The 56,313-nt window shown below is 67.0% G+C and carries 54 protein-coding genes (2 of these 54 running past the window's edge); 29 read left to right on the top strand and 25 right to left on the bottom strand.

Going from position 1 to position 56,313, the window contains the following annotated elements; genetic code table 11:
- On the bottom strand, window positions 1-581 hold the 5' portion of the coding sequence (locus tag JVH1_RS26790; protein ID WP_041812366.1) for a GntR family transcriptional regulator. 91 nt of this gene lie to the left of the window's left edge; only the first 581 of its 672 coding nucleotides appear in the window; the start codon lies at window positions 579-581; the stop codon falls past the left edge of the window.
- A 193-nt stretch (window positions 582-774) separates the two neighbouring features.
- Between JVH1_RS26790 and JVH1_RS26785 the strand changes: the two genes are divergently transcribed.
- Genes JVH1_RS26785 through JVH1_RS26775 form a run of 3 tightly spaced genes read left to right on the top strand, consistent with a single transcriptional unit; the run spans window position 775 to window position 3,678 of the window.
- Complete coding sequence (locus tag JVH1_RS26785; protein WP_009474776.1) at window positions 775-1,527, top strand: HpcH/HpaI aldolase/citrate lyase family protein; 753 nt, start codon at window positions 775-777, stop codon at window positions 1,525-1,527.
- On the top strand, window positions 1,524-2,876 hold the full coding sequence (locus JVH1_RS26780) for an MFS transporter (RefSeq protein ID WP_009474777.1): 1,353 nt from the start codon (window positions 1,524-1,526) through the stop codon (window positions 2,874-2,876). Before JVH1_RS26785 ends, JVH1_RS26780 begins: the two co-directional genes overlap by 4 nt.
- A 1-nt stretch (window position 2,877) precedes the next feature.
- On the top strand, window positions 2,878-3,678 hold the full coding sequence (locus JVH1_RS26775; RefSeq protein WP_009474778.1) for a carbon-nitrogen hydrolase family protein: 801 nt from the start codon (window positions 2,878-2,880) through the stop codon (window positions 3,676-3,678).
- Window positions 3,679-3,748: 70 nt separating this feature from the next.
- Here the strand turns inward: JVH1_RS26775 and JVH1_RS26770 are convergent, their stop codons facing one another.
- From JVH1_RS26770 to JVH1_RS26745, 6 genes are all read right to left on the bottom strand, one after another.
- A complete protein-coding gene (locus tag JVH1_RS26770; protein ID WP_009474779.1) occupies window positions 3,749-4,780 on the bottom strand; it encodes an alpha/beta fold hydrolase in 1,032 nt (343 codons plus the stop codon).
- A gap of 17 nt (window positions 4,781-4,797) precedes the next feature.
- On the bottom strand, window positions 4,798-5,568 hold the full coding sequence (locus JVH1_RS26765; RefSeq protein WP_009474780.1) for a MerR family transcriptional regulator: 771 nt from the start codon (window positions 5,566-5,568) through the stop codon (window positions 4,798-4,800).
- A 212-nt stretch (window positions 5,569-5,780) separates the two neighbouring features.
- Window positions 5,781-6,074 carry a DUF2516 family protein gene (locus tag JVH1_RS26760; RefSeq protein ID WP_005251878.1) on the bottom strand — a complete coding sequence of 98 codons (294 nt, stop codon included), beginning with the start codon at window positions 6,072-6,074 and terminating at the stop codon, window positions 5,781-5,783.
- A gap of 72 nt (window positions 6,075-6,146) precedes the next feature.
- Window positions 6,147-6,977, bottom strand: a complete 831-nt coding sequence (tadA, locus tag JVH1_RS26755) for a major lipid droplet protein TadA (protein ID WP_005261062.1) — start codon at window positions 6,975-6,977, stop codon at window positions 6,147-6,149.
- On the bottom strand, window positions 6,970-7,476 hold the full coding sequence (locus JVH1_RS26750; protein ID WP_005261063.1) for a helix-turn-helix domain-containing protein: 507 nt from the start codon (window positions 7,474-7,476) through the stop codon (window positions 6,970-6,972). The genes tadA and JVH1_RS26750 overlap by 8 nt, the downstream gene beginning before the upstream one ends.
- Before the next feature lie 103 nt (window positions 7,477-7,579).
- The gene (locus JVH1_RS26745) at window positions 7,580-8,851 is read right to left on the bottom strand and encodes a DUF445 domain-containing protein (protein ID WP_009474781.1); all 1,272 of its coding nucleotides are present in this window, start codon (window positions 8,849-8,851) and stop codon (window positions 7,580-7,582) included.
- A 145-nt stretch (window positions 8,852-8,996) separates the two neighbouring features.
- On the opposite strand from JVH1_RS26745, the gene JVH1_RS26740 reads away from it, so the two are divergent.
- Both JVH1_RS26740 and JVH1_RS26735 read left to right on the top strand, forming a co-directional pair.
- Entirely contained in the window at window positions 8,997-9,737 is a 741-nt protein-coding gene (locus JVH1_RS26740; protein ID WP_009474782.1) for a TetR/AcrR family transcriptional regulator, read from the top strand.
- A 48-nt stretch (window positions 9,738-9,785) separates the two neighbouring features.
- Complete coding sequence (locus JVH1_RS26735; RefSeq protein WP_009474783.1) at window positions 9,786-10,091, top strand: DUF4873 domain-containing protein; 306 nt, start codon at window positions 9,786-9,788, stop codon at window positions 10,089-10,091.
- On the opposite strand, the gene JVH1_RS26730 is transcribed toward JVH1_RS26735, so the two are convergent.
- The gene (locus JVH1_RS26730; protein ID WP_009474784.1) at window positions 10,078-11,553 is read right to left on the bottom strand and encodes an NAD(P)/FAD-dependent oxidoreductase; all 1,476 of its coding nucleotides are present in this window, start codon (window positions 11,551-11,553) and stop codon (window positions 10,078-10,080) included. The genes JVH1_RS26735 and JVH1_RS26730 overlap by 14 nt on opposite strands.
- Window positions 11,554-11,588: 35 nt before the next feature.
- On the opposite strand from JVH1_RS26730, the gene JVH1_RS26725 reads away from it, so the two are divergent.
- Window positions 11,589-12,449 (top strand): polyphosphate kinase 2 family protein, encoded by an 861-nt coding sequence (locus JVH1_RS26725; protein WP_009474785.1) that lies wholly within the window; start codon window positions 11,589-11,591, stop codon window positions 12,447-12,449.
- Between the two features lie 21 nt (window positions 12,450-12,470).
- Here JVH1_RS26725 and JVH1_RS26720 read toward each other — a convergent pair whose 3' ends face one another.
- On the bottom strand, window positions 12,471-12,701 hold the full coding sequence (locus JVH1_RS26720) for a hypothetical protein (protein ID WP_016882734.1): 231 nt from the start codon (window positions 12,699-12,701) through the stop codon (window positions 12,471-12,473).
- A gap of 96 nt (window positions 12,702-12,797) precedes the next feature.
- Here JVH1_RS26720 and JVH1_RS26715 point away from each other — a divergent pair, with 96 nt between their 5' ends.
- The 3 genes from JVH1_RS26715 (at window position 12,798) to JVH1_RS26705 (ending at window position 14,916) form a co-directional block, all read left to right on the top strand.
- Window positions 12,798-13,355: a DUF2231 domain-containing protein gene (locus JVH1_RS26715; RefSeq protein WP_009474787.1), complete on the top strand. Its 558-nt coding sequence runs from the start codon at window positions 12,798-12,800 to the stop codon at window positions 13,353-13,355.
- 16 nt (window positions 13,356-13,371) lie between these two features.
- On the top strand, window positions 13,372-13,527 hold the full coding sequence (locus tag JVH1_RS26710; RefSeq protein ID WP_005251863.1) for a DUF6131 family protein: 156 nt from the start codon (window positions 13,372-13,374) through the stop codon (window positions 13,525-13,527).
- Window positions 13,528-13,713: 186 nt separating this feature from the next.
- Window positions 13,714-14,916, top strand: coding sequence for a glycosyltransferase (locus JVH1_RS26705; RefSeq protein ID WP_009474788.1), 1,203 nt, complete (start codon window positions 13,714-13,716; stop codon window positions 14,914-14,916).
- 22 nt (window positions 14,917-14,938) lie between these two features.
- Here the strand turns inward: JVH1_RS26705 and JVH1_RS26700 are convergent, their stop codons facing one another.
- On the bottom strand, window positions 14,939-15,247 hold the full coding sequence (locus tag JVH1_RS26700; protein WP_005251861.1) for an STAS domain-containing protein: 309 nt from the start codon (window positions 15,245-15,247) through the stop codon (window positions 14,939-14,941).
- A gap of 358 nt (window positions 15,248-15,605) precedes the next feature.
- Window positions 15,606-16,370: a GAF and ANTAR domain-containing protein gene (locus JVH1_RS26695; RefSeq protein WP_009474790.1), complete on the bottom strand. Its 765-nt coding sequence runs from the start codon at window positions 16,368-16,370 to the stop codon at window positions 15,606-15,608.
- 221 nt (window positions 16,371-16,591) lie between these two features.
- Here JVH1_RS26695 and JVH1_RS26690 point away from each other — a divergent pair, with 221 nt between their 5' ends.
- Both JVH1_RS26690 and JVH1_RS26685 read left to right on the top strand, forming a co-directional pair.
- Complete coding sequence (locus JVH1_RS26690; RefSeq protein WP_009474792.1) at window positions 16,592-17,026, top strand: ATP-binding protein; 435 nt, start codon at window positions 16,592-16,594, stop codon at window positions 17,024-17,026.
- Window positions 17,023-17,820 carry an RNA polymerase sigma factor SigF gene (locus JVH1_RS26685; protein WP_005251853.1) on the top strand — a complete coding sequence of 266 codons (798 nt, stop codon included), beginning with the start codon at window positions 17,023-17,025 and terminating at the stop codon, window positions 17,818-17,820. The genes JVH1_RS26690 and JVH1_RS26685 overlap by 4 nt, the downstream gene beginning before the upstream one ends.
- A 1-nt stretch (window position 17,821) precedes the next feature.
- Here the strand turns inward: JVH1_RS26685 and JVH1_RS26680 are convergent, their stop codons facing one another.
- The 4 genes from JVH1_RS26680 to aceA all read right to left on the bottom strand — a co-directional run bounded on the left by JVH1_RS26680 (window position 17,822) and on the right by aceA (window position 23,668).
- Window positions 17,822-18,862 (bottom strand): NAD(P)-dependent alcohol dehydrogenase, encoded by a 1,041-nt coding sequence (locus tag JVH1_RS26680; protein ID WP_009474794.1) that lies wholly within the window; start codon window positions 18,860-18,862, stop codon window positions 17,822-17,824.
- An 82-nt stretch (window positions 18,863-18,944) separates the two neighbouring features.
- Window positions 18,945-21,239 carry a 5-methyltetrahydropteroyltriglutamate--homocysteine S-methyltransferase gene (metE, locus tag JVH1_RS26675; RefSeq protein ID WP_009474795.1) on the bottom strand — a complete coding sequence of 765 codons (2,295 nt, stop codon included), beginning with the start codon at window positions 21,237-21,239 and terminating at the stop codon, window positions 18,945-18,947.
- A 123-nt stretch (window positions 21,240-21,362) separates the two neighbouring features.
- On the bottom strand, window positions 21,363-22,259 hold the full coding sequence (locus JVH1_RS26670) for a 3-hydroxybutyryl-CoA dehydrogenase (RefSeq protein ID WP_005261077.1): 897 nt from the start codon (window positions 22,257-22,259) through the stop codon (window positions 21,363-21,365).
- 119 nt (window positions 22,260-22,378) lie between these two features.
- Window positions 22,379-23,668 carry an isocitrate lyase gene (gene aceA / locus JVH1_RS26665; RefSeq protein WP_009474796.1) on the bottom strand — a complete coding sequence of 430 codons (1,290 nt, stop codon included), beginning with the start codon at window positions 23,666-23,668 and terminating at the stop codon, window positions 22,379-22,381.
- A gap of 332 nt (window positions 23,669-24,000) precedes the next feature.
- Here aceA and JVH1_RS26660 point away from each other — a divergent pair, with 332 nt between their 5' ends.
- The 14 genes from JVH1_RS26660 (at window position 24,001) to atzF (ending at window position 41,428) form a co-directional block, all read left to right on the top strand.
- A complete protein-coding gene (locus JVH1_RS26660) occupies window positions 24,001-24,360 on the top strand; it encodes an FmdB family zinc ribbon protein (protein ID WP_009474798.1) in 360 nt (119 codons plus the stop codon).
- A 21-nt stretch (window positions 24,361-24,381) separates the two neighbouring features.
- The gene (gene fmdA, locus JVH1_RS26655) at window positions 24,382-25,641 is read left to right on the top strand and encodes a formamidase (RefSeq protein ID WP_009474799.1); all 1,260 of its coding nucleotides are present in this window, start codon (window positions 24,382-24,384) and stop codon (window positions 25,639-25,641) included.
- Between the two features lie 139 nt (window positions 25,642-25,780).
- The gene (gene ramB / locus JVH1_RS26650) at window positions 25,781-27,193 is read left to right on the top strand and encodes an acetate metabolism transcriptional regulator RamB (protein WP_007301354.1); all 1,413 of its coding nucleotides are present in this window, start codon (window positions 25,781-25,783) and stop codon (window positions 27,191-27,193) included.
- Between the two features lie 271 nt (window positions 27,194-27,464).
- Window positions 27,465-28,718 carry an urea ABC transporter substrate-binding protein gene (urtA, locus tag JVH1_RS26645; protein ID WP_005563339.1) on the top strand — a complete coding sequence of 418 codons (1,254 nt, stop codon included), beginning with the start codon at window positions 27,465-27,467 and terminating at the stop codon, window positions 28,716-28,718.
- A gap of 44 nt (window positions 28,719-28,762) precedes the next feature.
- A complete protein-coding gene (gene urtB, locus JVH1_RS26640; RefSeq protein WP_009474800.1) occupies window positions 28,763-29,647 on the top strand; it encodes an urea ABC transporter permease subunit UrtB in 885 nt (294 codons plus the stop codon).
- The gene (gene urtC / locus JVH1_RS26635; protein WP_005261082.1) at window positions 29,644-30,762 is read left to right on the top strand and encodes an urea ABC transporter permease subunit UrtC; all 1,119 of its coding nucleotides are present in this window, start codon (window positions 29,644-29,646) and stop codon (window positions 30,760-30,762) included. Before urtB ends, urtC begins: the two co-directional genes overlap by 4 nt.
- The gene (gene urtD, locus JVH1_RS26630) at window positions 30,759-31,604 is read left to right on the top strand and encodes an urea ABC transporter ATP-binding protein UrtD (protein ID WP_009474801.1); all 846 of its coding nucleotides are present in this window, start codon (window positions 30,759-30,761) and stop codon (window positions 31,602-31,604) included. Before urtC ends, urtD begins: the two co-directional genes overlap by 4 nt.
- The gene (gene urtE, locus JVH1_RS26625) at window positions 31,591-32,304 is read left to right on the top strand and encodes an urea ABC transporter ATP-binding subunit UrtE (RefSeq protein WP_009474802.1); all 714 of its coding nucleotides are present in this window, start codon (window positions 31,591-31,593) and stop codon (window positions 32,302-32,304) included. Before urtD ends, urtE begins: the two co-directional genes overlap by 14 nt.
- Window positions 32,304-33,002, top strand: a complete 699-nt coding sequence (locus JVH1_RS26620; protein ID WP_009474803.1) for a GntR family transcriptional regulator — start codon at window positions 32,304-32,306, stop codon at window positions 33,000-33,002. Before urtE ends, JVH1_RS26620 begins: the two co-directional genes overlap by 1 nt.
- A gap of 99 nt (window positions 33,003-33,101) precedes the next feature.
- Complete coding sequence (locus JVH1_RS26615) at window positions 33,102-33,938, top strand: SDR family NAD(P)-dependent oxidoreductase (protein WP_009474804.1); 837 nt, start codon at window positions 33,102-33,104, stop codon at window positions 33,936-33,938.
- The gene (locus JVH1_RS26610) at window positions 33,935-34,468 is read left to right on the top strand and encodes a carboxymuconolactone decarboxylase family protein (protein WP_009474805.1); all 534 of its coding nucleotides are present in this window, start codon (window positions 33,935-33,937) and stop codon (window positions 34,466-34,468) included. The genes JVH1_RS26615 and JVH1_RS26610 overlap by 4 nt, the downstream gene beginning before the upstream one ends.
- A gap of 33 nt (window positions 34,469-34,501) precedes the next feature.
- Window positions 34,502-35,941 (top strand): short-chain fatty acid transporter, encoded by a 1,440-nt coding sequence (locus JVH1_RS26605; RefSeq protein ID WP_009474806.1) that lies wholly within the window; start codon window positions 34,502-34,504, stop codon window positions 35,939-35,941.
- Between the two features lie 91 nt (window positions 35,942-36,032).
- Window positions 36,033-39,683, top strand: a complete 3,651-nt coding sequence (gene uca / locus JVH1_RS26600; protein WP_009474807.1) for an urea carboxylase — start codon at window positions 36,033-36,035, stop codon at window positions 39,681-39,683.
- A complete protein-coding gene (atzF, locus tag JVH1_RS26595) occupies window positions 39,683-41,428 on the top strand; it encodes an allophanate hydrolase (RefSeq protein ID WP_009474808.1) in 1,746 nt (581 codons plus the stop codon). Before uca ends, atzF begins: the two co-directional genes overlap by 1 nt.
- Here atzF and JVH1_RS26590 read toward each other — a convergent pair.
- Window positions 41,425-42,282 (bottom strand): SDR family oxidoreductase, encoded by an 858-nt coding sequence (locus JVH1_RS26590; RefSeq protein WP_009474809.1) that lies wholly within the window; start codon window positions 42,280-42,282, stop codon window positions 41,425-41,427. The genes atzF and JVH1_RS26590 overlap by 4 nt on opposite strands.
- A 123-nt stretch (window positions 42,283-42,405) precedes the next feature.
- On the opposite strand from JVH1_RS26590, the gene JVH1_RS26585 reads away from it, so the two are divergent.
- Entirely contained in the window at window positions 42,406-42,816 is a 411-nt protein-coding gene (locus tag JVH1_RS26585) for a helix-turn-helix domain-containing protein (RefSeq protein ID WP_009474810.1), read from the top strand.
- On the opposite strand, the gene JVH1_RS26580 is transcribed toward JVH1_RS26585, so the two are convergent.
- Entirely contained in the window at window positions 42,809-43,258 is a 450-nt protein-coding gene (locus JVH1_RS26580) for a DUF5709 domain-containing protein (RefSeq protein ID WP_016882725.1), read from the bottom strand. The two genes, JVH1_RS26585 and JVH1_RS26580, sit on opposite strands and share 8 nt — an antisense overlap.
- 112 nt (window positions 43,259-43,370) lie before the next feature.
- Window positions 43,371-44,771, bottom strand: a complete 1,401-nt coding sequence (gene lpdA / locus JVH1_RS26575; protein WP_009474812.1) for a dihydrolipoyl dehydrogenase — start codon at window positions 44,769-44,771, stop codon at window positions 43,371-43,373.
- 55 nt (window positions 44,772-44,826) lie between these two features.
- Here lpdA and JVH1_RS26570 point away from each other — a divergent pair, with 55 nt between their 5' ends.
- Window positions 44,827-46,917 carry a prolyl oligopeptidase family protein gene (locus JVH1_RS26570; RefSeq protein ID WP_272943926.1) on the top strand — a complete coding sequence of 697 codons (2,091 nt, stop codon included), beginning with the start codon at window positions 44,827-44,829 and terminating at the stop codon, window positions 46,915-46,917.
- A gap of 8 nt (window positions 46,918-46,925) precedes the next feature.
- Here the strand turns inward: JVH1_RS26570 and JVH1_RS26565 are convergent, their stop codons facing one another.
- The gene (locus JVH1_RS26565; protein WP_371113047.1) at window positions 46,926-47,759 is read right to left on the bottom strand and encodes an alpha/beta fold hydrolase; all 834 of its coding nucleotides are present in this window, start codon (window positions 47,757-47,759) and stop codon (window positions 46,926-46,928) included.
- 73 nt (window positions 47,760-47,832) lie between these two features.
- A complete protein-coding gene (locus tag JVH1_RS26560) occupies window positions 47,833-48,876 on the bottom strand; it encodes an alpha/beta hydrolase family protein (RefSeq protein WP_009474815.1) in 1,044 nt (347 codons plus the stop codon).
- Window positions 48,877-49,659: 783 nt separating this feature from the next.
- On the opposite strand from JVH1_RS26560, the gene JVH1_RS26555 reads away from it, so the two are divergent.
- Entirely contained in the window at window positions 49,660-49,866 is a 207-nt protein-coding gene (locus tag JVH1_RS26555) for a PspC domain-containing protein (RefSeq protein WP_005251806.1), read from the top strand.
- A 178-nt stretch (window positions 49,867-50,044) separates the two neighbouring features.
- On the opposite strand, the gene groL is transcribed toward JVH1_RS26555, so the two are convergent.
- The 5 genes from groL to JVH1_RS26530 all read right to left on the bottom strand — a co-directional run bounded on the left by groL (window position 50,045) and on the right by JVH1_RS26530 (window position 55,281).
- On the bottom strand, window positions 50,045-51,670 hold the full coding sequence (gene groL / locus JVH1_RS26550) for a chaperonin GroEL (RefSeq protein ID WP_005263938.1): 1,626 nt from the start codon (window positions 51,668-51,670) through the stop codon (window positions 50,045-50,047).
- A 229-nt stretch (window positions 51,671-51,899) separates the two neighbouring features.
- Window positions 51,900-52,454: a DUF6764 family protein gene (locus JVH1_RS26545; protein ID WP_009474818.1), complete on the bottom strand. Its 555-nt coding sequence runs from the start codon at window positions 52,452-52,454 to the stop codon at window positions 51,900-51,902.
- Window positions 52,455-52,534: 80 nt separating this feature from the next.
- Complete coding sequence (locus JVH1_RS26540) at window positions 52,535-53,314, bottom strand: HAD-IIA family hydrolase (protein WP_009474819.1); 780 nt, start codon at window positions 53,312-53,314, stop codon at window positions 52,535-52,537.
- Window positions 53,315-53,373: 59 nt separating this feature from the next.
- Window positions 53,374-54,267, bottom strand: coding sequence for a universal stress protein (locus tag JVH1_RS26535; protein ID WP_009474820.1), 894 nt, complete (start codon window positions 54,265-54,267; stop codon window positions 53,374-53,376).
- A 12-nt stretch (window positions 54,268-54,279) separates the two neighbouring features.
- Window positions 54,280-55,281 (bottom strand): zinc-binding alcohol dehydrogenase family protein, encoded by a 1,002-nt coding sequence (locus JVH1_RS26530; RefSeq protein ID WP_192815073.1) that lies wholly within the window; start codon window positions 55,279-55,281, stop codon window positions 54,280-54,282.
- A gap of 147 nt (window positions 55,282-55,428) precedes the next feature.
- On the opposite strand from JVH1_RS26530, the gene JVH1_RS26525 reads away from it, so the two are divergent.
- On the top strand, window positions 55,429-56,313 hold the 5' portion of the coding sequence (locus JVH1_RS26525) for a helix-turn-helix domain-containing protein (protein WP_009474822.1). It continues 279 nt past the right edge of the window; the window shows 885 of its 1,164 coding nt (coding positions 1-885); its start codon is at window positions 55,429-55,431; its stop codon lies off the right edge, out of view.

Here is a 56,313-nt window from a genome sequence, read left to right as displayed (position 1 = left end):
AGTGCGGCGACGAGCGCCCGGTGCTGCGCGTTGATGGTGTCGAGCCGCTGGGGTCCGACGTTCAGCGCGCGGACGGCGACGCGTTGCTGCCGCGACCGCAGCGAATCGTAGAGTTCGGTGAGCACCGAGTTCTGCGCTGCGCTGACCATGGTCAGGTGGAATTCGCGGTCGAGGCCGGACACCGCGAACCAGTCCTGTTCGCGGCCCGCGGCTTCCATCGGCTCGATCAGATCGACCATGTGCGCGGGTGCGCCGACTCCCCGCGCGCACAGGGTGGACACCGCGTGGCCTTCGATCAGCAGCCGGGTCTGGTAGACCTCTTCGAGTTCGCGACCGGTGACCGTGCGCACCTGCGCACCCTTGCGCGGAAGCAGCGTGATGAACCGTTCGGCGGCGAGCCGGTGAAACGCTTCTCGCACCGGGGTGCGTGAGACTCCCATCGTCCCGGAGACCCAGAGCTCGTCGAGGAATCGGCCGCCTTCGATGGACCCGCGGATGATCTCGTCCCGCAGCCAGACGTAGACCCGATCTCGTGCCGGTCCGGATTCACCGGCGGGCCCGGCGAGCGTCGATGCCGACATCTCGATCCCTTCGTTGAACGGTCCATCGGATTGACGGACTCGTAACAAATTGATCATACAAGCTATGGACACACCAAGTATTCTCTGTGTATACATGACATATACAGAGCGAATGTGGGAGCGGTCACAGCGCAGTGACCGCCGAGAGCCACCCGCTTCCGGCAAGTGACCCCCGAAAAAGGAGACCACCAGCATGTACAGCACCCCCGCCGATCGGCGTTACGCGATCTGGCTGTCCGACCCGAGCTTCGCCGCAGCGGAGATCGCGCGCGGCATCGGCTACGGCGCCGTGGTCCTCGACATCGAGCACGGATCCTTCGACCTCGCAGATCTCGAACGGTTCATCCCGTTCCTGCGCAGCCTCGGCATGGAGGTCCTGGCCAAGGTGCTCGGACCCGAACGCGGGCCCATCCAGCAGGCGCTGGACTTCGGCGCGACGGCTGTCGTCATCCCCCACATCGAGAATGCCGCTCACGCAAAGGAAGTCACGGCATTCGCGAAATTCCCGCCACTCGGCGACCGGAGTTTCGCGGGCGGCCGCACCACCAACTACGGCGGTTTCACCGACGAGTGGGTCACGGAGCAGGACACGTTCACCCGGTGCTACCCGATGATCGAGGACGCCGGAGCGATCGAGAACATCGCCGAGATCCTGGCACTCGACACCGTCGACGGCGTGTTCGTCGGACCGTCCGACCTCTCCCTCCGCCGCGAACGCGGGGCATACTCACGCGAAGAGGGTGACTTCACCGACCTCGCCGCGGTGGCCACGGCCGCCGCCGAGGCGGGCAAGCCCTGGGTGCTCCCGGCATGGAGCGTCGAAGAGAAGGAGTTCGCGGTGCAGCACGGGGCCGACCAGATGGCGCTGATCATGCAGCACGGCGCACTCGCCGCAGGATTTGCGGCACCGTTCGAGCAGATCAAGCAGATCAGGGAGTCACGATGACGACCCAGACGTCGGGACCGGTATCCCCCGACAGCGCAGAAGCGGCGGCCCACCCCAAGGTGGGCCGTGCCCGGTGGACCATCGCCGGCGTTCTCGGCGTCGGAATGTTCGTCAACTACATCGACCGCGTCAACCTCTCGATCGCCGCCCCGGAGATCATGCGCGACTTCGAGATCAGTGCGTCGCAGATGGGCATGGTGTCCTCGGCATTCCTCTGGACGTACGCGATGCTCCAGATGCCGATCGGATCGTTCATCGACAAGATCGGCGTCCGGTGGGTCAACCGGGCGGCGGCGTTCCTGTGGGCGGTCGCCTCGTTCGCGTCCGCCGCCGCGGGTGGTCTCGGCATGCTGCTCGTCGCCCGTCTGGTCCTCGGCGTCGGCGAGGCGCCGACCGTGCCCGCGGGCTGGAAGGCCATCGGTCAGTGGTTCCCCCGGCAGGAGCGTGGCACCGCCACGGCCATCTTCGACGGGTGCGCGAAGATCTCCAACGTGATCGGCATCCCGATCATGGCATTCCTCGTCACCACGTTCAGCTGGCACGCGGCGTTCATCTTCACCGGCATCCTGTCCGTCGGCTACCTGGCCGTGTGGTGGCTGCTCTACCTCACCCCGAAACAGGCTCTCGCCAAGGGCCGCCTCAGCCAGGCGGAGTTCGACTTCATCCGGGCCGGCGGCGCGGAGGACGAAGACGCCGAGACGGCCGGGTCGCTCAACGGACTGGGTTACCTGCTGCGCCGGCGCAAGACATGGGGCCTGGCGCTCGGCTACGCGTCGTACACCTACGCCTATTACGTCCTGCTCACCTGGCTGCCGGCCTATCTGGAGAAGCAGTTCGGGGTGAACCTGCTCAAGGGCGGCATCTACACGATGATTCCGTGGCTCGTCGCCGTCATCGCGCAGTTCCTCATCGCGGGCATCCTGATGGACCGATGGCTGGCTCGGACCGGCGACGTCACCAAGGTACGCCGAACCGTGCTGGTGGTCAGCCTGCTCGCGTCCCTCGCGGTGACGGGCGCAGCGTACGCGGGATCGATCGCCGTCGCGCTGATCTTCCTGTCGATCGGCGCAGCCGGACTGGCCGTGTCCGTTCCCGCCGGTTCCAGCATCGTCGCCCTGATCGCCCCGCAGGGGTACACCGGATCGCTCGGCGGAATAGTCAACTTCGTCGCCAATCTCCTCGGGATCGCGGCGCCCATCGTGACCGGCATGGTGGTCGACTCCACGGGCTCGTTCGCGGGGGCCTTCCTCGCGACCGGAGCGGTCTTGATCGGCGGAATCTTCTGTTACACCGTGGTGCTCGGCAAGATCGAACGGATGCCCGCACCCGTCACTTCGGAAAGGCACTGACATGGTCGACATCGCAATCGCACAATTCGCACCGGGTTCGGACAAGCAGGACAACCTCGGCCGGATCGCGAAGTTCGCCGAGGAGGCGGCGGCAGGCGGCGCCCGGGTACTTGCAGCACCCGAATACGCGATGTTCACGGTCCCGACGATGGACGAGCGGTTCGTGGACTCCGCGGAATCCCTCGACGGCGAGTTCGTCACCGGGCTCCGCGAGATCGCCGCCCGGCACCGGCTGACCCTCGTCGCGGGGATCAACGAAGCGATCCCGGGCGAGCGCCGCATCTTCAACACCCTCCTCGCGGTCGCCCCCGACGGCAGTATCGCCGCCGCGTATCGGAAGCTGCACCTGTACGACGCATTCGGTTACAAGGAGTCGGACTTCGTGCAGGCCGGCTCGATCGGCGAACCCGAGACGTTCACCGTCGACGGCGTCACCTTCGGCATGCAGACGTGTTACGACCTGCGGTTCCCGGAGGTCACCCGGCGCATCGTCGACACGGGCGCGGACGTCCTGGTCCTGCCCGCCGAGTGGGTGCCCGGCCCGCTCAAGGAAGACCACTGGACCACGCTGGTCCGCGCCCGGGCCATCGAGAACACCATCTACGTCGCCGCGGCCGATCAGAGCGCCCCGGCCGGTTCGGGTGCGTCGATGATCGTGGATCCCATGGGGGTGGTGATCGCGTCCCTCGGTGAACGGGTCGGGATCGCGATCGGCACCGTCTCCCCCGAGCGCATCGCAGAGGTCCGCGCCAAGAACCCGGCGCTGTCGCTGCGCCGCTTCGGTGTGGTCGCCAACCAGTAGATTCCGACGAATTGTTCAGGCTCACAGGCTATTGCGTGTGAGCCTGAACAATCCGTATGAAACTGTCGGATCAGAGATTGCGGAGCCGGACGATCTCCTTGTCGAACTCGTCGATGCTCTCGACGGAACTCATGTGGCCGACGCCGGGCAGGACGATGAGCCGCTCGAGGTGACCGGCCTCGTCCAGGACGCGAGCGAGCTTGCGGGCGTGGACCGGCGGGGTCAGTCGGTCCATGGAGCCGACGAGCACCGTGGTCGGGACGTCGAGGTTGTCGAGAGCCTCGTGGATGTCGAGGCCGCTGAGCGCGGCGCCCCAGCCGCCGCGGATGCGCGGCTTGCAGTCCCGAACGATGTTCTCGCAGAACTGGACTTCGGCGCGGGAGGCGTTCGGCGACATCGACACGTACTGGAGTGCGCGCGTCATCACCGGCGACGACACCAACGGAACCGGGGTGCTCAGGACGGCACGGCCGACTGGAACCGGCACGCGCGGAAAACGGTTCGGGAGCGGGATGACGGTGGTCTCGGCGATGAGCCGATCGCAGGCGGTGCTGGCGAGCAGAACTGCCGACGCGTACTTCTTCACCTCGTCGGGGTGCCGGCCTGCCCACGCCATGATGCTCATGCCACCCATGCTGTGACCGACGAGCACGGCCTTCTTGTCGTCACGCACCGTCGCCTTCAACACCTCCGACAGGTCGTCGGCGAGGACGTCCGGGCCGAGCGGGAGCGAGCCGACCGTGCTGCGGCCGTGCCCACGCTGGTCGTAGGTGATGACCCGGTACTCGTCCCCCAGCGCGTTCACCTGCGGGTACCAGTATTCGGTGGAACAGGTCCAGCCATGGCTCAGCACGATGGGATCGCCGTCCACCGGACCGTAGGCGCGGACGTACAGCGTCGCTCCGTCGTCGGTGAGGATCTCCGTCACGTCCGGGCGCAGGTTCGGGGTGCGCAGCAGCTCGTTCGGCGCGACCTCGGTCGACAACGTCAACCCGCGGGTGGCGCGCTTGTGGCGGATCGCTGTTGCCGCGGCGACGACGGCACCCACTCCGGCTGCGCCGGCGAGTGCCCGGAAGGCGATGGTGCGCGAACTGCTGGTCATTCCTGCCCCTGTCCTGTCTAACTTGCTCTGTTGGTGTCTGTGCTCGTCGCCGGGCCCGGTGTCTCACCGAGTTGCCGGGCCGCCCGTTCGAGTGCCTTGGAGATCTGTTCCTCCATCGCCTCTTCGAACAGCGACTGGACGGCGTCGTGTGCGAGGGGACGCATCTGGTCGACGAGCCGCGCGATCTCCGAGACCTTCGCCTCGTCGAGTTCGAGCGGCTCGCCCTCGGCGGCGAGGTAGCGGTCCGCGACGACGGCGACGAACCGCGCGGCGACGTCCGAGAGGTCTCGTCGCACCGCCGCGGTCTGTTCGAGGACGGCCTCGAGCGGGATGCCGGCGTCGACGAGGACCTGCGCCGCCTCGACCAGTCGCGGATCGTTCACCGAGTAGTCGTCTCCGGCGGGAACGAGCACACCGAGTTCGGTGCCCTTGGCGATGTTGGCCTCGGTGGTCTGCGCACCGAACATGCGTTTCAGCTCGGCGATCGTGAGGCGGGCCGCTCGCCTGCGCTTCTTCCACCGGCTGCCCGGGTCGTCGGTCTCCAGAACGTCCTTGACCTGGAGTCCGTAGTGCGCAGCCGTGAGGAGTTCGCTGATGGTGGCGAACGTGTAGCCGCGATCGAGCATGCGCCCGATCAGGTGCAGGCGGGCGAGGTGCGATTCGTTGTACCACCCGGTGCGCCCCTGCTTCCGTGGCGGCGGGAGCAGTCCGCGGTCCTGGTAGACGCGCACGTTCCGCACACTCACCCGCGCCTCGCGTGCGAGGTCGTCGATCCGGTATTCCTTCATCAGACGATGTGCGCCCGTCGGAGCAGCAGCCGGGACGGGCCGCCGACGAGTCCCGCAGCCGGGTGGGCATCGCTCGCTGAGTCACGTGGGTGGACGACGGACATGTCAGCTCCTCGGTAGCCGTGTCACCACAATAGCATTGTCACAATGCCCATTGTCATCGTATGGGCGCGAGAGGTCCACGTCTTCACATGCTCATGGGGTGGGAGCGGCTACCAGCGAGGCCCGCGCTGCACGTCGTCGACGCGCGGGCGCACGTCCACGAGATAGACGCACACTGCGACGACCGCGACGATGCCGAACAACTGGACGGCAGGGAACAGCAGGAGGACGAGGAATGCGACGGCGAGAATGCTCAGCCAGATCGGCTTGCTCAACTTGTCCACGGCGGTGAACGCGTCTTTGCGCTGGCGAGCCGCGTGGAACAGTGCGTATGCAGCACCGCCCAGGGCGACGATACGAATCACCAACAAGATCACCGAGACGACGCCGTCAACTTGAATCACAGCCCCATCCTACGAGGTCGACACGCAAACGGCCCCCGCACCGAACGTGCGGGGGCCGAAAAGCGTGAAGGATCAAGCCTTCTTGGCCGGAGCAGCCTTCTTGGCCGGAGCGGCGGCCTTCTTGGCCGGGGCCGGGGCCGGGGTTGCCGCAGCCTTGGCCGGAGCAGCCTTCTTCGCGGGAGCGGCGTGCTTGGCCGGGGCAGCCTTGTCGGCGCGAGCCTGGACGTCGGCCGCGGTGGCGGTGACGCGATCGGCAGCGTCCTTCGACGCTTCCTCGGCCTGGTCGCCCAGGTCGAGAACCTTCAGGGCAGCCTCGTCGCCGGCGTCGGCGATGGCCTCGCCGAGTCCCTCGGCGGTGTCGGAGATGCGACCCGAAGCGCGGCCCGCGAGCTTTGCGGCCTGCTCGCCGACGGCGCGCGTCTGGCGTGCAACGGTGCCGAGAGCTTCCTCGGTCAGCTCGACGGCGTCACCGAAGGCGGTCTCGGCGCGGCCGATGCCCTCCTCGACGACCGGCTGCTTGCGGATGCGCTCGACGGTGTCCTCGCCGCGCTCGGCGAGCGACGTGTACAGGTCGGAGGCGACCTTCAGGTAGGCCTCGGCAACCTTGCGCAGCTCGTCGGCGGTGAATTTCTCACGCAGCTCGGCAAGCTCCTCGGGCAGCTCGGACGGCAGTCCGGCGAGGCGGTCGCGAAGGTTCTCGACACCCTCGGTGACCTCTTCCTGGAGTCCGGCGATGCGCTCCTTGGCGCCGCCGACACGCTCTTCGACGTCACCCTGGGTGGACTCGGCGCGCGAGCGGACCTGGGCGACGACGTCGGCCACGGCCTGCACGACGACGTCTCCGGCGCCTACGGCCGCGTACAGCGAGGTCTTGACGCTGTCGATGGTCTTCTGGTCAGTCATCGGCTTTCTCCTGTTCAACGGTGGGGGGTTCTGGTTCCGGCGTCTGGGAATCAGAACGCTGGTGTTCTTCTGTCCGAAGCTCGGACGTCCGGGATTCGGCCGCTTCCGCCGATTCGTTCTCACGACAGAACGACTCGTAGATCTCGAGCAGCACTTGCTTCTGCCGCTCGGTAATGGCCGTATCCGCGAGCAGAGCGTCACGGAGGGGACCGTGTGGCCGCTGCTCGAGGTAACCCGCCTGGACGTACAGGACCTCCGAAGACACCCGGAGACCCTTGGCTATCTGCCCAAGCACCTCGGCCGAGGGCTTGCGCAACCCACGCTCGATCTGACTCAGATACGGATTACTGACACCGGCCAGCTGCGCCAGCTGCCGCATCGACACCTGAGCTGCTTCGCGCTGGGCACGAATGAAACCTCCGATGTCGTGAGCGGCGTTGCTGACTACGCGAGCTGCCAGATCTCCTGCACCGGCTGCGTCGCGATCATCGCTTGCCATCAGTCCTCCGTGTTGCTGGGCAGAACCAAGCCTAAAGCAGGGTGCTAGCAATTGCAAGCACTCTGTTAGCACCCAGCTAGCGGACCCTCCGTCGAGGCGATTGTCAGCCGAACAGCAACGTCGAGAACGTGTAGATCAGCAGACCCGCGATCGACCCGACGACGGTGCCGTTGATGCGGATGAACTGGAGGTCCCGTCCCACCTGCAGCTCGATCTTCTTGGACGCCTCCTCGGCGTCCCAGCGCTCGACGGTGTCGGAGATGATCGCGGTGATCTCGTCGGTGTAATGGACCACGACGTAGCGCGTGCCGGCGAGCACCCACCCGTCGACCTTGACCCTCAGCTCGTGGTCGTCGCGCAGCCGCTCGCCGAAGCGCACGACGTTCTCCGCGACCTTCGTGCGCAGCGTGCTGTTCGGGTCGTCGACGGATTCCATGATCAGGCGCTTGGCGACCGTCCACGTCGCCGCGGCGAGACCGGTCACCTCCTCGCGCCCCATGATCTCGGCCTTGATCTTCTCGGCCTTCTCCATGGTCGCGGGGTCGTTCTGCAGGTCGTCGGCGAAGTCGACGAGGAAGCGGTTGGCCGCCTGCCGCACCTCGTGCTCCGGGTTGGATCGCACCTTCCAGGTGAATTCGACGAGCTCGCGGTGGATCTTCTCGCCGAGCATGGCGTCGACGAACTTGGGCGACCAGGCGGGCGAATCGCGGCTGACGATCCGGTCGATGGTCTCCTGACTCCCGAGCGCCCACTGGTGCGCCCGCTCGGCGAGCAGATCCAGGATCGGCAGCTGCCGGTTCTCGCGCAGGAGTTCGCCGAGCACGCGCCCGATCGGCGGCCCCCACTGGGGCTCGGCCAGCCTGCGCACCAGCGTGCTGTCGATGATCTGCTGCACGTCCTCGTCGCGCAGGATCTCGACGAAGCCGCGCAGGATGGTGGCCGTCTCGGCAGCGACGCGCGCGGCGTGCTTGGGCTGCGCCATCCACCTGCCCAGCCGCAGCGGGATCTCCGCGGCCTCGACCTTGGCGGACACCACCTCGGGGGCGAGGAAGTTCTGGCCGACGAAGTTGCCGAGGCTCGCCCCCAGCTGGTCCTTCTTGCGCTTGATGATCGCGGTGTGCGGGATCGGCAACCCCAGCGGATGCCGGAACAGGGCCGTCACCGCGAACCAGTCGGCCAGCGCACCGACCATGCCTGCCTCCGACGCGGCCCGCACGTAGCCGACCCACGCCCCCGCGCCCCGCGATTCCTGCCACCTGCACACGAGATAGACCACGGTGGCGAACACGAGGAAGCCCGTCGCGACAGCCTTCATCTTGCGGAGATCGCGGCGCTTCGCGTCGTCGTCGAAGGCGGAAAGGCTCAATTGGTCCACAGACGCCATTGTGCCCAAGGTCGGCACGGAGGCGGCAGCCCAGCCGCCGGAGCCGCGCCCGCACAGGCGGCGTTGTGCCGAGCGACAAGACCCGAGCACTAAGCTGACAGGAGATCGCGACACGAAACGGATGTGAAGAGAGTCAGTGGCGAACGACGGCGTGAAGGATCCTGAGCAGGTGACCGAGTCGATGACGAAGCTGGACAAGGCAGCAAAGCCCGATGGGCGCAAGCGCCGCTGGCGTGAGCACAAGATCGCACGCCGAGAAGAACTCGTCGACGGAACGATCGCCGCCATCCGCCTGCGTGGACGGGACATCGGCATGGACGAGATCGCCTCCGAGATCGGTGTCTCCAAGACGGTGCTGTACCGCTATTTCGCGGACAAGAGCGATCTGACGAACGCGACCATGGCGCGCTACGTGGAAACCACGCTCGCCCCGCGGATCTACGAGGCGATCGGCGGAGACCTCGACGACTTCGAGCTCACCCGCGCCACCATCACGGCGTACGTCGAGACGGTGGCGTCGGATCCCGACGTCTACCTGTACATCATGGCCAACGGCTCCGGCCCGGGCCGCGAAACGGTCGCGGACTCGGAACGGATGATCGCGGAGGTGCTCTCCACCGTTCTCGGCGAGCGGCTGCGGCAGATGGAAATGGACTCCGGCGGCGCCGTCCCCTGGGCGTACGGAATCGTCGGCGGTGTGCAGTTGGCGACGCACTGGTGGATCTCCAACCGGTCCATGTCGGTCGAGGATCTGATCAACTACCTGACGATGATGACCTGGGGTGGCGTCACCGGTATCGCCGCCGTCAACGGCTCGCCCGCGCGATTCAACGCGATCCCGCACCCGCTGCGCCCGCCTGCGGCCGAGGCCGACTAGCGCCGAACGTTTCTTGTGTAACTAACAGTTACAGGTAAACTTGCCTGTGTGAACGAACACGAGGAAGAAGAGGGCTACCGCGGCCCCGCCGACGTCGTCGTCGGCGATCGTCCCGCCGTGACCGTGCAGGTCCAGTTGGCGGGAAACTTCGAACCCATCAGCGGTCGGTACGTCTGGCACGGCCGCGTCCGCACCCTGACCGACGTCCTCGGCGCCGATGCCGACCTGTCCGCGGGCACCGAACTGCAGATCACGGGCCCGGATGGCACGGCCACCGCCCGGATCACCGGGGTGGACCTCTGGGGAAGCCATCTCGTCGACGGAGTGACGCCCCCGCCGTTCAGCCGGGTGTGAACTCGAAGTCCGCCGGTTCGACCGACCGCGTCCGTTGCCAGTAGCGCACGGTCGAACCCGGCCAGATAGTGCGGTTGACGCCGTGCGAGTCCAGGTACCAGCTCACGCACCCGCCGGTGGACCACACGCCCCTTGCCAGTTTCCGTTGGATGTCGGCGTTGAAGCCGCTCTGCACCGCGGGCCGGACGGCCGCGGAATCGGCGCCGCGCCGGTCGACGAGATCCATGAGTTCCAGTGCATAACGAATCTGCGACTCGATCATGAAGACCACCGAATTGTGACCGAGCCCGGTGTTGGGGCCGAAGAGGAAGAACGCGTTGGGGTAACCCGCGACGGTGATACCGAGGTGGGTGCGGATCCCGTGTTCCTCCCACTCGTCGGCGAGGCGCCGGCCCCCGACCCCGGTGAGCTCGACATTGTCGAAACCGTCGGTGACGTGGAATCCGGTGGCGTAGATGATCGCGTCCACCACCCGCTCCGCCCCGTCGCCCGCGACGATGCTGTGCGGGCGCACCTCCGCGATGCCCTCGGTGATCACGACCGTCTTCGGTGAGATCAGCGCCGGGTAGTACACGTCCGACCCCAGGATCCGCTTGCAACCGATGCGATAGGACGGGGTCAGCTTCCTGCGGAGTTCGGGGTCGGCGACGGTCCTGTTCAGGTTCTTGCGCGCCACGCTCTCGATCGGCCGCATCAGGCGGGAGTGCCCGTTGAACCCGAGCGCGAGCGATTCGTAGGTCCAGTAGACCGCGGCACGCACCATTCGACGGGCCAGCGGGACCCGGCCGAAGAGGCGCCGCGCCTCCGGCGGAATGCCGAAGTTCAGGCCGGGTATCACCCAGGGTGGCGTCCGCTGATACAGGTGCAGCTCGGCGACGTCGCCCACGATCTCGGGAACGAACTGGACGGCGCTGGCGCCCGTACCGATCACCGCGACTTTCTTGCCCCGCAGGTCGTAGTCGTGGTTCCACCGCGCCGAGTGGAACTCCGTTCCCTCGAAGGTGTCGGCGCCGGGCAGATCCGGGACGTTCGGGATGTGGAGGGCGCCGATCCCGGACACGACGAACTGGGCGACGTACTCGTCGCCCGACTCGGTGTGGACGTGCCACCGTCGCCGTTCGGCGTCCCAGTGCCCGCCCGTCATCGTGCGGCCGAAATGAATGTTGCGCCGCAGATCGTACTTGTCGGCCAGGCCGCGCAGATAGTCGAAGATCTCCTCCTGTCCCGACCACATCCGCGTCCAGTCCGGGTTCGGCTCGAACGAGAACGAGTACAGGTGCGAGGGCACGTCACACGCACAACCCGGGTACGTGTTCTCCCGCCAGGTGCCGCCGACCTCCCGCGCCTTCTCCAGCAGGATGAAGTCGTCGCGTCCCCGCTTGCGGAGTTGGATGGCCGTGCCCAGACCGGAAAATCCCGTCCCGATCACCAGGACACGACACCGGTGCACCTCGCCGCCCACGACTCCATGTAACGCTCCTGTGGCACTGTTTGTACATGGCAGACAAGGCACGCGGAGTGTGGAAGACGCCGGCGATCGAGGCCCTGCGATCGCGTCCGGGCCAGCGGATCGCCGAACTCGATTGTGGGAGCACACCCGGGTTCGTCGGCGACAAGTCGGACGGGGTCGCGCTGCTCGAGGAACGCGGTGCGGTGCTGTCGTCCCTCCAGGAGAAGCTCTACGCCAACGGACGATCCGGCGACGGCCGGTCGGTGCTCCTCGTGCTCCAGGGCATGGACACCGCGGGCAAAGGCGGGATGGTCCGTCACGTCATCGGGCACGTGGATCCGCAGGGCGTGGATCACGCGTCGTTCGGCGTGCCCACACCCGAGGAGAAGCGCCACCACTTCCTGTGGCGGATCGACAACGCCCTGCCCCGCGGCGGGCAACTCGGCGTGTTCGACCGGTCGCACTACGAGGACGTGCTGGTGGTCCGGGTTCACGATCTCGTGCCCGCGGAAATCTGGAGCGGCCGCTACGACGAGATCAACCAATTCGAAAAGGAACTCGTCGCCGGCGGCACGACGCTGGTGAAGGTCGCGATGTTCGTCTCACTCGACGAACAGAAGTCGCGGCTGCGCGAACGGTTGGAACGCCGGGACAAGTACTGGAAGTACAACCCCTCGGACGTCGACGAGCGCAAGCTCTGGCCCGCGTACCAGGACGCGTATCAGGCGATGCTCGACGAGACGTCGACCGATTACGCGCCGTGGTACGTGGTTCCGTGCGACCGCAAGTGGTACAGCCGCATCGCGGTCACCGAGCTGCTGATCGATGCCCTGGAGAAGCTGGACCTCGACTGGCCGCCCGCCACTTTCGACATCGACGCGGAGAAGCGGAGGCTCGCGGACTCCTGAGCCCTTCCGGAAATGCCGCCGTCAGAAGAGGTGCGGCGTTTCGTGGTGCAGCCTGTGATCGTGACGCACGGCTCCTCCGTACAGCGCCATCGCTCCGGCCAGCGCGACGACGCACAGAGATCCGGAGATCACCGCCCAGCCGCCCTGCCCCGAGCCTGCGGCGACGAGGAACCCGCCGAGACAGACCACCGACAACAACACGAGAGCGAAGCTGACCCAAGCAGCGAAGAGATTGAGTTTCACGGCACTCACCTCACCTTCGAGAACGTGGTCCCGACGCTACGCCCGACCTGCATCGACGACAAGGCAGGCCGGTTTTCTTCGCGCCGCCCTGGGTAACCGGGAGTCATGAACCTCGAGAGCCTGTTCCGGAAGGCGGAATCCGCCGGGTTCCTCGACGGCGGCAGCCGGTTCCTGCAACAGCGGATCCAGGGGGCGCTCGGTTCGTCCGGCGCGGGTGCGGTGTTGCGCGGATCCTGGCTCGGGCACCCCGTGCATCCCGTTCTCGTCAGCCTCCCCATCGGTGCGTGGGTCGGCGCGACCGTCTTCGATCTGGCGTTCCGCGATCACGTCGGCGCACGCAGGCTGATCGGCCTGGGACTGCTCGCCACTCCCCCGACGTTGGTGACCGGCTGGGCGGACTGGTCCGAACGCGATACGCGTCAGCGCCGCGTCGGCCTGATCCACGCCGAGGCCAACGCCATCGGCATCACGGCCATGCTCGCGTCCTACCTTCGCCGCAGGCACGGAACGGACGCACGCGCTGTCGTCACGAGCACCGCGGGACTACTCGCGATCGGCGTCGGCGGCGCGCTCGGCGGGCATCTGACCTACGCAATGGGCGCAGGAGTCGACGGGGTGCGGGAGGGTCCGGGATCGGACGCTCCCCTCGCCCCGGTGGGATGAAGAATCGAGGAACGTCATGATCGTGCTCGGACTGATCTTGCTCCTGATCGGATGGCTCACCGGCCTCACCTGGCTGTGGACCATCGGCATCATCCTCCTGGTGATCGGCGCGATCCTGTGGATTCTCGGCGCCACCGGGCGTGCGGTCGGCGGCAGGCGGCGCTGGTATTAGAACGCAACACCGGCAGGCCTGTGCAACCTGTCCTGTGACAGAGTGCTAGCCGGTCGGTTTACAAACCCGAAGTTCGGGAATCCCCGTGGCATGACGGCCATTCATCGCGAACCCAGACCTCCCGTGTGCGGCGGGCAACCGATGAGAACGGCAGCCGTCGGCACCTCGAGACGATTGAGGATTTCGATGGTCTCGGCCAACGCCAGTCCCCTCGAGGTCTCGGACGGCGCCGATGTCGGGGGGCAGAGCATTCACCTCGCCGAACTGTCGGCAGCCCTCACGCGGGAAGGTCACGACGTCACCGTCTACACCAGGGCGGAGAGCGAGGACGCCCCGGAGCGGGTCACGACGCCGGGCGGGTACACCGTGGTGCACGTGCCTGTCGGGCCCGCGCGGCGGATGTCCGAGGCCGAGATCCTGCCGCTGATGGGGGCGTTCGGCAGCGTCCTGAAGGCCGAATGGGAAGCCGAACGGCCCGACATCGTCCACGCCCACTACTGGATGTCCGGGATCGCGACGCAACTCGCCGCCCGCACTCTCGGCATTCCGGTGGTCCAGACGTTCCATGCGCTGGGGGTGGTCGAGCAGCGGTTCGAGCGTGCGGATTCGTCGAGCACCCACAACCGAATTCACTTGGAACAGTTGATCGCCCGCGGAGCCACCCGGGTGGTGGCGACGTGCACGGACGAGGTCTTCGAACTCTCCCACCTCGGCCTGCCGCGCTCGCGCACGTCCGTGGTTCCGTCCGGCGTCGACGTTGCCGAGTTCACGCCCGACGGCCGCGCCGACGAGAAGGGCAAACGCCATCGCCTCGTCATGGTGGGCCGGCTGGCGCCGAGCAAGGGGTTCGACACCGCGATCGAGGCGCTCTCCCACTTCCCCGACACCGAACTCGTCATCGCGGGTGGGCCGGCCGCCGACGAGGTCGCCGACGACCCCGAAGCATCGCGACTGCTGACCCTGGCCCGGGAGACGAAGGTGCGTAACCGGGTACGGATCGTCGGGCGCGTGCCGAGAAACGCCATGCCCTCGCTGCTGCGGTCGGCGGACGCCGTGGTGTGCACCCCCTGGTACGAGCCGTTCGGCATGGTTCCGCTCGAGGCGATGGCCTGTGGCACACCGGTTGTGGCGTCCGCCGTCGGTGGTATGCGGGACACGGTGGTCGACGGCATCACCGGACGCCTCATCTCACCGCGCAACCCGGTCCGCCTGGCCGAGGCCCTGCGACAGATCTTCGACGACGACGCCCTGCGCACGGGATACGGCATGGCGGGCTGCGATCGCGCCCGCGCCCGCTACTCGTGGGACCGGGTCGCCACCGACACCCTCCGCGCCTACGGCCGCTGCGTGTCGGCCCCTCCGCGCACGAGTCGAACCGGCGCCCACTGACGTCGGGCGCCGGTTCGGACGCTCAGGCCGTTCGGCCGTGCCAGGCCCCGAGGGCACTGTCCACGGAAGCGAAGCACGGGTAGCTCGACTCCTGGCCCGCGGCTCTGAGCAGTCGATACACCGGCCGGCCGCAGATCATCGCCCACGTCCGGCCGTCCCGGACGTTCGTCGCGTGGACGGTGTCGAGCACCGACAGACCCGCGGTTCCGATGAAATCCACCTTCGACATGTCGAGGATGAACTGACCCTCGGGCGAGATCCGCGTGCACACGTAGTCGCGGAACCCCGGCGCACTGAACAGGTCGATCTCGCCTCGCACCCCTACCAACATCACCCCGGACCCGACTCGCTCGGAAGTGAATTCCGCGCTCGCACAGCGTGTCGGAGCGGAACCGACGGCCGAGAGCGTTACCCTCGGCCTGTACGTGGTACCGAACTCCGTGCCCGAACACGCCATTTCAGGTTCTGGGACCCCTGGACCAACAGACATGGCTCACCCCATCTCGAACATTGAGAGGGGAAGCGGAGCACCTGCAGACAGACCCGACCTCGGACACATGACACCGTCTGCTACGGCAGCGCTTCCCGACATCGGCTGTGTGTTCAACCTCGGTTCGAGACTACTCCCGCCTGTGATGTGTCACAAGGAAATAACAGATACTCGAGCTCTCATTTGCCCTGGTGAGCGATTACAAACCGTTACGCATGGTTGTACGCGCCGAAACAGCCGCGACGACACGTTCTGCGACCACGCGCAGTTTGACGTTCTCCCGCTGCGAACGCGTGACGAGGACCTCGAATGCGGTCTCGGCGTCGAGACCCCGCAACGCCATCACGATTCCCTTCGCCTGGTCGATGACGGCGCGGGAACGGAGGGCGATACGAAGTTGCTCGATCAGATTTCTCGCCTCGCCGTACCGCCGCGCATTGCGCACCGCGACCGCTGCCGCCTCGACGTAGAGCTCGAGCACCGACTCGTCCATGCGGTGGAAGGCGTGCGGCAACAGTCCGTACAGATTCAGGGCGGCAGACTGCTCCGCGACGGGAAGGGGCACGGACAGATAGCTGTGGACGCCTGCCGGTTCGGAACTCGCGGCGTACGCCGGCCACCTCTCGTACGCGGCGGCGCGGTCGGCTCGCACGGTCTCGCGGGAGCGCACGACGTCGAGCGCAGGCCCCTCACCGAAGCGGTACTGCAACTCCTCGAGCGCCGCGAGCTCGTCCGACGTCGCGGCCACCGTGACGGGACCCGTCGGCCCGAGAACGGTGATCCCGGCCATCGCCGCACCCGGGAACACCTCGACCATCCGACGGCACAGCGTGTGCAGCACGACGTCGGTCTCATCCTCGGGCTCGAGCAACTCGAGCACAGCGTCGAGCGACACGGTGACCGCGTCGGCGTCTGCGGTCTCGACGTCACTCGTCAACGTGTGCAGATGAATCTCGTCAGGCATCCCACTCGTCTCCCGTGACCACCATGACCCTGCCGAGGGCCTCAGGAACGCTGATCGTGCCGCCAACATTACTCGGGCAAACGTACTGATCGGACTGGTTTGATCGGTCCTGTTCTGCGGTATTCCACCTGCGGTGTCGCCGGATCGCTACCCTGACTTCTCAGCAGCGCGAGCCGACCCACCGCCCGCCGACAGCACGGTACGCCCGACCCGGAGGTCTCATGGCCATCGCCAAGACAATCGAACCCGACCAGGATCACACACATCCCGTCGTCGAACTGCGCGTGCGAGCAACGCCCGATCAGCTCTCCGTACTGCGCGCCCTTGCAGCAACCGTTGCCATTCACGAAGATTTCGACCTCGACTCCATCGCCGACATCAAACTGGCCATGGACGAGATCTGTACCCAGCTGATCGTCCGCGCGACACCGGATGCGGTCCTGGTGTGCCGGCTGCAGTATCTCGACAACACCCTGCGAGTCGACGTATCGAGCACCACCACCTCGGTCGACTCCCTCGGCGAGCGTTCGTTCGCCTGGCACGTACTCAACGCCCTCACCGATTCGGTCGATCTGAAACAGGAGCCCGACTCAGCCACCGCGGGTTTCGTGACCACCATGGAATTCACCAAGGTGAAGAACGGCCTGAGTCTGTGACGTCCCATACTCACAGTGGGGGGCACACGGCCCGTTGGCCGGACGAGTATCAGGACGTCACAGCACTCTTCGAACAGATGGCAGCCCTCGACGAGGACGATCCCCGGCGCAGCAGACTGCGTGACGCCGTCGTGACGCGCTGCCTCCCGCTCGCCGAGCACATCGCTCGCCGTTTCGACGGCCGCGGCGAGGCGCACGACGATCTGGTTCAGGTCGCGCGCCTCGGCCTGGTCAACTCGGTCGACCGGTTCGACGTGGAGCGGGGATCCGACTTCGTGTCGTTCGCGGTCCCCACCATCATGGGCGAGGTACGACGGCACTTCCGCGACACCGGGTGGGCCGTGCGGGTGCCCCGCCGGATGAAGGAACTGCACCTCGCGCTGAGCCAGGCCGTCGCCGAACTGTCCCAGAGTCTCGGCCACGCGCCCACCGTCAGCGAACTCGCCGAACACCTGGACCTCGAACAGGAGGAGGTGGCGCAGGGGCTCCTCGCCGGCAACGCGTACCAGACGGTCTCCGTCGACAACACGTCGTCGGACCGGACAGGCGAGCTGTCCATGGTGGAGACACTCGGCGACTACGACGCCGCGATGGACGACGTCGAGAACCACGAAACCCTGCGCCCCCTGCTCCAATCGCTGCCCGAACGGGAGCGGACCGTCCTCATGCTGCGATTCTTCGGCAACATGACACAGACCCAGATCGCCGACCGGGTCGGTATCTCGCAGATGCACGTGTCCCGGTTGCTGGCGAAGACACTGGCATCACTGCGAGATCAACTCGGTGACGCGTAGGTCAGATCGTTGCCGTGTCGATCACGAATCGGTACCGCACGTCGCTGCCGACCACGCGGTCGTAGGCGCCGTCGATCTCGTCCGCCGAGATCACCTCGATCTCGGCGCCGATACCGTGCTGGGCGCAGAAGTCCAGCATCTCCTGCGTCTGCGCGATCCCGCCCACCATCGAACCGGCGAGACTGCGACGGTTGGCTGCGAGACTGAACGCGCGCACCTCGATCGGCTTCTCCGGCAGCCCCAGTTCGACCAGGGTTCCGTTGATCGCGAGCATCGACATGTAGGCGTCGATGTCGAGATTCACCGAGACGGTGTTGACGATGAGGTCGAATTGTCCGCGCAACTGCGTGAACGTGATCGGATCCGCGGTGGCGTAGTAGTGGTCGGCACCGAACTTCAGGCCGTCGTCCTTCTTGCCGAGGGACTGGCTGAGCACGGTGACCTCGGCACCCATCGCATGCGCGATCTTCACACCGACGTGTCCGAGACCGCCCATCCCGACGACGGCGACCTTCTTGCCCGGTCCGGCTCCCCAGTGTGCGAGCGGTGAGTACAGCGTGATCCCGGCGCAGAGCAGCGGCGCCGCGACGTCCAGTGCCAGGCCGTCGGGTATGGACAGGACGAATCGTTCCGTCACGACGATGTGCGTCGAGTAGCCGCCCTGCGTCCACTCGCCGTCGCGCCCCTTGGCGTTGTACGTGCCGGTCACCCGGTTGACGCAGTACTGCTCCTCGTCGGCCCGGCAGGCGTCGCATTCGCCGCAGGAGTCGACGAAGCAGCCGACACCGACCCGGTCGCCGACCCGGTGCTTCGTGACGCCGGAACCGACCGCGCTCACGACGCCCGCGATCTCGTGACCGGGGACGACGGGATAGTGCGTGCTGCCCCACTCGTTGCGGGCGGTATGAATGTCGGAGTGGCAGATGCCGGCGAACTTGATCTCGATGAGCACGTCGAGCGGTCCGAGCTCGCGGCGTTCGATGGTGGTCTTCTCGAAGGGTCCTGCGCTGGACGTGACTGCGTATGCGGCTGCGGTAACCATGCTTACATGCCTACATGTTTGCGCGACCGAACGCACGTTCGGGGCCACCGCTGACGCGGTGACCCCGAACACGCCTCAGAAATCAGGCCTCGGATTCTTCCTTCTCGGCCCGCCTGCGGAGACGCTTCGCCGCCGCCACCATATTGCGCAGCGAAGGCTCGAGCTGCCAGTAGTGACGCGTCTTCAGTCCGCCGTCCGGGTTGGCCCACAACCGCTCGAGTGAGATCGACTCGCTCGCCTCCGTGAGCAGTGCGTCCAACTCGTCGATGTCCGGAATCCGGGCCGACCGGCTCTCGTACACACCCGGACCGACACCGTGGGTCAGCGCCCGCTCCTTGATGGCATCGAGGACCCACGTGATGGAGCGCGTCGCCACGATCGCCGTCACGTCCGCATCGAGCCGTTCGATGGCGTCGACCACCGACGCCCGGCTCGTGTACGTGATATGCGTGTGGATCTGCGTCTCCGGCTTCGCCCCGCCCGTCGCGAGACGGAAGGCGTCGACCGCCCACTCGAGATACGCCTCGCGGCCGTTCTCGCGCAACGGCAGCAATTCCCGGATCGCCGGCTCGTCGACCTGGATGATCGCGATACCCGCCGCCTCGAGGTCGGCGATCTCGTCACGGATCACCAGCGCCAACTGGTCAGCCGTCTCGTACAGCGGCTGATCCTGGCGGACGAACGACCGCGCGATCATCGTCACCGGACCCGTGAGCATGCCCTTGACCGGCTTGTCCGTCAGCGACTGCGCGTACGAGATCCACTCGACGGTCATCGGCTTCGGCCGCGACACGTCCCCGTAGAGGATCGGCGGACGTGTACACCGCGAGCCGTAAGCCTGCACCCACCCGTTGTGGGTGAAGGCATACCCCTCGAGAAGCTCCGCGAAGTACTGCACCATGTCGTTGCGCTCGTGCTCACCGTGCACGAAGACGTCGAGCCCGATGTCTTCCTGCAACCGGATCGTGCTTTCGATCTCGGCCTGGATCCGCTTGTAGTACTCCTCCCACTCGAGGCGTCCCTCACCCAGCTCGTACCGCGCCTGCCGGATCGCGTCCGTCTGCGGGAACGAGCCCAGCGTCGTCGCCGGAACCAGCGGCAGATTCAGTCGCTCCTGCTGGGCGAGCCGCCGCTCCTCGTACGGAACCCGGAGGCGGTCGCCCGGCTTGATCGCATTGACCCGTGCCCGCACCGCGTGCTTGAGCTTGAAGTGCACCGACGTGGGACGCTTGCGCCACTTGTCGGACGGACCCTCGGTGAGCGCCTTGGCCAGCGAAACCACCTCGCCGACCTTCTGCTTCGCGAACGCGAGCCGATCCGCGACATCACCCGGGATGTCGTACTCGGACAACACGTCGTACGGCACGTGCAGCAACGACGTCGACGTCGAGACCACGAGATCCGGCACGACGTCCTTCAGCGTGTTCAGGTACGTCAGCGTGTTGTACCGGTCGACGCGCCACACGTTGCGGCCGTCGACCACACCGGCGTAGATGCGCTTGCGCTTCATGCCCGGGATCTTCGCCAGCTCGTCGGCGCTCAGCCGGTGACTGACGAGGTCGAGGCCCAGAGCCTCCACCTTGGTGGAGGCAAGGATGGCGAGCGCCTCCCCGAGATGCCCGTACGGACCGGTGACGAGGATGCGGGGCCGCAGCGGTGCGTGCGACAGCTTCTCGTACGCCTTTGCCAGCGCGGCCAGTTCTTCGGGTGTGCGGTCCTCGGTGAACGACGGCTCGTCCAGCTGGACGCACGTGGCGCCCGCCTTCGCGAGCTGCTCGAACAGCCGCTCGTACTCCGGCAGCACCTTGTCCAGCAGGTCGAGGGTGGAGAAGCCGTGCCGCTTCGACGTCGGACCGACCTTCGACAGCAGCAGCAGCGACACGGGCCCCAACACGACGGGACGCAGTTCGATCCCGCGCGCCTTCGCCCGCTCGAACTCGTCCATCACGGTCTCGGACCGCAGCGCGAACTCGGTGTTCTCGTCCAGTTCGGGCTGACGGTAGTGGTAGTTGGTACCGAAGAACCGCACCAGCTCGAGCGGCGGGAAGTCCGGCCGGCCACGCGCCAGCGTGAAGTAGAAGTCCAGCGGATCGAGCTGACTCTCGAGCGGCTTGAACCGCTCGGGCACGGCACCGAACAGCAGCGCGTTGTCGAGTACGTGGTCGTAGTAGGAGAACGTGTTGCCCGGGACCTGGGTCAGACCGGTCGCGGCGAGCTCACTCCACGTCTCCTCCTGCAGATCCCGGGCGACGGTCACGAGTTCTTCCTTCGTGCTCGTGCCGTGCCAGTAGGACTCGAGGGCACGCTTGAGTTCGCGGCGAGGTCCGATGCGGGGATACCCCAGGATGCTGGATCCGTATGCTGCGGTGCTGGACATGCGGTCGACCTTTCTGGGCTCAGTCCAGTGGCTGAGAATGCCTCTGGGCTCGATGCACCTGTGCGCCTCTCACAACCGCCAGTGGTCGTGAAAGGCGCACAGGTGTAGTCGCCTACCTACCTACTAGCTGGCCTTCTTGCTGGCACGGCCGTTGTCGCCGTACTCGTAGAAGCCCGCGCCGGACTTCTTGCCGACCAACCCGGCCTCGACCATGCGGAGCAGCAGCGGCGGCGCCGAGTACAGGGGCTCCTTGAACTCTTCGTACATGGAGTCGGCGATCGACTTGACCGTGTCCAGGCCCACCAGGTCGGTCAGCGCGAGCGGACCCATCGGGTGTGCGAGGCCGAGAACCGTTGCCTTGTCGATGTCTTCCTTGGTGGCGAACCCGGACTCCACCATGCGGATCGCGGAGAGCAGGTACGGCACCAGGAGGGCGTTGACGACGAATCCGGAACGGTCCGCGGAACGGACGACCTGCTTGCCCAGCACATCACTCGCGAAGGCCTCGGCCCGCTCGGACACCGACTTGCTCGTCTTGAGCGTGGTCACCAACTCGACGAGGGGAAGCACCGGAACGGGGTTGAAGAAGTGCATCCCGATGACCCGTTCCGGGGACTTCGTGGCGATACCCAGCTTCATGATCGGGATCGACGACGTGTTGGACGCCAGCACGGCGTTCGGATCCGTCACGACCTGGTCGAGTTCGGTGAAGATCTCGCTCTTCACCTTCTCGTCCTCGACGACGGCCTCCACGACGAGCTGCCGATCCGCGAAATCACCGAGATCGGAGGTGAACCGCAGCCGCCAGGCGGCCTGCTCACGTTCCCGCTCGGTGATCTTGCCGCTGCTCACTCCGCGGTCGAGCGACCGCAGGATGCGCGAACGCCCCGCCGCCGCAAGCTCGCGGGTCTGCTCGAACACCAGAACGTCGACGTGCGCGCGAGCACACACCTCTGCGATTCCGGCACCCATGATCCCGGCGCCGATCACGCCGACGCGCTGAATCTTTTCGCTGGTCACGTCAGCTCCTTTTCGTCTAGTGGAGTCGTCGCCCGGGGAGGGGCCCGGTTACAGGCCCCTCCCCGGGGTCGGGTTGATCAGGTGAAACCTTGATCGGTCGAAACCTTGGAGGCCAAGGCTCAGTGGAACTGACCCTCTTCGGTGGAGCCCTTCAGGGCAGCCGTCGAGGTGTTGGGGTCGACCGTGGTGGCGATGCTGTCGAAGTAGCCGGCACCGACCTCACGCTGATGCTTGATGGCGGTGAAGCCACGCTCCTCGGCGGCCTTGAACTCGCGCTCCTGCAGGTCGACGAAGGCGGTCATGCCCTCGCGGGCGTAGCCGTGCGCCAGGTCGAACATGCCGTAGTTGAGCGAGTGGAAGCCGGCCAGGGTGATGAACTGGAACTTGAAGCCCATCGCGCCGAGCTCCTTCTGGAACTTCGCGATGGTGGCGTCGTCCAGGTGCGCCTTCCAGTTGAAGGACGGCGAGCAGTTGTACGCGAGCAGCTGGTCCGGGAACTCGCTGCGAACCGACTCGGCGAACTTCTTGGCGACCTCGAGGTCCGGCACGCCGGTCTCCATCCAGATGAGGTCGGCGTACGGGGCGTAGGCCTTGGCGCGCGCGATGCAGGGCTCGATGCCGTTCTTGATACCGAAGAAGCCCTCGGCGGTGCGGGTTCCGTCCAGGAACTGCTGGTCGCGCTCGTCGACGTCGGACGTGATGAGGGTCGCGGCCTCGGCATCGGTGCGGGCGATGACCACGGTGGGAACGTCCGCGACGTCGGCGGCGAGGCGAGCCGAGGTCAGGGTGCGGATGTGCTGCTGCGTGGGGACGAGGACCTTGCCACCGAGGTGGCCGCACTTCTTCTCCGACGCGAGCTGGTCTTCCCAGTGCGAACCGGCGACGCCGGCCGCGATCATGGCCTTCTGCAGCTCGTAGACGTTGAGCGCGCCACCGAAGCCTGCTTCACCGTCGGCGACGATCGGGGCGAGCCAGTTGTCGACGGAGGTGTCGCCCTCGACCTTGGCGATCTCGTCGGCACGCAGCAGCGCGTTGTTGATGCGGCGCACGACCTGCGGGACCGAGTTGGCCGGGTAGAGGCTCTGGTCGGGGTAGGTATGTCCGGACAGGTTCGCGTCACCGGCGACCTGCCAACCGGACAGGTAGATGGCCTTGAGGCCTGCACGGACCTGCTGAACGGCCTGGTTGCCGGTCAGCGCGCCCAGCGAGTTGATGTAGTCCTCGTTGTTCACGAGGTCCCAGAGGATCTCGGAACCACGGCGTGCGAGGGTCTGCTCTTCGACAACGGTGCCCTGGAGCTTGGTGACCTGCTCCGCCGTGTAGTTGCGGGTTACTCCCTTCCAGCGCGGGTTGGTGTCCCAATCCTGCTGGATTTCAGCTGCGGTCTTCGGGGTGCCGGTGGTCGACATCAAGACTCCACTCTCTTCGATCTGCTGGTCCGGTACGGATGTACTGCTTCACATCCTTGCCAGGCCCTTCGTATGTACTTACCGAGAATGACACACGCAAAAAGTGCCGTCTACCTGTTGCTAATGCCAATCTTGGCTAGCTTTTCACAGCGCCTTGCAAAGACTGTTAAGAAAGTTCGATGCCATACCTGCCCGATCGGAGAGGAAAAATACTCGCCAGTAGCAAAAAGTCGCAGGTCGTGAACCAAATGCACGCAACTCGCCGTACACAGATATTTCCGCCCCAGCGACCCTCGCCTTCCCGCCGCGGCACACCCCGCGACGCGCCCGTTGTGACTGCAATCACCAACCAGGTCGGTTACCGTGACCTCGAATGGTCTCCTCCGGCGAAGGGCACCACGTTGCCGCTGTACGAATTCCGATGCGCCGCCGACTGCGGCCCGTTCGAGCGGTCGTTCCCGATGGCCGACGTACCCGGCACCACCCGCTGCCCCCGGTGCGATCGCGACGCCGTCCGGCGTGTGTCCCCGCCGCGGCTCGGACACGGGTTGTCGTCCGCGATGAACCTCCTCGACCGCACGAAGAGGTCGGCTCACGAACCGGACGTCATAACCGGTCCGCCGCCCCCGGCCACGGCCGGACGTTCATCCGTCACGAGCAATCCGCTGCACCGCCGACTTCCTCGTCCCTGACCGGCCACCGAAGGAGCGCACATGCCCGAACTGCTGTTTCCGCTCGATTCCTCGAAGAAGTTCACCGATCAGGCGATCGTCGGCCACAACCGCTGGCACCCCGACATCCCGGCCGCGATCACGGTGAAACCGGGCGACTCCTTCCGCGTCCACTGCCGCGAATGGTTCGACGGCGCCATCCACAACGACGATTCCGCCGACGACATCCTGAACGCGCCCCTCACCACGGTCCACACGTTGTCCGGGCCGTTCGCCGTGGAGGGCGCGAAGCCCGGCGACCTGCTGATCGTCGACATCCTGGACGTCGGACCCATCCCCCAGGAGGATTCCGGCCCGCTGGCCGGCCAGGGATGGGGATACACGGGGATCTTCTCCCGCCACAACGGCGGCGGATTCCTCACCGAGCAGTTCCCCGACGCCTACAAGGCCGTCTGGGACTTCTCCGGTCAGACCGCCACGTCGCGGCACGTCCCGCACGTCTCGTTCACCGGCATCGTCCACCCCGGACTGATGGGCACCGCGCCGTCGGCCGCCCTCCTGTCGAAGTGGAACGCGAGGGAGGGCGCGCTCATCGCCACCGACCCGGGCCGGGTTCCCCCACTCGCCCTGCCGCCCGAACCGCAGGACGCCGTCCTCGGGTCCCTGTCGGGCGCCGACTTCGACCGCGTCGCCGGCGAGGCCGCCCGCACCGCGCCCCCACGCGAGAACGGCGGCAACCAGGACATCAAGAACCTCACCAAGGGCAGCCGCGTCTTCTACCCCGTGTTCGTCGACGGCGCGAACCTGTCCGTCGGCGATCTGCACTTCTCCCAGGGCGACGGTGAGATCACGTTCTGCGGCGCCATCGAGATGGGTGGCTTCATCGACCTGCGCGTCGACATCATCAAGGGCGGCATGGACACGTACGGCGTGTCCGAGAACGCGATCTTCATGCCCGGCAACACCGATCCGCAGTATTCGGAGTGGCTCGCGTTCTCCGGAACGTCCGTCACCCTCGACGGGGAACAGAAGTACCTCGACTCGCACCTGTCGTATCAGCGGGCGTGTCTCCACGCGATCGACTACCTCACCAAGTTCGGGTACAGCCCCGAGCAGGCCTACCTCCTGCTCGGCGCCGCCCCGATCGAGGGCCGGTTGTCGGGGGTGGTGGACATTCCGAACTCCTGCTCGACGGTGTACCTGCCGACGGCGATGTTCGACTTCCCCGTCGCACCGTCCGCGTCGGGTCCGTTCCGGATCGACCCGGGCGTCGGCGCGCCGCGCTCGGAGAACAAGGCCTGAGCTGCGGGCGAATGTACCTTTCAGCGCCTCCAGTGCGCCCAGAGGTACATTCGCCCCGCGTCACCGCGTCCCGACCCGCGCGAGTAAATCTTGCGAAGGTTCCGTTCGCACATCTGACCTGCGCCGGTACCATTGCCGTATGTCCAAGACCTTCGTCGGCACCCGGTTGCGTCAGCTCCGAACCGAGCGTGGACTGAGCCAGGCGGCGCTGGCGAAGACGCTGGAGATCTCCGCCAGCTACCTCAATCAGATCGAGCACGACGTGCGGCCACTGACGGTGCCGGTGCTGCTGCGGATCAGCGAGGTGTTCGGCGTCGACACCACGTTCTTCTCGTCCCAGGACGACACGCGCCTGATCGCGGAGATGCGCGAGGTGGCGCTGGATCAGGAGATGGGCATCGACGCGGACGCCCAGGAGATCGCCGAGATGGTGGCGTCGCATCCGGGCCTGGCGAAGGCGATGGTCAACATGCACCGCCGCTTCCGCAACACCACCGCGCAGCTGGCGCTCGCCACGGAGGACCGCTACAGCGACGGCAGCGGTAGCGGCTCGATCACGATGCCGCACGAAGAGGTCCGCGACTACTTCTATCAGCGGCAGAACTATCTGCACGAACTGGACACGGCGGCGGAGGAACTGACCGCGCGCATGCGATTCCACCGCGGCGACGTCGGCGGTGAGATCGCCCGCAGGTTGCAGACCGTGCACGACGTGCAGATCGTCAAGCGCATCGACCTGGGCGAGAACGTCCTGCACCGGTACGACCCCGAATCCCGGCTGCTGGAGATTTCGCCGCACCTGTCGGGCGGCCAGCAGGTGTTCAAGTTCGCGACCGAGCTGGCGTTCCTCGAATACGGCGACCTGCTCGACAAGCTGGTCGCGGAGGGTGGCTTCACGAGCGACGAGTCCGTCGCGCTCGCCCGGCTCGGGCTGGCCAACTACTTCGCTGCGGCCACGGTGCTGCCGTACGGCCAGTTCCACGACGTGGCCGAGGATTTCCGGTACGACATCGAGCGGCTGTCCGCGTTCTACTCGGTGAGCTACGAGACGATCTGTCACCGTCTCTCGACGCTGCAGCGTCCGAAGCTGCGCGGTGTGCCATTCATGTTCGTCCGTGTCGACCGGGCCGGGAACATGTCGAAGCGGCAGTCCGCCACGGGGTTCCACTTCTCCACCAGCGGCGGCACGTGCCCACTGTGGAACGTGTACGAGACGTTCGCATACCCCGGCAAGATCATGAACCAGATCGCACAGATGCCGGACGGCCGCCGGTACCTGTGGATCGCCCGGACCGTCGAACGTCGCGCCCAGCGCTACGGCCAGCCGGCCAAGATCTTCGCGATCGGGCTCGGCTGCGAGATCCGGCACGCCCACCGCCTCGTCTACGGCGACGGTCTCGACCTCGACGATTCCAACCCGGGCACTCCGATCGGCGCCGGTTGCCGGGTGTGCGAGCGTGTCAACTGCCCGCAGCGCGCATTCCCGCCGCTCGGCAAGCAACTCGATATCAGTGAGCACCAGAGTTCGGTCTCCCCGTACCTGATCCGCTGACTCCTCATGGTTCGTCCGATATCATATCGCTTCAATCCGACTGAACCGGTGTGACGTTGGCCGCAGCGGCAACAGCATCCGGCCCCGCCGGGAGCGCTGTGAGCGCTTGTTCACGTAACCGTAATTCGCGTCACGAACACGTCACCGACAGACATTCAGGCGCAACAACGGCCGCTTAATGTTCGCCCCACGAATACACCTCTGTATACGTGGGGCGGATACATGTCCCGGGTTGCGGAGGTCCCAAGTCCTCCGACGGAAAGGCCCGTACATGCGCACCTTCTCCAAGCGCGCCCTCGCTGCACCGACCGCGCTCGCCGCCATCGGGCTCGTGCTGACCGGTTGTGGCAGCAAGGCGTCCGACACGGCAGGCGAGTCCACCGCGGCGTCCTGTGTGGACACCTCCGGGGACACGATCAAGGTCGGGTCGCTGAACTCGCTGTCGGGCACGATGGCCATCAGCGAGGTGACCGTCCGGGATTCGATCGCGCTCGCGGTCGACGAGATCAACAACTCGGGCGGCGTGCTCGGCAAGAAGATCCAGATCGTCGCGGAGGACGGGGCCTCGGAGCCCACCGTGTTCGCCGAGAAGGCGGAGAAGCTGATCAGCAGTGACTGCGTCGCAGCCGTGTTCGGTGGTTGGACGTCGTCGAGCCGCAAGGCGATGCTGCCCGTGTTCGAGGACAACAACTCGCTGCTCTACTACCCCGTGCAGTACGAGGGCCTCGAGGATTCGAAGAACATCTTCTACACCGGGGCGACCACCAACCAGCAGATCGTGCCCGCCCTCGACTACCTGAAGGAGAAGGGCGTCAAGTCGCTGTACCTGGTGGGCAGCGACTACGTGTTCCCGCAGACCGCCAACCGCATCATCAAGGCGTACGCGGAGGCCAACGGCATCGAGATCAAGGGTGAGGACTACACCCCGCTCGGCTCCACCGACTTCTCGACCATCGTCAACAAGGTCCGGTCCGCCGATGCGGACGCCGTCTTCAACACCCTCAACGGCGACTCCAACGTCGCGTTCTTCCGCGAGTACGCGAACGTCGGCCTGAAGCCCGCCGACATGCCCGTCGTGTCCGTGTCGATCGCCGAGGAAGAGGTCGGCGGTATCGGCGTCCAGAACATCGAGGGCCAGCTGACCGCCTGGAACTACTACCAGACAATCGACACGCCGGAGAACAAGAAGTTCGTCGACGCGTACAAGGCCCGGTACGGCGCGAACAAGCCGACGTCCGACCCGATGGAAGCCGCCTACACGTCCGTGTACCTGTGGAAGAACACCGTCGAGAAGGCGAACTCCTTCGCCACCAAGGACATCCAGGACAACGCGGACGGCGTCACGTTCGCCGCGCCGGAGGGTCTGGTCACCATCGACGGGTCCAACCATCACATCACCAAGACCGCGCGCATCGGTGAGATCCGGAACGACGGCCTGATCTACACGGTCTGGGATTCGGGCACCCCGATCCAGCCCGACCCGTACCTGAAGTCCTACCCGTGGGCCGAGTCGCTGGGTAGCTAGAACACGGTCCGACGAGCACGAGGGAAGAGAGAGGACATACATCGATGGATGTAGTGATCGGACAGCTGTTCACCGGGTTGAGTATCGGATCGATCCTGTTGCTCGCGGCGCTGGGGCTGTCGTTGACGTTCGGCCAGATGGGCGTCATCAACATGGCCCACGGCGAATTCATCATGGCCGGCTCGTACACGGCCTACGTGGTGCAGCAGGTGGTGTCGAGCGCCACCGGTTCTCTGTTCATCTCTCTGCTCGTCGGCTTCGTGGTCGGTGGCGGGATGGGTGTCCTCCTCGAGGTCACCCTCGTCAAGCGGATGTACCACCGGCCGCTGGACACGCTGCTGGTGACGTTCGGTGTGGGGTTGATCCTGCAGCAGCTGGCGCGGGACGTCTTCGGTGCGCCCGCCGTCAACGTCGCCGCACCGGAGTGGCTCTCCGGTGGTGTGGAGATCCTGGGCGCGGTGGTGCCGAAGACGCGCCTGTTCATCCTGGTGCTGGCCGTCGTTGCCGTCGTCGCGCTGTCGCTGGCGATGCAGAAGTCCCCGATGGGACGCCGTATCCGCGCCGTCGTGCAGAACCGTGACCTCGCGGAGACCAGCGGGATCTCCAGTCGCCGAACCGATGTGACGACGTTCTTCATCGGTTCAGGTCTGGCGGGTGTCGCGGGTGTGGCGCTCACCCTGATCGGCTCGACGAGCCCGACCATCGGGCAGAGCTACCTCATCGACGCGTTCCTGGTGGTCGTGGTCGGCGGCCTGGGGCAGATGAAGGGCGCGGTGATCGCCGCGTTCGCACTCGGCATCCTCAATTCGTTCGTCGAGTACTCGACCACGGCGTCGATCGCCAAGGTCATCGTGTTCGTGGTCATCGTGGTGTTCCTCCAGGTTCGGCCGCAGGGCCTGTTCGCCGTCAAGACGAGGAGTCTCGTATGAGCATCCTGACGAGTGGCCGCTACCGCGCGTGGGCGGGATTCGCACTGGCCGCACTGCTTCTGTTCGTCGTCGCCCCCGCGGTTCTCAGCGACTTCCGGCTGAGTCTGCTCGGCAAGTTCCTGTGCTTCGCGATCGTCGCGGTCGGTATCGGCCTGGCGTGGGGCCGCGGCGGCATGCTCACCCTCGGCCAGGGTGTCTTCTTCGGGCTGGGCGCCTACATGATGGCGATGCATCTGAAGATCGCCGACGCCGAACTCCGCGGCGACACGGTGCCCGACTTCATGCAGATCGCGGGCATCCGGGAGCTGCCGGGCTACTGGGTGCCGTTCACGTCGCCGATCGTGACGATCCTGGGAATCCTGCTGATCCCGGCGCTGGTGGCGTTCGTCCTCGGGCTCGGGGTGTTCAAGCGCCGCGTCAAGGGCGCGTACTTCGCGATCCTCAGCCAGGCGCTCGCCGCCGCGTTCGCGATCCTGCTGGTCGGTCAGCAGAGCACCGGAGGAAGCAACGGCCTCAACCGGTTCCGCACGTTCTTCGGTTTCAACCTGAACGATCCGGCCAACAAGCAGATGCTGTTCTTCATCGCCGCCGGCGTGCTGCTGGCCGTGGTCGCGATCACGCGGCAGTTGATGAACAGCCGCTACGGCGAACTGCTCGTCGCCGTCCGGGATCAGGAGGAGCGCGTCCGCTTCCTCGGGTACGACCCGGCGAACATCAAACTCGTCGCCTACGTGACGGCCGCGTTCTTCGCGGGCCTCGCCGGCGCGCTGTTCGTGCCGATCGTCGGCATCATCTCCCCCGCCGACGTCGGGATCGTCCCGTCGATCGCGTTCCTGATCGGGGTGGCCATCGGCGGACGTTCCACGCTCCTCGGCCCGGTGCTCGGCGCCATCGGGGTGGCGTGGGCGCAGAGCGCGTTCTCGGAGTCGTTCCCGTCCGGCTGGACGTACGCGCAGGGCCTGCTGTTCATCGTGGTCGTCGGATTCTTCCCGGCCGGTGTCGCGGGACTGTTCGCACTGCTGAAGCGGAAGAAGAAGGCCTCCTCCGACGAACCTGCCCCGCCCGGACCGGAAGACGAGACCGAGCCGACGGAACGAATGGAGATGGCCCGATGACGATTCCCACCACGGCCAAGGTGCCGGTGCTCGGCGGCAACGCCGGAATGTCCAGCGAGTATCTCGAGGTCCGGGACCTTCGGGTCAGCTTCGACGGCTTCAAGGCGGTCGACGGCGTCGACCTCACCCTGATGCAAGGCGATCTGCGGTTCCTCATCGGTCCCAACGGCGCCGGCAAGACCACTCTCGTCGATGCCATCACCGGGCTCGTCCCCGCGACGGGATCGGTCACGAAATCCGGTGTCGAGTTGATCGGCAAGAAGGTGCACCGCATCGCCCGGCTCGGTGTGGGCCGCACGTTCCAGACCGCGAGCGTGTTCGAGGAGCTGACGGTTCTCCAGAACCTCGACATCGCGGCGGGCGCGGGCCGGTCCGCACTCACACTGCTGCGCCGACGCAAGACGGTGCTCCCCGTCATCGAGGAGGCGCTCGACGTCACGGGTCTCGGCACGCTGCGCGACACCCCGGCGGGAATCCTCGCGCACGGACAGAAGCAGTGGCTGGAGATCGGAATGCTGCTGGTGCAGAACTGCTCCGTCCTCCTGCTCGACGAGCCGGTGGCCGGCATGAGCCACGAGGAACGCGACGAGACGGGAAACCTGCTGCGCCGCATCGGCGGTGAGCGGACCGTCGTGGTGGTCGAGCACGACATGGACTTCATGCGCGCGTTCGCGACGTCGGTGACCGTGCTGCACGCCGGGAAGGTGCTGAGCGAGGGAACCGTGGAGCAGGTGCAGGCCGATCCACGGGTGCAGGAGGTGTACCTCGGGACCGCCGCGGCCGGTGCCGCCCCCGAACTGCAGCCCGAGGTTTCGAAGGAGGACAGCGATGCTCGAGCTTGAGAACATCCGGGCCGGGTACGGCCGAACCGAAGTGATCCACGGAGTCTCGCTGACGGTCCCGTCGGACGGTGTGGCCGCGGTGATGGGACACAATGGCGCGGGCAAGACGACGCTTCTGCGGGCCGCGGTCGGACTGATCAAGGTCGACTCCGGGCGGGTGCTGTTCGACGGCGAGGACGTCACGGCGCTGCGGCCGAGCGCCCGGGTGGCGCGCGGCCTCGCCTACGTGCCGCAGGGCCAGCAGTCGTTCGGTCAGCTGACCACCGCCGAGAATCTTCAGGTGGTGGCCGACGGCCGCAAGCGCGGAAAGGAACTCGTCGGCGAGGTGCTGGATCTGTTCCCGGCTCTGCGCGGCCTGCTCGACCGGCGTGCCGGTCTCCTCTCCGGCGGGCAGCGTCAGCAACTCGCCATCGCGCGGGCCCTGATCACGGAACCGAAGATGCTGATCCTCGACGAACCCACGGAAGGAATTCAGCCGTCCGTCGTGGCCGAGATCGAGCGCACCATCATGGAACTCACCCGCCGCGGCGGACTCGGAGTCCTGTTGGTGGAACAGCACATCGGGTTCGCTCTCGAATCCGCCGAGAGCTACCACATCCTCGAGTCGGGGCGGGTCACCTCCTCCGGCGCCGGTGGCGCCGCACCCGGCTCCGACGTCCGTACCGCGGTCTCCGACGTCCGCGCGGCGATGGCCATCTGATGGCACGCCGAGAACCGGCCGGCTCCCTCAGCGATCACGTGTATCTGTCGCTGCGCACCGACCTGATGAGCGGCCGGATCCCACCGGGACAGCGTCTCGGCGAGGAGCGTCTCGCCGACACCTACGGGGTGTCGCGGACGCCGGTGCGGGAGGCCCTGGCCCGGCTCCTCGCCGACGGACTCGTCCAGCGCGACGTGGGCGGGTTGTTTCCGTACCGCCCCCGCATCGACGAGCTGGCCGGACTGTACGAACTGCGCATCACGCTCGAGCTCCAGGGAATCGCCCGGGTCCGCGCCGACGAGTCGCTGTCGCACGACCCGGACGTTCTGGGACCCGAGCTCGACCGGTGGTACGCGTTGCGGAAGGAGAACCCCGAGCCGGACGCCGGGTTCGTGGCGCTCGACGAGCAGTTCCACACCGTTCTGCTGCGGTCCGCAGGCAATCGGGCGCTGTCGGATGCGCTCGTCAACGTGAACGCGAAGGTGCGGCCGGTCCGGATGTTCGACTACCTCACCCCCGACCGCATGAGCGCGACCGTCGACGAGCACATCTCGGTGGCCGAGCTCGCCCTCGACGGCAAGCTGGATTCCGCGTACGACACGCTGCTCACGCACATCAGCGAGTCGCGTGAGGTGGTCATCGAGCGTGCTGAGCAGGCACTTTCCCTCGCACGGATGGCGTGGGCGATCCGGGATTGAGACAGTTGTCCAACTCGGTTGGACATTTTTCCCACCAATGAACCGAGCGGGTGCTAGCGTCTTGCTACCGTTCGGTAACACAGGTTGGGAACTCGCTTCATGTCACGCACTCTCGAAGAGAATCTGGTCGGACGCCGCGTCCTGATCACCGGCGCAGCCCGGGGTATCGGCGCCGGACTCGCCAGAAGACTTCACGAGCGGGGCGCCCGTGTCGGGCTGCTCGGCCTCGAACCCGAACTCCTCGAACAGACCGCCACCACGTGCGGCCGGGCGCCGTGGCGTCGCTGCGACACCCGCGACCGGCGAGCCGTCGAGGACTCGTTCGACTACCTCACCGACCGGCTCGGCGGCCTCGACGTCGTCGTCGCCAACGCGGGCGTGACGCCCCCGGCGCACATCGTCGAGGGTGATCCGGAGGTGATGCGGTATGCCATCGAGGTGAACGTGTTGGGGACGTACCACACGCTGCGGGCCGCGGGACCGTACATCGGGCACCGCAACGGGTACGCGCTCGTCGTGGCGTCGTCGACGACGTTCAGCCCGCTGCGCGGTGTCCACGGCGCCACGAGAGGCGGTGCCGAGGAACTCGGCGAGGCCCTGCGGGACGAGATGAAATCGCTGGGGACCCGGGTCGGCATCGCCCGGCTCGGCGAGATCGACACGGACCGGACCCTGATCGATTTCGACGGCCTCGCGGTTCCCCCACCCCGCGGCAGCGCACTGACCCGGACCTCCTCGATCACGGTGGCGGTCGACGCACTCGAGCGGGCAATCGCGGGACGGAAGAATCGGATATACGCGCCGTCCCGGGTACTCGGGACGGATTCTGTGCGTATGCTCGCACTTCGGGCCACGGAGATGACCCGTTCGATCGAACTACGCGCGCACGCAGCCGTTCCCACGAGGGGACGAGTAGAAGGAGAGGGGGCGGCGTGACCGCACGCATTCCACCCGGACGTCTGAAGGAACTCGGCCCCGTCAACTGGGTGTTGTGGCGAATCATCTCCCGTGTCGCCGGTGTGCCGGACGCACATCTGTTCAGCACGGTGGGCCGCACGAGGGGCCTCTTCCGTGCGTGGCTGCAGTACTCCGGCAAGCTGATGCCGGGCGGGCAGATCTCCCGGTACGAGACCGAACTGATCATCCTTCGCGTGGCACACCTGCGGAAGTGCGGCTACGAGATGGATCACCATGTGCGCCTCGGACGCCGGGCAGGCGTCACCCCGGCGCTCCTCGAACAGGTGCTGGAAGGTCCGGGTGCGGAGGGCTGGGACGCGCGCCGCCGCGCCATCCTCACCGCCGTCGACCAACTCGTCACCACCGACAACCTGGACGATGCCGCGTGGTCGGCGCTGAGCATTCACTTCGACGACCGCCGGATGATCGAATTCTGCTTTCTGGTGACCCAGTACGACGCCCTGGCCACCACCATCGGGACTCTGAGGATCGAACGCGACTATTCGTAGGTTTCGCATCGCGTAGAGAAGAGGAACGGCCGCATGACATCCGCTACCGAAGAAGTCCGTTCCGAGAAGGGACTGGCGCGGGTCGCGCAGTCGCTGGCCGGCTGGACGGAGAAATGGTTTCCGGACGCCTACGTCTTCGCGCTCGTCGGCGTCTTCGTCGTCTCGGTGGCCGCACTGGCCAACGGTTCGTCTCCGCAGACGGTCGTGGACGCGTTCGGTGACGGTTTCTGGGATCTGACGGCGTTCACCCTGCAAATGGCGATGGTGGTGCTGACCGGATACGTCGTCGCCACGTCCCCGCCGGTCGCCCGGCTGATCGATCGCCTGGCACTGGTGCCTCAGTCGGCGCGCACCGCAGTCAGTTTCGTCGCGTTCCTGTCCATGTCGGTCTCCTTCCTGAACTGGGGGCTCAGTCTGGTGTTCGGCGGGCTGCTCGCCCGGGCGATCGCCCGCCGATCCGACCTGCGAGTGGATTACCGTGCGCTCGGCGCGGCGGCCTTCATGGGTCTGGGCGCCGTGTGGGCGCTCGGCATGTCCTCGTCCGCCGCGCAACTGCAGGCCACCGCCGCGTCCCTGCCGCCGGCGCTGCTGGAGATCACCGGCGTCCTCGACTTCGGGACCACCATCTTCACCTGGCAGTCACTGCTGATGTGCGTGATCATCATCGCCCTGACCGTGGTCATCGCCCACTTCTCCGCGCCGAGGGGTGCGGCCGTCACCACCGCACAGGATCTGGACGTCGACCTCGACGACCGGCCGAAGGAGGTGGCACCCCGAACGCGACCGGGAGAGTGGCTCGAGTACAGCCGGATCCTGCCGGCGCTGGCCGGCCTGATGACGTTGGGGTGGCTGATCTCCCAGCTGGTGACCAAACCCGTGCTCACCGTCGTCAGTAGCCTGAACGCCTATCTGCTGGTCTTCCTCATGCTGGGATTGGTGCTGCACGGGACGCCGCGCAAGTTCCTGCAAGCCGTCGCGCTGGCCGTCCCCGCCACTGCGGGCATCCTGGTCCAGTTCCCGCTGTACGCCGCGATGGCCGCGATCCTCACGAAGGCCGAGGGCAGAAACGGCCTCACCATCTCCGAGCACCTGGCCGAGTTCTTCACGAACATCGGCAGCGGCGGAGGCTTCACCGTCGTCATCGCCCTCTACACGGTGGTGCTGGGTCTCTTCGTGCCGTCCGGAGGCGGAAAATGGCTGGTCGAGGCGCCCTACGTCATGCAGTCGGCCACCGACGTCGGGATGAACCTGGGCTGGACGGTCCAGGTGTACAACGTCGCCGAGGCGCTGCCGAACCTGATCAACCCGTTCTTCATGCTGCCCCTCCTCGCGGTGCTGGGGCTCAAGGCGCGCGACCTGGTGGGATTCACGTTCCTGCAGTTCATGTTCCACCTGCCGGTGGTCCTGCTCCTGGTGTGGTTGCTCGGGACGACGTTCGAGTTCGTGCCCCCGGTGCAGCCCTCCTCACCGTGACCCGGTTCGCGCGGCCCGTGAGAGGTCTTACTAACCCACGCTTTACCTCGAGAAATCTCGGTGAAACACCCCGTCCTTAGCGTATACAACCATGTCCACAGGGATGAATACGCCGCCGATCGAGTACTCCTTCGACACTCTGCTCGTCGCGAACCGGGGCGAAATCGCCTGCCGCATCATGCGATCCGTGCACATCCTCGGGCTGAAGACGGTCGCGGTGTACTCCGACGCCGATTCGGCGGCCGCGCACGTCGAGATGGCCGACGTCGCCGTCCGGCTGGGCCCGGCTCCCGCCCACGAGTCGTATCTGCGCGCCGACGCCGTCGTGGAAGCCGCCCTGGCGACGGGCGCGGGCGCGATTCATCCCGGATACGGTTTCCTCTCGGAGAACGACACGTTCGCCGCGGCGACCGAATCCGCCGGGATCGCGTTCGTCGGCCCCACCCCCGCACAGCTCCGCACGTTCGGGAACAAGCACACGGCGCGCGAGGCCGCCCGCGCCGTCGGCGTCCCGCTCGTCGCGGGCAGCGGACTCCTCGACTCCGTCGACGCCGCCCTGTCCGCGGCCTCCGACGTCGGCTATCCGGTGATGATCAAGGCGGTCGGTGGCGGCGGAGGCATCGGGATGCAGGCGTGCTTCGACGCCGCCGAACTCCGCGAAGCCTACGATCGCGTCCAGCGCCTCGCCCAGGCCAACTTCTCCTCGTCCGGGGTGTTCCTGGAGCGCTTCGTCGCCCGCGCCCGGCACATCGAGGTACAGGTGTTCGGCGACGGGCTCGGCCGCACGCTGAGCCTCGGCACCCGCGACTGCTCACTGCAGCGCCGAAACCAGAAGGTGGTCGAGGAGGCCCCGGCGCCCGGGCTCTCCGACGACGTGGTGGAACAACTGCTCAGCTCATCCCGCAGCCTCGCGTCGTCGGTGCACTACCGGTCCGCGGGAACCGTCGAGTTCGTCTACGACGTGGACCGCGGTGAGGCGTCGTTCCTCGAGATGAACACGCGACTGCAGGTCGAGCACCCGGTGACCGAGGAGGTCACCGGGGTGGACCTCGTCGAGTGGATGCTCAGGCTCGCCCGCGGGGACGGTTCCATGCTCGACGGGCTCCCCGACTCCGGACCCGAGATCAGGGGCACCGCCGTCGAGGCCCGTATCTACGCCGAGGACCCCGGCCACGACTACCGTCCCAGCGCCGGACGACTCACGGGGGTCGAGTTCCCGGCTCACACGCGGGTCGAGACGTGGGTCGACACGGGCACCGAGGTGAGTGCCTACTACGACCCGATGCTGGCGAAGGTGATCACCCGCGGGCACCGGCGCAGGGCGGCGTTCGCCGCCCTCGCGGAGGCACTCGCCGACACGCACATCTACGGGGTCCAGACGAACCTGCCCCAGCTGCGGCGGATCTGCGTCGCCGACACGGTTCTGGGCGCCGAGCACACCACGCAGTCGCTGGCCGATCTGCGGCCCACCGGCCGCCGCGTCGACGTGCTCCGCGCCGGGACGATGACCACCGTGCAGGACCATCCCGGCCGAATCGGACTGTGGGAGGTCGGAATTCCGCCGTCGGGACCGATGGACGACCTGTCGTTCCAGTTGGTCAACACCGCGGTCGGCAATCCGGTCGGCGCACCGGGGCTCGAATGCACTCTGCAGGGGCCGCGACTCGTGTTCTCGGATGCCACCGTGATCTGTGTGGGTGGCGCGGACACCCCGGTCACTCTCGACGGCGAACCGGTCGCCCTGTGGGAACCGGTGGAAGCGCCGGCCGGATCGGTTCTCGACGTCGGCACTCCGGCGGACACCGGCCTGCGCACGTACGTCGCGTTCCGGGGCGGCATCGACGCGCCGCTGTACCATGGCAGCGCGTCCACGTTCACACTCGGCGGGTTCGGCGGCATCACCGGCAAGGCCGTCACCACCGGTGACGTGCTGGGACTCTTCGACGACTCGCTGTTCGAGAACACCGCGGGTCTGGGCGCACCGCATCCCGTCCCGGAGGACTCGCGTCCCGAGTTCACGCACGTGTGGCATCTCGCCGTCACCGAGGGACCGCAGCCGGCGCCCGCCTACTTCACCGACTCCGACATGGCGCAGTTCTACGACACCACCTGGAAGGTCCAGACCCACGCGAACCGGACCGGCCTCCGACTCGACGGCCCCAAGCCGGTCTGGTCCAGGACCGACGGCGGCGACGCCGGGCTGCACCCGTCGAACCTGCACGACAACCCGTACAGCGTCGGAGCGCTCAACGTCTCCGGCGACACCCCGATCCTGCTCGGCCCCGACGGACCGAGCCTCGGCGGCTTCGCGTGCCCCCTCACCGTGGTGAAGGCGCACCGGTGGAAACTCGGGCAGATCAGGCCCGGCGACGAAGTGCGGTTCGTCGCCGTCTCCGACGACGGTGCGCACGAGCTGCGGGCTTCGGATTCGTCGCGCAAACTGGATCTTCCGCCCACCGCAACCCGCTCGTCGAACAGCGACGGCGGGGTCCTGCGCCGCATCCCGCCCGTACTGGACCGTCCCGAGGTCGCGTACCTCCGCGGCGGCGACGACAACATCCTCGTCGAGTACGGCGACCGGGAACTCGACCTCGGACTCCGCATGCGCGTCCACGCACTGTCGGAAGCGCTGGTCCGGCGTCGTGTCCCGGGCATCATCGACATCACTCCGGGTGTGCGCTCCCTGCACCTGCATTTCGACGCCGACGAACTTCCCGCCGGCCGGTTGCTGGACATCCTCCAGGACATCGAGGAACTGCTGCCCGCGACACACGATCTGGTGGTGCCGAGTCGCACGGTCCGGTTGCCGCTGTCGTTCGCCGACCCGTCCATCGCCGAGGCCATCGACCGGTACCGCAACGGTGTCCGCGACGAGGCGCCGTGGCTACCGTCGAACACCGAGTTCATCCGGCGCATCAACGGTTTGGGCAGCGTCGACGACGTCCGCGACGCCGTGTTCGACGCCGAATACCTGGTGCTGGGGCTCGGCGACGTCTACCTCGGCGCACCACTGGCCGTGCCCCTCGACCCCCGGCACCGCCTGGTCACCACCAAATACAACCCGGCGCGCACGTGGACGCCGTCCGACGCGGTCGGCATCGGCGGCAAGTATTTGTGCGTCTACGGCATGGAGTCGCCCGGCGGCTACCAGCTGATCGGACGCACCGTCCCGATCTGGTCCGGTTACCGGCAGCACCGCCCCTTCGACGAGGGCACACCGTGGATGTTCCGGTTCTTCGACCGCATCGTGTGGGAACCCGTCACCCCGGAGCAGCTGCGCGAATACCGCGAGCAGGCCGTCGCGGGGCGGTTCGACGCGGAGATCTCCGACGGCACGTTCGCGTTCGCCGACCACCTGAAGTTCTTGCGGGACAACGCCGAATCCATCGCCGAGTTCGACTCCCGGCAGTCCGCGGCGTTCGAGGCGGAGAAGTCCGCGTGGCGCGCGTCGGGCGAATTCGACCGCGTCGAGCAGGCGCCCGCACCCGAGCCGTCGGCACGGGTCGACCTTCCGCCCGGGGCTGCCGTCGTCGAGGCTCCCATGGTCGGCACCGTGTGGCGCGTCGAAGTCGAAGCCGGGCAACGAATCGAACCGGGCCAGAACGCCGTGGTACTCGAGGCGATGAAACTCGAGATGCCGGTTGCGTTCGCCACGTCCGGAACAGTCCTCGAAGTCCTCGTGTCACCGGGCGCGATCGTCGAACCGGGCACCCCCCTCGTCGTGATTGGAGCAGAAAACTGATGACTGTCGATGCCGTGAACCGCGGACAGACCACCCTCTCCCCCACCGCCCGTGTCGAGGACGCCTTCCGGCGGATCGCCGAGGTGGACCGTCCGGAGGTGTGGATCACCCTCCGGCCCGCCGAGGACGTGCACGCGGATGCCGTTGCCGTGCAGGCCCGTCTCGACGCCGGCGAACACCTCCCCCTGGCCGGGAAGGTCGTGGCGGTCAAGGACAACGTCGACGTCGCGGGACTGCCGACGTCGGCCGCGTGCCCCGAGTTCGCCTACCTCCCCGACGTCACCGCGAGCGCTGTGCGCCGCCTGGTCGAGCAGGGCGCTGTGGTGCTGGGGAAGACGAACCTCGACCAGTTCGCGACCGGGCTGGTCGGGACACGCAGTCCGTACGGCGCCGTCCGGTGCTCGTGGGATCCCGAACGGGTGTCGGGCGGATCCAGCTCCGGTTCCGCCGTCGCCGTCGCCCTCGGCATCGCCGACATCGGAATCGGCACCGACACAGCGGGATCGGGCCGGGTCCCGGCCGCGTTCAACGGTCTCGTCGGAATCAAGGCGACACTCGGCGTCATCCCCGCCGACGGCGTGGTGCCCGCCTGCGTCGACTACGACTGCGTCACCGTCTTCGCCACCGAACTCGACACGGCCGTGACCGCCGCCCGCATCATGTCGGGCCCGGGCAGCGCGGACCCGCGGAGCCGCGCGTGGCCGTCCGACGTCCGCCTGGCGGCGCCCGCACAGCCGAGGGTCGCGATTCCCGCGGAAGAGAACCTCGCGCTGCTGACACCGGAGTACCGCGCGGCGTTCGTCGCCACGGTGGCGTCGTTGACGGACGGAGGTTTCTCCGTCGAGGCGGTCGACATCTCCCCGCTCCTCGACGCCGCCCGCCTGCTGTACGACGGCGCCGTCGTCGCCGAGCGGTACACCGCTGTCGGGAAGTTCCTCGACACCGCACCGGCGGGCGCCGATCCGGTGGTCACCGCCATCGTCGAGTCGGCGAGGAAGCCGGCGGGCCACGAGTTCGCCGCCGACCTCGACACGCTCACCCGCGTCAAGGCGCAGACGCGGGAACTGCTGGCCGGTTTCGACGGCCTCCTGCTGCCCACCACCACCGAACACCCGACCATCGCTGCCGTGCAAGCCGATCCGATCGACATCAACCGACGGATGGGCACGTACACGAACTTCTGCAACCTGCTCGACATGGCCGCCGTCGCGGTCCCGGGCGCCCCGACCGCCACCGGCGACCCGTTCGGTGTCATGTTCGTGGTGCCGGCGTTCGCCGATCAGGTGGCCGTGGACCTCGCGGCCCGTCTCGTCGGTGCACCGGCGCCCACCCTCGTCGAGGACGGTGTGGAACTGGCTGTGTTCGGAGCCCACCTGCGCGGACAGCCACTGCATTTCCAGCTCGAGGACATCGGTGCACGGTTCGTGGACACCGTCACCACCACGGACGCGTACCGGCTCACCGCGCTCGCCACCACGCCGCCCAAGCCCGGCCTCGTCCGTCGCGGCCCCGGCGCCGGAGCGGCGATCGTCGGGGAACTGTTCCGGGTGTCACCCGCCGGGCTGGGCACCTTCCTCGCCGCGCTACCTGCCCCGATGGCGCTGACGAGCGTCGAATTGTCCGACGGCCGCGCCGTGGTCGGCTTCAGCTGCACCCACGACGCGGTCGACGGGGCCACGGACATCACCGAGTTCGGCAGTTGGGTTGCTTACGCCCGTGAGTACTTGTCAACCGCCCGCGGTTAAGAAGTACTCACGGCAAGGACGGTGGCGGCGCGAGTCGAGTTGCGGCCGATCAGCTTCTGCAGGTCGCCGCTCTCGGTGTCGAGAGCGCCGACGGCGACTCCCGCATCGGCGTCGGCGAGCATGCTCGCGATCGGTGCGGGCAGTCCGGCGCCCTCGAGCGCCGCGGCGTACTCGGCCTGCGGAAGGTCCTTGTACGACACAGGCTTTCCGAGGACGGAGGAGATGACCTCCGCCAGTTCGCTGTACGTCAGGCGCTCGTCGCCACCCAGCTCGTACACCTTGCCTGCCGGCCCGTCGGCGAGCAGGACCGCGGCGGCGGCCTCGGCGTAGTCCTTGCGGGCGGCAGCGGCGACGACACCCGTTCCGGCACTGCCGAACAGCGTACCGGTCTCGGCCGCGGCGGGAATGCTGCCGAGGTAGTTCTCCCAGTACCAGCCGTTGCGGAGCAGCGCGAAGTCGATTCCGGACTGCGTCAGCCGGTCCTCCGTGGCACGGTGTTCGACGGCCAATCCGATCGGGCTGTTCTGCGCGTCGAGGATGCTGGTGTAGGCGACGAAGCCGACTCCGGCGGTGTTCGCGGCGTCGATCACGTTGGCGTGCTGGGCAACCCGCTGACCGACCTCGCTTCCGGAGACGAGCAGCAGCTTGTCGACGCCGGCGAAGGCGGACTCGAGTGCGGTGCGATCACTGTAGTCCGCCTGCCTGATCTCGACGCCCTTGTCGGCGAGGTCTGCGGCCTTGGCCGGGGTGCGGACGACGGCGACGATGGCGCCCGCAGGGGTGCCCTTGTCGAGTAGTGCCTCGACGACGAGTCGACCGAGGTGTCCGGTTGCTCCTGTGACGGCGATGGTCATGACGAACTCCTAGCGCGTGAGTGGGCGAGTTGACTGTTCAAGCTCACTTCTCATCATGCACTAATTTTTCGTAAGTGCAAATGTTAGAGTAAGCACTTCCTTCGTGTGGGGTAGACTGGACGTATGCCCGAGCTCGCACAGCCAGCACAGGAAGCCGAGGACGTCACCCTCGAGGCCGACGTCTTTGCACGCAACTGCGCGTCGCGCGAGACCCTGCAGACCATCACCGGTCGCTGGGGGGTGCTCGCACTCGCGGCGCTGACCGAGGGGAACTACCGATTCGGTGCACTCCGCCGACGCGTCGACGGCGTCAGCGAGCGCATGCTGTCGCAGACGCTGCAGGCCCTCGAACGAGACGGCCTCGTCGTTCGCGAGGTGCTCGAGGCCATTCCACCCAAGGTCGAATACAGCCTGACACCGCTCGGCGCCGAGGTCGGTTCACGCCTCATCGGCCTGATCGAACTGGTCGAATCGCGCGTGCCCGACGTTCAGGCAGCACAGGAGAAATACGACGCCGGACGCGGCGTCAGCTGAGTTCGTCGAGTTCGGTTTCCTCGTCGACGATGTGGACCGCGGCCTCCTCGGCCGACGCCGCTCCCCCGTCGATGCCGATGTCGGACGCCACGAGGTCCTTCTCCTCGTCCTCGCCCACACCCTCGTCCTCCGCGACGAGCCGGCCCGACCGCAGCCGCCCGACCTCGTTGTCGTCGAGGATCTCCGCGTTGTCGTCGTCTTCCAGAGCCGGGTCCGGCTCCTCCTCCGCGAGCCGCTGATCGAGGGTCTCCCCCTCGCGCTGCTCGGCGGCCGTCGTCCCGTACGCGTCCAGCCCGAGCGGCCTCTCCGGAGGCGAATAGCCCTCGTCGAGAACGTCGTCCACACCTCGGTCGACCAACGTGTCTTCCGGCTGCAACTGGTCCTCTTCGTCCAGGCTGTACTCGCCCTCGGATCCTTCTGGCGTGCTGTCCGGCATGGTCATCTTTCCCACGATGCCACCGCAGCGGACAGTTCGCCATCGGATCGCGGAAGCAACTCGGTGAGAAACGAAAAGAGCCCGCACAGAGACTGTGCGGGCCCTCTCGGTGTTCGGGTCAGAAGTTGATCATGTGCCCGGCGAGACCGTGGATGGCCTCCTGCAGGGCTTCGCTGAGCGTCGGGTGCGTGTGCACGTTGCGGGCCAGCTCGTTGACCGTGAGGTCCCACTTCTGCGCGAGGGTCAGCTCGGGCAGCAGCTCGGAGACGTCGGGTCCGATCAGGTGTCCGCCGAGCAGTTCGCCGTACTTCTTGTCTGCGATCAGCTTGACGAAACCGGTCGGGTCACCGAGGCCGTGCGCCTTGCCGTTGGCGGTGAACGGGAACGTCGCGACCTTCACGTCGTAACCCTCGTCCTTGGCCTGCTGCTCGGTCAGACCGAAGCTCGCGACCTGCGGCTGGCAGAACGTGGCCCGCGGCATCATCCGGTAGTCCTCGATCGGCAGCGTCTCGACGCCGGCGATCGTCTCGGCGGCCACGACGCCCTGCGCCTCGGCGACGTGCGCCAGCTGCAGCTTCATCGTGACGTCACCGATGGCGTAGATGTGCGGCACCGACGTCTGCATCGTGTCGGTGATGCCGATCGCACCACGATCGAGCTGCACACCGGTCTTCTCGAGGCCGTAGCCCTCGACGCGGGGCGCGAATCCGACCGACTGCATCACCTTGTCGACCACGACGGTCTCGATGTCGCCGGACTTGTTGTTCTTGATCGAGACGGTGACCTTGCTGCCGTCGTCGTCGATGCTCTGGACGGCGGCACCGGTCTTGATCGTGACGCCGAGCTTCTTGTACTGCTTGTCGATCTCCTTGGAGACGTCCGCGTCCTCGTTGGGCAGCGCACGGTCGAGGAACTCGACGATCGTGACGTCCACTCCGTAGTTCTTCAGGACGTACCCGAACTCCATGCCGATCGCGCCGGCACCGACGATGAGGATCGACTCCGGGAGATCGCGGGTGAGGATCTGCTCCTCGTAGGTGACCACGTTCTCGCTGAGCGAGGTGCCCGGCAGCAGCTTGGTGGTGGAACCGGTGGCGATGATGGCGTTGTCGAACGTCACCGTCTCCGTCCCGCCCTTGGACAGCTCGACCGAGAGGGTGTTGGCGTCGGTGAACGACCCCTTGCCGTCGTACTCGGTGATCTTGTTCTTCTTCATCAAGAAGTGAACGCCCTTGACACGCCCGTCCGCGACCTTGCGGCTGCGGTCATAGGCTGCGCCGAAATCGAAGGACGCCTCTCCCGAGATGCCGAACGTCTTGGCCTCTTTCGTGAAGAGATGCGCAAGTTCGGCATTGCGGAGAAGTGCCTTGGAGGGGATGCAGCCGACGTTCAGGCACACACCGCCCCAGTACTTCTGCTCGATGATGGCGGTGCTCAATCCCAGCTGTGCCGCGCGGATAGCAGCGACGTACCCACCGGGACCGGCTCCGAGGACAACGACGTCATAGTGTGAGGTCACGGTTGTTCAGGGTAGTCCCGTCCGGAATCGCTGTCGCCACGCGGTCGTATTACCCATGAGTAGCCTCACCCGTCACACCTTTGCCGCCGCGACCAGGCATGACACCGCCTGCAAGAATGGCGCCATGACGGATCCCTTCCTCTGGCTCGAAGATGTCACCGCGGAACGGTCGCTCGACTGGGTGCGGGAGCGCAACGCCCGCACTCTCGCCGAGTACACCGAGACCGCCGAGTTCTCCGGGCTCGAGAGCCGGATCCTGGACGTACTCGACACGGACGACCGGATCCCCTACGCCGGCATGCGCGGCGAGTACCTGTACAACTTCTGGCGCGACGGCGACCACAAGCGCGGCATCTGGCGGCGCACCACGCTCGAGCAGTACCGCACCGAGAACCCCGAGTGGGACGTCCTGCTCGACGTCGACGCCCTCGCCGAACGGGAGGGTGAGAACTGGGTGTGGGCCGGGGCCAGCGTGCTGCGACCCGAGCAGTCGCGCGCCCTTTTGTCGTTCTCGCGCGGTGGCGCCGACGCGTCCGTGGTGCGCGAATTCGACATCGAGAAGCGCGAATTCGTCGGCGGTGACCACGCATTCGACGTCCCCGAGGCGAAGACCAGCATCAGCTGGATCGACAAGGACACCGTGTACGTCGGGACCGACTTCGGTGAAGGCTCGATGACCGATTCCGGCTACCCGAGAATCGCGAAGCGCTGGCATCGCGGCACCCCGATCACCGAGGCGGTCACCGTCTTCGAGGGCGAGACCACCGACGTGTCCGTCGGCGCCTCGTACGACGACACTCCCGGATACGAGCGGCACTTCGTCGGCCGGTCCATGGACTTCTACAATTCCGAGCGCTACCAGCTGCTCCCGGACGGCTCGAAGGTCCGGATCGACACCCCCGACGACGCGGGCTCGTCCGTGTACCGCGACTGGTTGACCATCCGTCCGCGCACCGACTGGGACGTGGACGGCACCGTCTACCCGGCCGGGTCGCTGCTCGCCGCGAACTACGCCGACTTCCTCGCCGGGTCACGCGAGCTGACGCCACTGTTCACCCCGGACGAGCACACATCACTGGAGCAGGGAACGTGGACCCGGAACCACCTCCTCCTCGTGCGATTGTCGGACGTGCAGACCAAGCTGTCGGTGCTCACACCGAACGACACCGGGTGGGAGGAGAAGCCTCTCGACGGCGTACCGGAACTCACGGCGAGCGGGATCATCAGCACCGACCCCCGCAACAGCGACAGCTTCTTCGTCAACTCCAGCGGATTCACGACGCCGGCGACGCTGCTGTACGGCACGGTCGGCGGACCGCTCGAACCCGTCAAGCAGGCGCCGTCGTTCTTCGACGCGGACGGCATGTCGGTGTCGCAGCACTTCGCGGTGTCCGACGACGGAACCGAGATCCCCTACTTCGTAGTGCGCCGTGACGACGTCACCGGGCCCTGCCCCACCATGCTGTACGGATACGGCGGCTTCGAGAACTCGATGGTCCCGGGATACAGCGGTTCGGTCGGGTTCGCGTGGCTCGAACGCGGCGGCGCGTACGTGGTGGCGAACATCCGCGGCGGCGGCGAGTACGGCCCGTCATGGCACACCCAGGCGGTGCGGGAAGGTCGCCACAAGGCGTTCGAGGACTTCGCCGCGGTCGCTCGCGACCTCGTGGCCCGGGGCATCACGACGTCGAAGCAGCTCGGGATCCAGGGCGGCAGCAACGGCGGACTCCTCATGGGCGTCATGCTCACCCGCTACCCGGAACTGTTCGGGGCGATCGTGTGCCAGGTTCCGCTCCTCGACATGAAGAGGTACCACCTGCTGCTCGCCGGGGCGTCGTGGATGGCCGAGTACGGCGATCCGGACAACCCCGACGACTGGAAGTTCATCAGCGAGTACTCGCCGTATCAGAACACCGACGCGACCGCGGACTACCCGCCGATCCTCGTCACCACGTCCACCCGCGACGATCGCGTCCACCCCGGCCACGCCCGCAAGATGACTGCGCTGCTCGAGGAGCAGGGCCACGAGGTCTGGTACTACGAGAACATCGAGGGCGGGCACGGCGGGGCCGCGGACAACGCCCAGGCCGCGTTCAAATCGGCGCTCACGTTCACGTTCCTGTGGGAGCAGCTCACCCGCCCGTGACGCACCGGTCAGGTGTGGTCGCGGACCCACTCGACGATCCGGTCGACGGTGCCGGCCGGGTCGCGGATCCAGCCGTTGTGGCCCAGCGGCTCCGGCTGGTGCCACTGCGTGACGTCGGCGTTGGGGAGTTTCGCGAGGAGGTTCTTCGCCGAGGATTCCGGAGCCAGATCGTCTCCTTCGACGGTCACGGACAGCACCGGAAGTTTCAGCCGGGCGATGCGTTCCTCGTAGTCGATGTCGGCGCCGTCGGGTTCGATCCTGCCGGTGCGGGCGAATCGCGACCAGTCGGTGATCAGCGCCTTCGACTGCCGCCCGAACCCGCCGATGTCGAGTTTGTCGCCGGGCCAGAACCCCGCCAGGTTGGCGGTCATCGACATCGCCGCGGCGCCCACCAGCATCCGCGGGGCGTGTATCCCTGGGAATCCCCGGTGATACGGCGACCCGGACGCGACGAGCACGATCCCGCCGAGCCGGCCGCGGATCCGGGCCGCGTACATCACGCCGAGCTGACCACCCATGCTGTGTCCCAGCAGGAAGGGCGTCGCGGCGGGAAAACGCTCCCGCACCACTTCGAAGATCGCGGGGAAGTCCAGAGCCACCAGTTCGTGGTAGCCGTACGTGCTGGTGCTGCTCGGACGGGGACGGCTGTCGCCCTGGCCACGGAGTTCGCCGATCGCCGCGTTGAACCCCCGGGACACGAGCTCCTCGGCGAAGGGTTCGTAGTAGCCGGCGGGAATTCCCAGGCCGGGAAACACCACGATGACGGGGGCCTCGTCCGGGCCGGGAAACAGGCGTACCGGAGTGGTGGTTCCGTCGGGCATCTGGATCGGTACTGTCTCCACTTCGTCAGACTAGACGGCTCGACCCCCGCAGATCCGGGATCTGCGGGGGTCGAGTCTCTTCCGAGACCGGTGACTACAGGCCGATCGACGCAGCGAGCATCGGCCACGACTTGTGCAGGTCTTCTTCCCAGTAGGACCACGAATGCGTGCCGACGGGCCGGAAGTCGAACGTGGCGGGAATCTGCAGTTCGTTCAGCTTGTCCGCGAGGGCGTGGGTGCACTGGTTGGTGGCCGCCTCGATGGCGCCGCCGAGGAGGATCTGGTTGGCGAGCGTTCCGACGTCGCCGTTGATCCCGGGTCCGTTCAGCTGGTCGCCGGGCCCGGGCAGTCCGGATCCGTTGCTGACGTAGATGTCGAGTCCGCGCAGCTTCTCCGCGTTGACGTACGGGTCGTTGGCCGTCCAGCCGGGGCCGTCTTCCGGCCCCCACATGTTGGAGGTGTCGCCGCCGCCGCGGCCCTCGACGACCAGCCGCACGTACGTGCGGCCGGGGTCCGTGCTGGTCATCGCGCAGCCGCTGTAGGCGCCGACGCTCTCGTACAGGCCGGGAGCCGACTGTGCCAGGCTCAGCACCGAACTACCCGCCATCGAGATACCAGCGATCGAGTTGACGCCGTTGGTGCCGAGCGCGGAATCGACGATCGGCGGAAGTTCCTGCGTGAGGAACGTCGTCCACTTGTTGTTGCCCAGTTCCGGGTCGGTCTGCTCCCAGTCCGTGTAGTAACTGAACGCGCCCTCCATCGGAGTGACCACGTTGACGTTCTTGTCGGCGAAGAAGCCGACGACATCGGTCCTGGCCTGCCACGTGGCGGAGTCCTCGCCGCCGCCCGCCCCGTTGAGCAGGTACAGCGTGGGCCTCGGTTCGCTCGTGTCCGCGGGGGTGATGACCCGCAGCGGGATCTCCCGGTCCATGGAGGCCGAGTACACCTGCATGGTCAACTGCCGGTCGTCGATCTCGTCGGTGCTCACCAGGTGGGAACCACCGTCCGCGACAGTGGCATCTCCGGTGGGATCGGCGGACGCGGACGCCTGGACTCCGAGGCACGGAATCGCCGCCGTCAGGGCGACCGCGAGCGCAAGCCGCACCCCGTACCTACCCGCTGCAGTGCGGTTGACCATCGTTCTCCTTCGCTGCGACGTCACCTGCCCGACTCCGAAGAGGCGAGAGCTGGAGCCCACATGATGTCATGTGGACTCCAGCTCTCGTCGAGAAGTGGGGTCGAAACGGGGGTGACCCTATTCCGCGACGGACCCGATGAAGTCGATCAGCGTGGTGAGCGCTTCGAGCAGAGTCAGAAAGCTGTCGGACATAGTATTACTCCTTTTCGACGCAGTGGATTTCGAACTTCCCCCCGCGATCAGGGGCTCCGTCATTTGTACCCGAGTTTTCCCCTCGAATAAGCACAAAGTGGTAAACATTTGCGATCGTTGACTTAACGACGAACCCGCAAATCGGCACTGGTTACTTCTCGATTATCTTCAGGACATGCCCATCTAACTGCGGATATGCGGTGACTACGATCTCCGGATCCACGTTCTCGTAATCGAAGAGCGACAGAACATACCTCGCTGCATTGTTTCCGGACTTTTTCTTGTCACTGCCCTTGAATTCTCCTGCGGAGTAACGAGGCGTGGACGAATTCGAACATCTCTTCTTTTGCCCGGTGAACGCATCCTCTTTGTCTCCCAATTCATAATTAGATGGCAAACGTTTTAATCTTGGCATCTATTTGACCCCAAGTGTGGGATATCGAGTTTTTCGGCGCGGCGCGGACACGGAGGGCGATCGACTCGAGGCACGAGCATCCGGCGGCATGGAGCGGGCGCTCAGGGTGAAAGACCAGGGTCGAGATCGGGGTACATCCCGATGTGCCGGCAGGTACCGCCGAACAGAATGGACGCATGACATTCGACAGCAACACTCCCCGCCAGTTCACCCGTTCCGACAACCAGAAGATGCTCGCAGGCGTCTGCGGCGGCATCGCCGAATACTTCTCGGTGGACGTCAACCTCGTCCGACTGCTCACCGTGGTCGCCACGCTGGTCACCGGCGGCACCGCAGCCCTCGTCTACCTCGCCGCCTGGATGCTGATGCCTGCCGGACACTGACACCGACCCAGGCGGCAGCACCGAAAAGCACTGTGGCCGTCGAACGAATCCACGGCCACAGACAAGAAAGAGCCCGGGACACCAGATGGTGTCCCGGGCTCTTTCGGAGCACTTCGTGCCCGTGCGTGGTGGGCGAGTCCGGGGACTCCTCAACCACTCACGGGAGGCGTAGCCGCCTTTAGAAGTCCATACCGCCCATGCCGCCGGTCGGGTCGCCCACGGGCGCTCCGGCCTTCTCCGGCTTGTCGGCGACGACGGCCTCGGTCGTCAGGAACAGAGCCGCGATGGACGCTGCGTTCTGCAGCGCGGAGCGGGTGACCTTGACCGGGTCGTTGATGCCGGCTTCGAGCAGGTCGCCGTACTCGTTGGTCGAGGCGTTGAGGCCGTGACCTGCGGGCAGGTTGCGAACCTTCTCGGCAACGACGCCGGGCTCGAGGCCCGCGTTGAAGGCGATCTGCTTCAGCGGTGCTTCGAGGGCGACGCGAACGATGTTCGCACCGGTGGCCTCGTCACCTTCGAGCTTCAGGTCGTCGAGCGCGGGAGCCGACTGCAGCAGAGCCACGCCACCACCGGCGACGATGCCCTCTTCGACGGCAGCCTTGGCGTTACGCACGGCATCTTCGATGCGGTGCTTGCGCTCCTTGAGCTCCACCTCGGTGGCAGCGCCGGCCTTGATGACTGCAACGCCACCGGCCAGCTTGGCCAGGCGCTCCTGCAGCTTCTCGCGGTCGTAGTCGGAGTCGCTGTTCTCGATCTCGGCGCGGATCTGCGCCACGCGACCGGCGATGGCCTCGGGGTCTCCCGCGCCTTCGACGATGGTGGTCTCGTCCTTGGTGATGACGACCTTGCGTGCCTGGCCGAGCAGCTCGAGTCCGGCGGTCTCCAGGGAGAGGCCGACCTCTTCGCTGATGACCTCGCCACCGGTGAGGATGGCGATGTCGGCGAGCTGAGCCTTGCGACGGTCACCGAAGCCGGGGGCCTTGACGGCCACGGACTTGAAGGTGCCACGGATCTTGTTGACCACCAGGGTGGACAGGGCTTCGCCCTCGACGTCCTCGGCGATGATGACCAACGGCTTGCCGGACTGGATGACCTTCTCCAGCAGCGGCAGCAGGTCCTTGACCGTGGAGATCTTGGAGCTCACGAGCAGGATGTACGCGTCCTCGAGGACGGCTTCCTGACGCTCCGGGTCGGTGGCGAAGTACGCCGAGATGTAGCCCTTGTCGAAGCGCATGCCCTCGGTGAGCTCGAGCTGCAGGCCGAAGGTGTTGGACTCCTCGACCGTGATGACGCCTTCCTTGCCGACCTTGTCCATGGCCTCGGCGATGAGCTCGCCGATGGACGGGTCGCCTGCGGAGATACCAGCGGTAGCAGCGATCTGCTCCTTGGTGTCGATCTCCTTGGCGGTCTCGAGCAGACGCACGGTGACGGCCTCGACGGCCTTCTCGATGCCGCGCTTCAGACCCAGCGGGTTGGCGCCGGCAGCGACGTTGCGGAGACCCTCACGGACGAGAGCCTGGGCGAGAACGGTAGCGGTGGTGGTTCCGTCGCCGGCGACGTCGTCAGTCTTCTTGGCGACCTCCTTGACCAGCTCGGCACCGATCTTCTCGTAGGGGTCCTCGAGCTCGATCTCCTTGGCGATGGAAACACCATCGTTGGTGATCGTGGGGGCGCCCCACTTCTTCTCGAGCACGACGTTGCGACCCTTGGGGCCCAACGTCACCTTGACTGCGTCGGCGAGGGCGTTGAGTCCCCGCTCGAGGCCGCGACGGGCCTCTTCGTCGAACGCGATGATCTTGGCCATTGCGAAGTGATCCTCCGGATTGGGGGTGACACACAAGGCGACCGCTAGTCGGGTCGCCTCATTTACGCCTTCGGCCGAGTTCGGTGCCCGCGACGGACGACCAGGGGTGTCTTTGGTTCCCGGTCTCACCGTCCCGACCTGGCACTCACGCGTCGTGAGTGCCAAGTGCATTTTTAGCACTCGGACAGGGTGAGTGCAAGGTCGGGACGGAACCGGTGCGCCCGGGCGATCAGCGCATCGCGCAGACCTGGCCGGTGTTCACGTTGAACGCGAGGGACAGGGCACCGACGCAGTCGACGCCGTTCGCGTCGGCAGTCGCGCCCGAACCCCAGCCGGCGATCGCGACGGTGGTGGTGCCGTCGGCCGCACCGGAGCGAGCGATGCCACCGCCGAGCGCGAGCGCGTAGGCCTGACCCGAGCCGGTCGACGCACCGAGCGACGTTCCGTATCCGTTGGCGTACGTCGTGGCGCCGCTGTGTCCGTTGGCGACACTCACCGCGGTGCCGCTGTCCGCGGCCATCGCGTGGGCGACGCCGGCCTCGGACGCCTTGGCGCCGCAACTCGCGGTGTCCGACACCTGGACGTCGTTGGCCGACGGCGGGGAGACACAGTTGACGGGGGCGGCACCGGCGACGCCCGCACCGGCCACCGAGATTCCCGCCGCGACGCCCAGACCCACGGCCATCGCCGCTCCCACGCGTGCCAGCCGTCGGCCGAACAGAGTCGAGATACGAGTACGAGATGCCGAGGCGGTCGAGGTGACGGGCGTGGAGACAGCGAGCATGGAAGCTCCTTCTGGGAACGACGAATTGGAGGATTCGCCGCGAGAGTACCCGCTCGCGGCCGGTTAGTCCCGGACCGCGGTCAGGCGAGTTCGTCGAGGAGCTTCGGCAGCAGCGCGACGGAGTCGACCACGTGGTCCGGTCGCTGCGGGGCGAGGTCCAGAACCGACTGGCGGAACTTGCCCGTCCGCACCAGAACGCCGGTCAGTCCCACCCGCTGCGCGGCGAGGACGTCATTCGTCAGATCGTCACCGACCATCACTGTCACGTCCGGTTCCGTGCCCATCAGATCGGTGGCGGTGAGGAACGCCGCGAGCGACGGCTTGCCCACCGACACGACGTTGGTTCCCGCGACCTCTTCCATACCGGGCAGGTACGTGCCCGTGTCGATGCGCAGCCCATCGTGGGTGGCCCATGTGGTGGCCCGGTGCATCGCGACGACGGGGACGCCGTCGAGCATCAGCTCCACCACGCGGCTCAGAGCGTCATGCGTGAATTCCGGCCCGGCGCCACCGAGGATCACCACCTCGGGGTCCTCGTCGTCCAGTTCGATCCCGGACAGATCGGCCGTGATGTCGCCGCTGTTGAGAACCCAGGCCCGCGCCCCGGGGTAGGTCGACCGGACGTACTCCGCGGTGAGCCGGGCCGCCGTGACGATCTCGCCGGAGTCGGCCTCGATGCCCGCCGAACGGAGGGCGTCGGCGATCTCGTCGCACGTCCGGGACGTCGTGTTGGTGAGGTAGGCGCACGCGAGTCCGCGCTCGCGCACCTCCCGCACCGCCGCCGCGGCCCCGTCGATCGGATGCCACGAAGTAACCAGAACCCCGTCTATATCGAGCAGGACACCCTCGACCCCAGCCATGACAGGAGCCTATCCGCGCGGCTCGGACGGTGTCACTGCCGAGCCCGGCTCGGACGGTGTCACTGCCGAGCCCGGCAGACGAGGACGGGGCAGGGAGCGTGGTGCACCAGATTCTGGCTGACGGATCCGAGCAGGGCACCCATCACCTTGCCCCGGCCGTGGCTTCCGACCACCAGCAGTTGCGCCGTCGTCGCGTGCCGCAGGAGGACGTCAGCGGACACCCCCTGTGTCGTCACCTCGTTCACCGGCACGTCCGGGTACTCGTCCCGGATGCCGGCGAGGCATTCGGACACGACGGCCTTCTCCCCTTCCTCGTAGGCGGTCCAGTCCACGTACTTCGACGCATGGGCGAGGCCGTGCTGCTTCTCACCGCTCCACGCGTGCACCACGTCCAAACCGACGCCGAACGCGGACGCGAGTGCGAACGCCTCCTCGACGGCCTTCTCGCTGACCTGGCTGCCGTCCACGCCGACGACGATCGGTCGGGTGTCCGGTGAGGCCGTCTCGGGCGCTCCCCGGACGACCGCGACAGGACTGTGCGCGTGGTTGACCGTCCGGAGCACCGTGGACCCGAGGAGGTAGTCGGTGACCGCGCCGGCACCCTGCGCGCCGAGCGCCACGATCCGCGCCGCCCTCGACAACTCGATCAGGTGGGACGCCGCCGACCCGGATCGGACGTCGCGCTCGACGGCGAGTCCGGGGTGGTCCTGCAGGACGGCAGCGGTGGTGGCGTCGAGCATCGAGTTGCCGTCCTCGCGCAGTTCCTGGATGAACTGGGCGTCGATCATCATCGCGGTGCCGTTGTAGAACGTGGCCTCGTCCGGGTAGGTGTGGGCGAGCAGGAGTGGGGCGTCGAGCCGGACCGCCGTGCCCGCGGCCCAGCGCGCCGCGTCGAGCGCGGCGCGTGAACCATCGATACCGACGACCACGGGCGCCCCTGCATGTTCGCTCATATCTCTCTCCCTCTACGGCTCGAGAACTGCTGCACCGCTGAACTTTCCGCCGGCCAGGTCGCGCAGGGCCCGGTCGGCGCGGTCGAGTGGGTACGGGTGGATGTCGATACTCAGCCGGTGTTCCGCTGCGATGCGCAGGAATTCGACGGAATCCGAACGGGTATTGGCGGTGACGCTGCGGATCTGCCGTTCCCGGAACAGATGCTTCTGATACTCGAGCGCGGGAATGTCGGTGAGGTGGATCCCCGCGACCGCGAGGGTGCCGCCGTCGGCGAGCGCCTCCATCGCCACGGGCACCAGATCGCCTACCGGCGCGAACAGAATCGCGGAGTCGAGGGGTTCCGGCGGCACGTCGCGCACACCCTGCACGGACGTCGCCCCGAGTCGCTGCGCCAGCGCACGGGCCTCCGCCCCACGCGTCATGACGTGCACGCGGGCGCCGCGGATCGACGCGACCTGGGCGGTGAGGTGCGCGCTGCCGCCGAACCCGTAGATGCCCAGTGCGCCGCCGTCGGGGACCGTGGCACGTTCGAGTGCCCGGTAGCCGATGATCCCGGCGCACAGCAGGGGTGCGAGTTCGGCGTCCGAGTAGCCCTCCGGCAGGTGCAGCGCGTAGTCGGCCGGGACCGTCGCGAATTCGGCGTATCCGCCGTCCGCATCCCATCCCGTGTACTGCGACTGCCTGCACAGGTTCTCCGCGCCGCGCAGGCAGGCCGCGCAGTGTCCGCAGGTGTGACGCAGCCAGGCGATTCCCACCCGGTCGCCGACAGCGAAGGACCCCGACACCGAATCGCCCAGTGCGGCAACCTCCCCCACCACCTCGTGGCCGGGAATCACCCGGGGCCGGTGCACGGGCAGGTCCCCTTCGGTCACGTGCAGGTCGGTGCGGCACACTCCGCACGCCAGCACCTTCACGAGAAGTTCGCCCGTTCCCGGCTCGGGAACCGTCTCGCGTCCGAGTTCCACCGGGTGGCCCGCGACGGGGCCCGGCGCGACCACGCGCCACGCGGCCATCGTTCCGGTTCCGCCCTGCGCCGCCGCCATACCCCCACAATGCCCGTGTGGGGTGGCCACCGCCAGGACCAGGAGGCCCGTGTCTCGAGGACACGGTGTCGCCGCGAAGACCGGGCCGGACCGTCCCCGGCAACTAGGCTCCCAGGCATGGACCTGCGCGGTGAAGACCTGTTCACGGTGGCGGGGTCGCTGGCCGAGCTGATCGGCGCGCCGATCACGATCGAGGACGAGAACTCGACGGTTCTGGCCTATTCGAGCGGCGAGCAGGCCGTGGACCAAGCCCGCATCGAGACCATTCTGGGACGGCAGGTGCCCGGGAAGTATCGGCAGCTCCTCGCGGACGCCGGCGTCTTCGAGCGCCTGCACCGCGACACCGACGTCTTCTACGTGGACATGCGGATGCCGAACATGACTCCCCGCGCGGTGATCGCGGTGCGGGACGCGGGACGGTCGGTCGGGTCCATCTGGGCGGCGATGACGTCCGCCCCCACCCCGGAACAGGAATCGATCCTGCGGTCCGCGGTGCCTGTCGTCGCAGAGCACATCGCGGCGGAGCGCGAACGGGTGGACGTGACGCGCCGGATGCAGGTGGATCGGGTGCGTGCGCTGATCAACGGCGGCGAGCCCGCCTTCCGCGCCGCCGACGACCTCCGGTTGGAGGGAAGGCTGACCGTCGCGGCGGCCGCCCCGGTCACGATCGGGCGCTCGCTGCCGTCCGGTTTGCTCGCCTCCCTCGGCCTGTACCTCGACACGTTGGCGGTCGATTCGGTCGCCGCCCAGCTCGACGACGTCATCTACGTGGTCATCGCCGCGTCGGAGAAGGACGTCCGGCGCCTCGCCGAGAACTTCCTCGGTCGCGCCCGCAGCGGGGCGGCGTTCGTGGTCGCCGTCGGACGCGAAGTGACGACGGCCAGCCAGGCTCACCTGTCGCGAGGGGACGCCGACCGGGTCCTCACCGTCCTGCAGCACGCCCGGTCCGGCGGTGTCGTCGGGACGATGCGGGACAGTCTCGCGTCCGTGCTGGCGTTGCGT

Source organism: Rhodococcus sp. JVH1, assembly GCF_000280725.2.
Lineage (GTDB): Bacteria > Actinomycetota > Actinomycetes > Mycobacteriales > Mycobacteriaceae > Rhodococcus_F > Rhodococcus_F jostii_A.
The sequence above is the reverse complement of the archived record's forward strand: the minus strand, read 5'-3'. Positions and strand labels throughout refer to the sequence as shown.

Excerpts from the sequence above, each read along its gene's own strand:
- JVH1_RS26785 (WP_009474776.1), top strand. The coding sequence starts at position 775 with ATGTACAGCACCCCCGCCGATCGGCGTTACGCGATCTGGCTGTCCGAC.
- JVH1_RS26780 (WP_009474777.1), top strand. The coding sequence starts at position 1,524 with ATGACGACCCAGACGTCGGGACCGGTATCCCCCGACAGCGCAGAAGCG.
- JVH1_RS26775 (WP_009474778.1), top strand. The coding sequence starts at position 2,878 with ATGGTCGACATCGCAATCGCACAATTCGCACCGGGTTCGGACAAGCAG.
- JVH1_RS26770 (WP_009474779.1), bottom strand. The coding sequence starts at position 4,780 with ATGACCAGCAGTTCGCGCACCATCGCCTTCCGGGCACTCGCCGGCGCA.
- JVH1_RS26765 (WP_009474780.1), bottom strand. The coding sequence starts at position 5,568 with ATGAAGGAATACCGGATCGACGACCTCGCACGCGAGGCGCGGGTGAGT.
- tadA (WP_005261062.1), bottom strand. The coding sequence starts at position 6,977 with ATGACTGACCAGAAGACCATCGACAGCGTCAAGACCTCGCTGTACGCG.
- JVH1_RS26750 (WP_005261063.1), bottom strand. The coding sequence starts at position 7,476 with ATGGCAAGCGATGATCGCGACGCAGCCGGTGCAGGAGATCTGGCAGCT.
- JVH1_RS26725 (WP_009474785.1), top strand. The coding sequence starts at position 11,589 with ATGGCAGACAAGGCACGCGGAGTGTGGAAGACGCCGGCGATCGAGGCC.
- JVH1_RS26715 (WP_009474787.1), top strand. The coding sequence starts at position 12,798 with ATGAACCTCGAGAGCCTGTTCCGGAAGGCGGAATCCGCCGGGTTCCTC.
- JVH1_RS26710 (WP_005251863.1), top strand. The coding sequence starts at position 13,372 with ATGATCGTGCTCGGACTGATCTTGCTCCTGATCGGATGGCTCACCGGC.
- JVH1_RS26705 (WP_009474788.1), top strand. The coding sequence starts at position 13,714 with ATGGTCTCGGCCAACGCCAGTCCCCTCGAGGTCTCGGACGGCGCCGAT.
- JVH1_RS26700 (WP_005251861.1), bottom strand. The coding sequence starts at position 15,247 with ATGTTGGTAGGGGTGCGAGGCGAGATCGACCTGTTCAGTGCGCCGGGG.
- JVH1_RS26695 (WP_009474790.1), bottom strand. The coding sequence starts at position 16,370 with ATGCCTGACGAGATTCATCTGCACACGTTGACGAGTGACGTCGAGACC.
- JVH1_RS26690 (WP_009474792.1), top strand. The coding sequence starts at position 16,592 with ATGGCCATCGCCAAGACAATCGAACCCGACCAGGATCACACACATCCC.
- JVH1_RS26680 (WP_009474794.1), bottom strand. The coding sequence starts at position 18,862 with ATGGTTACCGCAGCCGCATACGCAGTCACGTCCAGCGCAGGACCCTTC.
- metE (WP_009474795.1), bottom strand. The coding sequence starts at position 21,239 with ATGTCCAGCACCGCAGCATACGGATCCAGCATCCTGGGGTATCCCCGC.
- aceA (WP_009474796.1), bottom strand. The coding sequence starts at position 23,668 with ATGTCGACCACCGGCACCCCGAAGACCGCAGCTGAAATCCAGCAGGAT.
- fmdA (WP_009474799.1), top strand. The coding sequence starts at position 24,382 with ATGCCCGAACTGCTGTTTCCGCTCGATTCCTCGAAGAAGTTCACCGAT.
- ramB (WP_007301354.1), top strand. The coding sequence starts at position 25,781 with ATGTCCAAGACCTTCGTCGGCACCCGGTTGCGTCAGCTCCGAACCGAG.
- urtA (WP_005563339.1), top strand. The coding sequence starts at position 27,465 with ATGCGCACCTTCTCCAAGCGCGCCCTCGCTGCACCGACCGCGCTCGCC.
- urtB (WP_009474800.1), top strand. The coding sequence starts at position 28,763 with ATGGATGTAGTGATCGGACAGCTGTTCACCGGGTTGAGTATCGGATCG.
- urtC (WP_005261082.1), top strand. The coding sequence starts at position 29,644 with ATGAGCATCCTGACGAGTGGCCGCTACCGCGCGTGGGCGGGATTCGCA.
- urtD (WP_009474801.1), top strand. The coding sequence starts at position 30,759 with ATGACGATTCCCACCACGGCCAAGGTGCCGGTGCTCGGCGGCAACGCC.
- urtE (WP_009474802.1), top strand. The coding sequence starts at position 31,591 with ATGCTCGAGCTTGAGAACATCCGGGCCGGGTACGGCCGAACCGAAGTG.
- JVH1_RS26620 (WP_009474803.1), top strand. The coding sequence starts at position 32,304 with ATGGCACGCCGAGAACCGGCCGGCTCCCTCAGCGATCACGTGTATCTG.
- JVH1_RS26615 (WP_009474804.1), top strand. The coding sequence starts at position 33,102 with ATGTCACGCACTCTCGAAGAGAATCTGGTCGGACGCCGCGTCCTGATC.
- JVH1_RS26605 (WP_009474806.1), top strand. The coding sequence starts at position 34,502 with ATGACATCCGCTACCGAAGAAGTCCGTTCCGAGAAGGGACTGGCGCGG.
- uca (WP_009474807.1), top strand. The coding sequence starts at position 36,033 with ATGTCCACAGGGATGAATACGCCGCCGATCGAGTACTCCTTCGACACT.
- atzF (WP_009474808.1), top strand. The coding sequence starts at position 39,683 with ATGACTGTCGATGCCGTGAACCGCGGACAGACCACCCTCTCCCCCACC.
- JVH1_RS26590 (WP_009474809.1), bottom strand. The coding sequence starts at position 42,282 with ATGACCATCGCCGTCACAGGAGCAACCGGACACCTCGGTCGACTCGTC.
- JVH1_RS26585 (WP_009474810.1), top strand. The coding sequence starts at position 42,406 with ATGCCCGAGCTCGCACAGCCAGCACAGGAAGCCGAGGACGTCACCCTC.
- JVH1_RS26580 (WP_016882725.1), bottom strand. The coding sequence starts at position 43,258 with ATGACCATGCCGGACAGCACGCCAGAAGGATCCGAGGGCGAGTACAGC.
- JVH1_RS26570 (WP_272943926.1), top strand. The coding sequence starts at position 44,827 with ATGAGTAGCCTCACCCGTCACACCTTTGCCGCCGCGACCAGGCATGAC.
- JVH1_RS26560 (WP_009474815.1), bottom strand. The coding sequence starts at position 48,876 with ATGGTCAACCGCACTGCAGCGGGTAGGTACGGGGTGCGGCTTGCGCTC.
- JVH1_RS26555 (WP_005251806.1), top strand. The coding sequence starts at position 49,660 with ATGACATTCGACAGCAACACTCCCCGCCAGTTCACCCGTTCCGACAAC.
- groL (WP_005263938.1), bottom strand. The coding sequence starts at position 51,670 with ATGGCCAAGATCATCGCGTTCGACGAAGAGGCCCGTCGCGGCCTCGAG.
- JVH1_RS26545 (WP_009474818.1), bottom strand. The coding sequence starts at position 52,454 with ATGCTCGCTGTCTCCACGCCCGTCACCTCGACCGCCTCGGCATCTCGT.
- JVH1_RS26540 (WP_009474819.1), bottom strand. The coding sequence starts at position 53,314 with ATGGCTGGGGTCGAGGGTGTCCTGCTCGATATAGACGGGGTTCTGGTT.
- JVH1_RS26535 (WP_009474820.1), bottom strand. The coding sequence starts at position 54,267 with ATGAGCGAACATGCAGGGGCGCCCGTGGTCGTCGGTATCGATGGTTCA.
- JVH1_RS26530 (WP_192815073.1), bottom strand. The coding sequence starts at position 55,281 with ATGGCCGCGTGGCGCGTGGTCGCGCCGGGCCCCGTCGCGGGCCACCCG.